Here is a 56,628-nt window from a genome sequence, read left to right as displayed (position 1 = left end):
TACGAACTGACGATGCTGCAGGCCGCGCTGAAGGCCGGTACGGCCGAGCGGCGCAGCGTGTTCGAGGTCTTCACCCGGCGGCTGCCGGACGGGCGCCGCTACGGCGTGGTGGCGGGCACCGGGCGTGTCCTGGACGCGGTCGAGAACTTCCGCTTCGACGAGGGTGTCCTCGGCTTCCTGCGGGAGCGGAAGATCGTGGACGAGGCCACCCTGAAGTGGCTCGCCGACTACCGCTTCGGCGGCGACGTCTGGGGCTACCCCGAGGGCGAGGTCTACTTCCCCGGCTCGCCGCTCATCCGGGTCGAGGGCACCTTCGCCGAGTGCGTGCTGCTGGAGACCGTGATCCTCTCCATCCTCAACCACGACTCGGCGATCGCGGCCGCCGCCTCCCGGATGGCCTCCGCCGCCGGCGGCCGGCCGCTGATCGAGATGGGCGCCCGCCGCACCCACGAGCTGGCCGCGGTCGCCGCCGCGCGGGCCGCGTACATCGGCGGCTTCGCGACCACCTCCGACCTCGCGGCGGGCTTCCGGTACGGCATCCCGACCGTCGGCACCTCCGCGCACGCCTTCACCCTGCTGCACGACCGGGAGCGGGACGCCTTCCAGGCCCAGGTCAACTCCCTCGGCCGGGCCACCACCCTGCTGGTGGACACCTACGACGTCGCCGAGGCCGTCCGTACGGCGGTGGAGGTGGCCGGGCCCGAGCTGGGCGCGGTCCGCATCGACTCCGGGGACCTGCTCCTCGTGGCACACCGGGTGCGGCAGCAGCTGGACGAGCTGGGCGCCCGGGACACGAAGATCATCGTGACCTCCGACCTGGACGAGTACGCCATCGCCTCGCTGGCCGCCGCGCCCGTGGACGCGTACGGCGTCGGCACCCAGCTGGTGACCGGCTCCGGGCACCCGACCTGCTCGATGGTCTACAAGCTGGTCGCCCGGGCCGAGTCCGCCGGCCCGGCGGCACCGCTGGTGCCGGTCGCGAAGAAGTCCACCGGGGGCAAGACCTCCGTCGGCGGCCGCAAGTGGGCGGCCCGCCGCCTGGACGAGGAGGGGGTGGCGGAGGCCGAGGTCATCGGGGCCGGGCCGGTGCCGGCCGAGCTGGCCGACCGGCAGCTGCTGGTGCAGCTGGTCAAGGGCGGCGAGGTCGTCGCACGCGAGCCGCTCGACGTGTCCCGCGACCGGCACCTCGCCGCGCGGGCCAATCTGCCGCTGTCCGCTACACAGCTCTCGCGCGGGGAACCCGTCATTCCGACGGAGTACCTCCACCTGCACTCGGGTAGCTAGAGCCCGACCCTCGTCCGCCCCCTGGCAACGCCCCCTCCCGAACGGGCCGCAAAGTCTCTAGGCTCAGTTACTTAAACCTCAGTCGAAGGACACCCACCATGCGCCGCGCCTTGATCGTCGTAGACGTGCAGAACGACTTCTGCGAGGGAGGCAGCCTCGCGGTGGCCGGGGGTGCCGACGTGGCCGCCGCGATCACCGAGCTGATCGGTCAGGCGGCGGGTACGGGATACCGCCACGTGGTCGCCACCCGCGACCACCACATCGCTCCCGGCGGCCACTTCGCGGACAACCCCGACTTCGTCCGCTCCTGGCCGGCGCACTGTGTCGCCGGCACGGAGGGGGTGGGCTTCCACCCGAACTTCGCGCCCGCCGTCGCCTCCGGGGCGGTGGACGCGGTGTTCGACAAGGGCGCGTACTCGGCGGCCTACAGCGGTTTCGAGGGCGCCGACGAGAACGGGGTCCCCCTGGCCGAGTGGCTGCGCTCCCGCCACATCGACGAGGTCGACGTGGTCGGCGTGGCCACGGACCACTGTGTGCGGGCCACCGCGCTGGACGCCGCTCGGGAAGGGTTCCGCACGCAGGTGCTCCTGGACCTGACCGCGGGGGTGGCTCCGGAGACGACCGAGCGGGCGCTGGAGGAGCTGCGCGAGGCCGGCGTGGAACTCACGGGCAAGCCGGTCGTCAGCGGCTAGGGCGGCCAGCCCTCCCCCTCCTGCGGCGTCAGCCTTGCTGCACCACCGCCGGCCTGCGAAGCAAGGCTCGGATGGGACGCCACAGCTCCTGCACGGTGACACCGTTGTCGGGCGCCGTACGCCATATCAGGCCGTCGGGATGGTGCAGGACCGCGGTGATCTCGTCCGGGCTCGGGGGCGCGGCGTTGCCCCGGAGATACACCGCGCGCAGGCCCAGGTTGCGCAACCGGGTCAGGGCTCGGGCGCGGTTCTGGGCGTGCACCAGTACCCGTACTCCGGCGGAGCCGTCGGCGGGGCTGGGCAGATTCAGTGCCACCACCACCGTGCCGTTCGGCAGTTTGCAGAAGCCTCCTGCGGCCATGCGGTCACATCCCCGTTTCGATCGGTGTCAATAAGCGAGCCACAGGACGCACCTAAACACGATCGGCGGCGACCCGCCAGGGGGTCACCGCCGATACGCTTTTGACCTGCAGAAATAACCGCTACTTCACCGCGGGGCCAACTTCCAGCTCGATCGTCGAGCCATCCTTGGCCTGCTTGTCGATCTTGATCTTGGTGTTGGTGTCAGTGACCTTGACACCGCCGGTCGGGTTCGACGCGTCGTAGTAGGTGCTGGTGTGGTCGTTGAAGACCGACACCCCCTTCTGCGACTTGATCTTGGTCGCCACGCCCGCCTGGTGCAGCGTGATCGCGTCCGTGGCGTCCAGGCCGAACGGAGAGTCGTAGGCCTGCATGCGGTTGCGCAGCAGCGTGCCGTCGGACCACTTCAGCGCCTTCCAGTGCGCGTCGACCGGGAGGATCAGACCGGTACCCGGGTGGTCCTTGACGTTGGTGTTGTTGTCCGCCTGGGAGGTGTCCCACTTCCAGATCAACAGACCGTTCTGGTACGGGTAGTGCTCCACCCAGTCCGGACGGCTGGTGTTGAGGTAGCCGAAGTTGTACGGGCCGACCTTGAGGGTCTTGTCGTACGACACGTACTGGCGGTTCTCGGCGATGTAGTACTGCTTGTAGTCCTTGGTGAAGGACGCGCCGATGCGGGAGAACCCGGTGGCGGTCCAACCGGCGTCCGCGGCCTCGGCGTTGTCGGAGAACAGCGCCGTACCGTCCGCGGTCACCGTGATCTCGTCGGCCGCGAAGCCCTTCTGCGCCACACCGCCGTCGGTCAGGTAGCGGAAGCGCAGGTCGATCTTCTTGCCTGCGTAGGCGTCCAGCGAGTACGACAGCTTCTTGTAGCCGTCGACCGTGCCGGTCAGGGCCGGCTTGCCGGAGGCGTCACGCGGGATGGCCTGGCCGTCCACCGTGCCGTCCAGCGCGGTCCAGTTGGCGCCGCCGTCGGTCGACACCTCGGTGTAGAGGTAGTCGTAGCCGTTCTCGATGTCGTACCAGCCGTCGAGGCCGAGCGCGGCCGAGGACTTGCCGGTCAGGTCGACCGAGCGGGTCAGCGTGTTCTTGAGGCTGTCACCGCTGCCGCTCCACCACTGGGTCGCGCCCTGCGCCGGAGTGACGATCTCGGTCTTGACCGCCTTCTGCGGCAGCGAGACGACCAGCGCCTGGCGGTACTTGGTGTTGTACTCGGCGAGGCCCAGCTTGTGCCAGGACTTGATGCCGGCCTTGGCGGTGTCGTAGTTCAGCCAGCCCAGCTGCAGCTTGTCCCAGGCGTTCATGTCGCCGGGCAGGTCGCCGATGGACTCCTTGCCGGTGCCCAGCCAGGAGCCGGAGGACATCAGCGTCCAGAAGCCGGTGGAGTTGTCGCCGCCGTTGGTGTCGTACTCGTCCGGCAGGCCCAGGTCGTGGCCGTACTCGTGCGCGAAGACGCCGAGGCCGCCGTTCTCCGGCTGGATGGTGTAGTCGCCGACCCAGATGCCGGTGTCGCCGACCTGCGCGCCGCCGAGCTTGTTGTCCGCGGGGCCGGTGGCGCCGGCGTCGGTGCCGAAGGCGTACCAGCGGTGGGCCCAGATCGCGTCCTTGCCCTGGGCGCCGCCGCCCGCGGACTCGTCCTCACCGGCGTGCACGATCTGGAAGTGGTCGACGTAGCCGTCGGGCTCGTTGAAGTTGCCGTCGCCGTCGAAGTCGTAGCGGTCCCACTGGTCGTACTTGGCCAGGTCCGCCTTGATGGCGGCGTCGGACTTGCCGGCCGCCTTCTGCTGGGCGACATAGGCGTTCAGGCCGTCGCTGACGACGTTCCACACGCTCGGGCAGTTGGTGGAGCCGCAGGCGTTGTTGCCGTAGCGGGCCTCGTTGTAGGGGACCTTGACCCAGTCCGCGACCTCGCCGTCCACCGAGTAGCGGCCCGAGGACTGCTTCTCGTAGTACTTCTTCAGCGACTCGGTCTTCTTGCCGGTGCCGAAGTAGAGGTCCTGGTAGTGCTTCTGGTTGTAGTCCTTCTGCCAGGCCGTGCTGTTGTCCTTCTTGCGGTCCGGCGCGGCGATCGTGTTGTGCAGCGGGCCCGCGGTGCCACCGTACTTGGGGTCGGTCTGGTCCCCGAACTCCACCAGGATGGTGAAGATCTTGTCGGTCTTCTCGCGGCTCAGCTCGACGTACTTGCTGTCGCCCTTCTTGCTCTTGAGCTGCACGACCTTCGAGCCGTTGCGCTCCGTGGCCTTGGCCTTGCCCGATATGAGCTGGTTCAGGGCCTCTTGGCGCTGGGCATCCTGCGTCTTGCTGAGCGGACCGTCGAGGTCATGGTCCCGCTGCTTCACCGGAGCCGGGTCGTGCCGGTTCGCGGCCGCCGACGGGGCCGGGGTGCTCGCCTCCGCGACGGCGAAGGTCGCGAACGTGGCGGAGGCCGCGGCGAGCGCCACGCCGATGGCGGCAGCTCTGAACGTCCAGGGTCTGCTGGTCACTTGAGTTCCTCCCCCGCGCCGCGCACACGGACAGGGGGGTCCTGGGTAACGGAAGGGTCCGTGCGCGCATGATCAACGCGTGTAATCAAGTGACGACATTTGACTAGAGGTTTAGAAGAAAAGACAGACCTTGACTTGGACAGGACAAGTGCACTATGCGGATTCGACGTTCGGTTTACGAACAGCTGAACATGTCGGTCAACGGGCGCGCCCGGCCGCCCCGTTCCCGAACCCCATGACTCCGTGCGCCCCCTGTGCACCCGGTACCGTGGGTTAGGTCACGCTTACCAAGCGTCCGGCTCGGGCATGCAGGCGAAGAGAGTCGAAGGGCGCCCCCCGTTTTCTTCTTCCGAGGACACGATTGCCATGCCTCGTCCGACCGCCGCACAGCTCGCCTACGGTTCGTGCACCGTGATCTTCTCGACGCTCGCCATGCTGCTGCTGTCCCAGACGAGTTCGGGCCTCGGGATCGCCGTCATCGCCCTGGCCGCACTCGCGCTGGGACTGCTCGTCGCGATGACGGTGCCCCTGCCCGGGCCGCGCACCGTCGCGTCGGCGGAGACCGCACCGGAGAGCGAGCGGGTCCCCACCACGCTCTGAACGCCGTACACGCGAGCGGCGGGTCCGTGACTGTCACGGACCCGCCGCTCTCGTAGGGGCACCCCGGTCAGCTCAACCGACCTCGACCACCACCGTCTTGGCGGCCTTGTCGTGCAGGCCCTGCTTGTACGGCTTGTCCAGGAAGCTCCAGGCGCCGGAGAAGATCCACCACAGACCGCAGAGACAGCAGGGCACGATGGACGGGCCCCACAGCACGCACGCGCGGATCAGTGAAGTCTTCATGTCGGGGGTGGAGCCGTCGGCCAGGTTGGCCACCCGCAGCTTCAGCAGCCTCTTGCCCAAGGTCTGCCCCCACTTGGCGGTCGTGAAGGTGTCATAGGCGACGTAGAGCACCGTGCTGACCACCGTCGCCCCGAACCACGTGCCGTACACGACCCCGTCGGTGGCGTTCTCGTTCATCGAGAACAGGAAGGGCAGGCTGAGCAGCACGGCGACGATGCCGACGAGGATCACGTCGATGAGCCGCGCGAGGATCCGCTTGCCGCTGTCGGCGAGCGGGGGCATACCGGCCAGGGGGTCGGCGGGGCCGCCACCTCCGCCGTAGGGACTCCCGCCACCGTAGGGGCCGCCGCCGTACGGCGGTGGCTGCTGGCCGCCGTAGGGCGGAGGTTGCGGACCGCCGGGCGGCGGGGGCGGAGGCTCACCACCGGGCGGGGGCGGAGGCTCACCACCGGGCGGGGGCGGAGGCTCACCACCGGGCGGGGGCGGAGGCTGGCCGCCGGGCGGCGGGGGCTGCTGGCCACCCGACGGGGTGTCGTACGGCGAGCCCGGCCCCTGGTCCGACGGGGGCCGCTTCCTGAACGGGTCGTCCTCCGGGGGCTGCTCTCCGGAGCCGGGGGGCGGTTCGCTGCTCATGGCCCGAGTGGACCGCGAACGCCCCGGCTCCGCATCCGGCGGGCCGCCGTACGGGGTACGGCGGCCGTTCCGGTCAGCCCGCGACGAAGGTGCGGGCCGCCTTGTCGTGCCAGCACTGGTGCCAGGGCCGGTCGAACACGCACCACAGCACGCCGACGATCCCGATGCCGAGCAGGCCGGGGACGCTGTAGACCAGCCAGCGGCGCAGGGCCGCGCCGAACGCCGGGGGCTCGTGCGCCTCGATGTCCCTGACCTCCAGACCGCACAGCTTCTTGCCGAGGGTGCGGCCCCACTTGGCGGTGGGCAGCACCTCGTAGAGGACACCGACGAGAAGGAGGACGGCGAGGACGATGCCGAGCGAGGTACCCGTCGTGCCGTCGATCAGCCAGACGGTGACGGTACGGCCGGAGAGCCTGGCCTCGTCGATCTTGTGCTGGACGTGGTCGACCGCCCGGGCGCCGAGCGGGACCGCCGCGGCGGCGGTGACGGCGCCGATGACCAGGCTGTCGATCAGCCGGGCGGCGAACCGCTTGCCGAGGCCGGCCGGGCGGGCCGAGGCCTGCCGGCGGGCCACCGCCTGGAACGGGTCCTCCACCGGCGGCTTCCAGGGCGCCACGGGCTGTTCGTCCGCACCCCCGGCCAGCCGGTGCACCTGCTGCGCCCAGGAGGCCTGACCGCCACCGGGCCCCGAGGTCAGCGGAGTGGCGCCGGCACCGGCCTGCTGCGGCACCGAGGGGGCTACGGCGGCAGCCGCGGACGCCTGAGGGGCCTGGGCTGCCGCGGCCCGGGCGGCGGCAGCCTTCCCGGCCCCGAAACCGGCGCCTGCGGCAGGCTGTCCGGACTGCGCGGAGGGTGTCCCGACGGGCCCCTGCGCCCCAAAGCCACCGGCAGCCGCCGAGGCGGCCTGCTGAGCGCCCGGACCCGCCGGACCAGGACCACCGCCCGCTGCGCCCGGGCCGTAGCCGCCCGCACCCGGACCTCCCGCAGCCGCAGCCGCCGAGCCGGACCCCTGACCGCCGGGACCCGCCGAACCGGGGCCACCGGCCGCGCCCGGACCGTAGCCGCCCGCAGCCGGGTCGGGCGCCTGCGCGCTGTAGCCGCCCGCACCCGGACCGGAGGTCTGTGCGCCGAAGCCCGTGCCCGCGGCAGGGCTCCCTACCCCCGGGCCGTAGCCGCCCGCGGCGGAGTTGGGCGCCTGCGCGCCGGGACCACCCGCACCCGGGCCGGAGGTCTGCGGGCCGAAGGCCGGGCCGGAGTCTCCCGAGCGCGGGTCGGCGACGTGCGCCCCGAAGCCGGGCGTGCCGGAGGCCGCCGGGCCCGAGGGCCGGCCGGCGGGGCCGTCGGCGGCGGGTCGGCCGGAGGGGCCGGGGTGTCCGCCGGGCGTCGGGCGGAACGTCATCGTGCCGTCGTCCGGGACGGCCGCCGGGCCCGGGACCGGGCGGCGGAAGATGAACGTGCCACCGGGGTCGGGGGCGGTGTCCTCCGCCGGCGGGACGGCCGCCGTGCCGGTGGCGTGGCCGGGCGGCTCGGCGGGGAACCTCGGGTCGGTGCCCCAGGCCTGCTGCTGCCCGGAGGGTCCCGGCCGCGGGTCCTCGTCGAAGAAGTGCGGGCCGGTCTCCTCCACGGACGGGGCCGCCGGGCGGGCGCCGGGCGGCGGGGCGAGCGGTTCGCCGTCCGTCGGCGCCGGCCGGCTGGTGCCCGGCACCCAGGAGGCGCCGTTCCAGTACCGGACGTAACCGGGGATGGACGGGTCCGGGTAGTAGCCCTCGCGGGGCCTGTCGTCACCGGGTGCCGGGGTTGGGGCGCTCATGTCCGTCGTCCCGTATCTGCTCGGGGGTGGTTCGGGAGCCTCCACATCTATCAGACCCGGGCAGGCGACACCGCCAGTCCCGCCGGACCCACCCCTTTCCGGGCACCGCCGTACACAGGTCCCGCACGCGCGCCGAAAAATTTCCCGGAACCCGCGTAATGGCCCCGCCCCTGCCCCCTCTCCCCCGGTACGGGCCCGATCCGAGCGGCCCCCGCAGAGAGGAGACACAGGTCATGCATCACACCGTGGTGGAGCGGGAGCTGGAGTTGAAGCTCGTCCTGTCGCCCGAGCGGAGCGTCCCGGTCCCGGCCCGGCTCGGCTTCCGCTCCGACGACCCCTATGCGATCCACATCACCTTCCACATCAACTCCGAGCACCCCGTCAACTGGACGTTCGCCCGGGAACTCCTGGTGGAGGGGGTGTTCCGGCCGTGCGGGCACGGGGATGTGCGGGTGTGGCCGGCCAAGGTCGACGGACGCAGTGTCGTACTGATGGCGCTGAGTTCACCGGACGGGGACGCCCTGCTGGAGGCTCCGTCCGCCCAGGTGTCCGCCTGGCTGGAGCGGACGCTGCGGGTGGTGCCCCCGGGGAGTGAGGGCGGGCAGCTGGGCATCGACGACGCGCTCGACCAACTGCTCGCCCGGTGAGGGCGGTACGGGAGGGTTCAGAACAGCTTGCCCGGGTTGAGGATGCCCAGCGGGTCGAAGACCTGCTTCACGGCCCGCTGCATCTCCACCCCGACCGGGCCGATCTCCCGCGCCAGCCACTCCTTCTTCAGGACGCCCACCCCGTGTTCGCCGGTGATGGTGCCGCCGAGTTCCAGGCCGAGGGCCATGATCTCGTCGAAGGACTCGCGGGCCCGCCGGGACTCGTCGACGTCCTGGTTGTCGAAGCAGACCGTGGGGTGTGTGTTGCCGTCGCCGGCGTGCGCGCAGACCCCGATGGTGAGTCCGAACTTGGCCGCGATCTGCTCGACGCCCTCGAGCATCGCGCCGAGCTTCGAGCGGGGCACGCACACGTCGTCGATCATCGTCGTGCCCTTGACCGCCTCCAGTGCGGTCAGCGAGAGCCGCCGGGCCTGGAGGAGGAGTTCGGACTCGGCGGCGTCCTCGGCCGGGACGACCTGGGTGGCTCCGGCGGCCTCGCACAGCGCGCCGACGGCCGCGAGGTCGGGGGCCGGGTCCGGGGTGTCGAAGGCGGCCAGCAGCAGCGCCTCGGTGGTCTCCGGGAGACCCATGTGGGCGAGATCGTTGACCGCCTTGACGGTCGTACGGTCCATCAGTTCGAGGAGGGAGGGCACGTGACCGCCCTCCATGATCCGGCAGACCGCGTCGCAGGCGGCGGCCGCGGAGGCGAACTCGGCGGCCAGAACCAGCTGCTGGGGCGGCTTGGGCCGCAGGGCCAGGACCGCGCGGACGACGATGCCGAGCGAGCCCTCCGAGCCGACGAAGAGCCGGGTCAGGTCGTAGCCCGCGACCCCCTTGGCGGTGCGGCGGCCGGTGGACATGAGGCGGCCGTCGGCGAGGACGACCTCCAGGCCGAGGACGTACTCGGCGGTCACGCCGTACTTCACACAGCACAGGCCGCCGGAGGCCGTGCCGATGTTGCCGCCGATGGTGCACATCTCCCAGCTGGAGGGGTCGGGCGGGTAGTACAGGCCGTGTTCCCCGACCGCGCGGGACAGGGCGGCGTTGACGACGCCCGGTTCGACGACGGCGATCCGGTCGACGGGGCTGATCTCCAGGATGCGGTCCATCTTGGTGAGGGACAGCACGATGCAGCCGTCGGTGGCGTTGGCGCCGCCGGACAGGCCGGTGCGGGCGCCCTGCGGGACGACCGGGACACGCAGCTCGGTGGCGGTGCGCATGATGTGCTGGACCTGTTCGACCGTGCGCGGCAGCACGACCACGGCCGGGGCGCCGGCCGGGCAGAAGCTCGCCATGTCGTTGGCGTAGGACGCGGTGACGTCGGGGTCGGTCAGGACGGCCTCGGGCGGCAGGCCGACCAGGAGCCGGTCGGTGAGACTGCTGGTCGCTTCGTCGCGGGGCGCTTCGATACGGCTCATGATCACAGCGTGACACTCGGGGCCATCGGTGTGAACCCCGTCCGTGCCCCCCTTGGGCCACCCGGACGCGCCCGTCGCGCTGTCGCACAGTGAGCGGCATGGAGATCCGACAGTACGGCCGCTCCGTCCCCGCTACGTCCCAGATGGGCGAGCCGCCTCCGCCGCGCAGGCAGCGGCGGTGGCTGCGGCGGCTGCTGGTCACCGCGGTGGCGGGCGGGACCGCGGCGGGCGCGGCGCTGATGCTGCTGCCGTCCGAGCCGCACCGCCGGGCCGCGGCGCCGGCGGCGGGCCCGCAGGCCCAGCCCCGGGCGCAGGCACAGGCCCAGGCGCTGACCGCGGTCACCTCCGGGGTGCCGGCCTCGCTGCCCGGCCTGGCCGCGCTCGTCGGGCAGCAGGAGAGCAGGGTGCGGGCACAGCCGCGGGACGCCCGGGCCTGGGAGGTGCTGGGGACCGCGTACCTGGAGCTGGGGCGGCGCAGTGCCGACGCGGCGAACTACCCGAAGGCCGAGCGGGCGCTGCGGACCTCGCTGGAGGTGCGGGGCACGAAAACCGTGGAGAGCACCAGGAACGCCGAGAACGCGGCGGCGCTGGGCGGGCTGGCCGCGCTGGCGAACGCGCGCCGGGACTTTCCGTCGGCGAAGCGGTACGGCGAGCAGGCGCTGAAGCTGGCGCCCAAGCGGTGGACGGCATATCCGCCGCTGATCGACGCCTACACCGGGCTCGGCGACTACAAGGCGGCCCGGAGCACGCTGGACAAGCTGATGGGGCTGCGCACCGGCGCGGCCGCGCGGCCCGCGGTGATGGCGCGGGCCTCGGCGGTGTACCGGGACCGGGGCTGGCGCGAGGACGCCGTGGCCCAGCTGACGGACGCGGCGGCGGCCGCCCGCACCCCCGCCGAGCAGGCCGCCTATCTGACCGGGGTCGGGCAGCTGGCCTGGGAGCGGGGCGACCGGGAGGACGCGCTGCGGCACTTCGAGGCGGCCGTACGTCTCGATCCCGACCAGCGGACGGCGCTCGCAGGGCGGGGGCGGGCGCTGGCCGCGCTGGGCCGCACCGACGAGGCGATCGCCGCCTACCGGACGGCCCTCGCCGAGCAGCCGGATCCCGAGGTCACGCTGGAGCTGGGCGAGTTGTACGAGTCGCTGGGGCAGTTCCCGTCCGCCCGGGAGCAGTACGGCCTGCTGCGGGAGCGGGTGCAGCAGGCGGCGGCGGGCGGGGTCGACGAGGAACTGCTGATCGGGCGGTTCGAGGCGGACCACGGGGACGCGGAGGACGCGGTGGTGCGGCTGGAGGAGGAGCGGGGGCGCCAGCCCGGGGTCGAGGTGGCCGACGCCCTCGGCTGGGCGCTGCACCGGACCGGCGACGACGAGGGGGCGCTGGAGTACGCCGAGACGGCGACGGACAAGACGAAGGGAGGCGGGGTGCGCAGTGCGCTGTACGTCTTCCACCGGGGCATGATCGAGCGCGAGCTGGGGCTGGACGCGCCGGCCCGGCGGCATCTGGAGGAGGCGCTGCGGATCAACCCGTACTTCTCGCCGCTGGGGGCGCCTGCGGCACGGGAGGCGTTGCAGGGGCTCGGTGACGTACCGGACGAGCCCCTGCCGGCCTCCTAGCGACAGGGTGCCGCGCTACAGGTTGCCGCGCTTGGCCTGCTCGCGTTCGATCGCCTCGAACAGGGCCTTGAAGTTGCCCTTGCCGAAGCCCATCGAACCGTGCCGTTCGATGATCTCGAAGAAGACGGTCGGGCGGTCCTGGACCGGCTTGGTGAAGATCTGCAGGAGGTAGCCGTCCTCGTCGCGGTCGGCGAGGATCTTCAGTTCCCGCAGGGTCTCGACCGGGACGCGGGTGTCCCCGACCCACTCGCCGAGGGTGTCGTAGTACGAGTCCGGGGTGTCGAGGAACTGGACTCCGGCCGCGCGCATGGTGCGGACGGTCTGCACGATGTCGTTGGTGTTGAGCGCGATGTGCTGGACACCCGCGCCGCCGTAGAACTCCAGGTACTCGTCGATCTGGGACTTCTTCTTGGCGATCGCGGGCTCGTTGATCGGGAACTTGACCTTGAGGGTGCCGTCCGCGACGACCTTCGACATCAGCGCGCTGTACTCGGTGGCGATGTCGTCGCCCACGAACTCCTTCATGTTCGTGAAGCCCATGACCTTGTTGTAGAACGCCACCCACTCGTTCATCCGGCCGAGTTCGACGTTGCCGACGCAGTGGTCGATGGCCTGGAAGGTGCGCTGGGCGGGCGGCTCGACCATCGGCGCGGCGGCGACGAAGCCGGGGAGGTACGGGCCGTCGTAGCCCGTCCGCTCGACGAGGGTGTGGCGGGTCTCGCCGTAGGTGGCGATCGCGGCGAGGACGACCGTGCCGTGCTCGTCCTTCAGCTCGTACGGCTCGGAGACGGAGCGGGCACCGTGCTCGACGGCGTAGGCGTGGGCCGCGCGCGCGTCCGGGACCTCGATGGCCAGGTCGATGACGCCGTCGCCGTGCTCGGCGACGTGCTGGGCGAGGAAGCGGCCCCAGTCGGTGCTCGGCTTGATGACCGAGGTGAGGACGAAGCGGGCGGAGCCGTTCTCCAGCACGTAGCTCGCGGTCTCGCGGCTGCCGTTCTCCGGTCCGGAGTAGGCGACCAGCCGCATGCCGAAGGCGGTGGAGTAGAAGTGCGCCGCCTGCTTGGCGTTGCCCACGGCGAAGACGACCGCGTCCATTCCCTTGACCGGGAAGGGGTCGGCCTGCCGGGCGGTGTCGGGAGTGAGGTGTGTGGTCTGCGTCATAGGCGAAGGGTGGCTCGGGTCTGCAAGGTGCGCAATAGTTTCCGTATTCACTGGGCAACCTGCTCGGTGGTATGCGCGTATCGACGGACTTTCTGTACAGGATGACCACCCCGGGAGGGGCTGTGGCGATCGATCATCTGGACGGGCGGATCATCGTGCTGCTGGCTCGGGAGCCGCGCATCGGCGTGCTGGAGATGTCCCGGCGACTGGGGGTCGCCCGGGGGACCGTGCAGGCGCGCCTGGACCGGCTTCAGTCGAATGGAGTGATCCGCGGATTCGGTCCGCAGGTGGACCCGGCGGCCCTCGGCTACCCGGTCACCGCGTTCGCCACGCTGCAGATCCGGCAGGGCCAAGGCCCCGATGTCCGGGCACACTTGGCGACCGTGCCGGAGGTACTGGAGCTGCTGACCACCACCGGCAGCGGGGACATGCTGTGCCGCCTGGTGGCCCGCTCGAACGCCGATCTCCAGAGGGTGATCGACCGGGTCGTCGGTTTTGATGGCATCGTCCGGGCCTCCACGACGATCATCATGGAGAACCCCGTCCCGCTGCGGATCATCCCGCTGGTGGAACAGGCGGCCGAGGACAGCAAGGAAAGGAACCAGCCGACCTGAGGTGAGCGCGCGTGAGCTTCTGGGAGTACCTGAGCAGCCGCCACCAGCAGCTGCTCGCGGATGCCTTCCAGCATGCCGGTGCGGTCTTCCAGTGCATGGTCGTGGCGACCGTCATCGGGGTGCTCATCGGGGTCGCCACCTACCGCACCGAGTGGGCGGGCGACCTGGCCACCCTCACCACCGCCACCATCCTCACCATCCCGTCCCTGGCGCTGATCGGTCTGCTCATCCCGCTCGTATCATCGCGATCCCGCTGGGCATCCTGCTGACCCGGCGGGCGTTCCGGAGGGCCACCCCGGTGGCGATGACGGTCGCCGACGCCGCCACGCACCGCCTCGCCACCGAGGCCAGGTCCCGCGTCGAACTGCGCACCCGCGTCGGCCGGACCCTCGTGGAGGTCGGCCTGCGTCTCGCGGCCGCCCCGAAGCCGGCGGTCGCCTGACAGCCGGTGATCGCCTAGCAGCTCGGGACCGAGCCCTTCCCCTTCTCCAGTGCCACCAGGGAGTCGACCGCACTCTTGAGCGTGGTCACCGGGACCAGCCGCAGCCCCTTGGGCAGCTCGGCCTTCGCGTCACTGCACTCGGCCTTCGGCACCAGGAAGACGGTGGCCCCGTCGCGCTTCGCGGCCTGCGTCTTCAGGGCCACCCCGCCCACCGCGCCGACCTTCCCGGCGGCGTCGATGGTTCCCGTACCGGCGATGTTCCGGCCGCCCGTGAGGTCGCCGCCGCTGCCGTCGCCGTCCAGCTTGTCGATGATCCCGAGGGTGAACAGCAGCCCCGCGCTGGGCCCGCCCACATCGGCGAGCTTCAGGTCGACCTTCACCTTCTCGGGGCTCAGGTCCAGGTACTTCAGCGCCGCCTGGGTCGCCGCGTCCTGGGACTGCTCCATCTCCTCCGTGTTGTGCTTCTCGATCTCCTTGACGTTGTTGCCGCTCGGGTAGACCGAGTCACGGGGCATGACGGCACGGTCCGTGCGGAACCAGTTGCCGAACACGTCCCCGAGGGACACCCGGGTGTCCGGGCCTGTCGCCTCGATGGTCGTCATCCGCAGCTGCCCGCTGGTCGTCCGGGCCGGCGCACCGGAGACGGTGATCACCTGGGTGCCCTGGTTCTCGCCGAGCACGTTCGCCGTCATGCCGGGCTGCGCCACCGAGAACGGCAGCGGCGCGAACGCCGCCGTGGCGAGCAGGGCCACGACGGGCAGGGCGCAGACGGCGACGGCCCGGGGACGCGTGAGACGTGAGAGCACAGGATCAATCTACGGGACGGCCGTCCGCCGCCCCCGCCTCCTATGCGGCGTACAGGTCCCGCCGCTCCCGGGTGAACCGCCGCAGCGCGTCCGGAAGGGGCTCGACGCCGATCCCGGGTGCCGTCGGGACCGGGAGGTGGCCGTCCTCCAGGACGAACGGCTCGGTGATGTCCTCGGCGAAATAGCGGGAGGAGGCCGAGGTGTCGCCCGGCAGGGTGAATCCGGGGAGGGCGGCCAGGGCCAGGTTGGGGGCACGGCCGATACCCGTCTCCAGCATCCCGCCGCACCACACCGGGACCCCGTGCGCGTGGGCCACGTCGTGGACGCGGCGGGCCTCCAGGTAGCCGCCGACCCGGGCGGGCTTGACGTTCACCACCCGGCAGGCGTCCATGGCGATCGCGGCGGCGGTGTCGCGGGCGTGGTGCAGGGACTCGTCCAGGCAGACCGGGGTCGCGAGGCGCTGCTGGAGCTGCGCGTGGGCGTGGAGGTTGTTCTCCTCCAGCGGCTCCTCGATCAGCAGCAGCCCGAACTCGTCCAGCCGCCGCAGGTGCTCGGCGTCCGCGAGGGTGTAGGCGGTGTTGGCGTCGACCTGGAGGGGCAGATCGGCGCCGAAGCGTTCGCGGACGGCCCGGACCGGCTCGACGTCCCAGCCGGGCTCGATCTTCAGCTTGATGCGGACGTACCCCTCGGCGAGGTAGCGCTCGACGTCGTCCAACAGTTCGGGCACGGAGTTCTTGATGCCGACGGAGACCCCGGCGGGCACCCGGTCCCGTACGGCGCCGAGGTAGGTCGCGAGCGGCATGCCGTACGCCCGCAGCTCGGCGTCGAGCAGCGCCGTCTCCAGGGCCGCCTTCGCCAGCTCGTGCCCCTTGATCCCGGCCATCGCGGGGGCCGGCGCGGCCGTCGTGAGGTGCGGGAGGGCGGCCACCCGGGGCAGCAGGAAGTCGCGCAGCACGATCTCCGCGCCGGCCACGAACTCCGAGCAGTACAGGGGCTCGGGGTCGGCGGCGAACTCCGACCATCCCTCGGCCGCGTCCGTGACGACGTGCAGGAGGAAGGTGTCCTTCGTCGTCATCGTGCCGAAGGACGTCCGGAAGGGCGTGACCAGCGGGATGGCCACGTGGACGATCTCGACGCGCTCCAGCTTCATGCGGCCTCCTCCGTCCGGGTGAGCGTGTACCAGCCGTCGCGGGACATGCCCGTCGCCCGGAAGCCCTCGGCGAAGGCCTCCCTGAAGACCTCGCGGACGGCGTAGCGCCAGCGCAGGGCCAGGACGGGGTCGGCGGCACGCAGCGCGACGACGTCGTCGGGGACGCGGCAGAAGACGTGCCGGTCGCCGAGGTCGCGGCGGGCGAGGGTGACGCCGTCCGGGGCGGTGTGGGTGGCGGGCGCCAGATCGCGGTCCCCGGTGTCGTACGAGGTCGCGGGTGCCCAGGTGTCTGCGGTGGCGTACGAGGCCGAGGGCACCGCGAGATTCCAGGTCACCGTCAGCCGGTCGCTCTCGTCACCGTCGTTCACGCCGTCCGTCATGGGGCCGTAGAAGTCGACCAGGTACTCCGTGCCGACGGCCCCCAGCTTGACCAGGTTGAAGCGGGCGTTGCGGCCGACCAGCGGGTCGAAGGTCCAGCGCATGGTGCGGACACCTAGCCCTAGAGCCCAGTCGCGCTGGGCCTGCTTCACGGTGTACCCGAGGCCCCGGTCGGCGGCCGCCACCAGCGAGTACGTGCTGCGGTCCGCTCCGAGCACGGCCACCGCGGCCCCGGCCAGCCGCTGCCCGTCGTACACGGCGTGCACGGCGCCACCGGCGTGCACCAGGCTGTGCAGCACCTCGGCCGGGTAGGGCGGGACGGTCCGGGGGGTGTGCCAGACGTCGCTGAAGTGGTCGGCCACGGCCGCGAGCCCGGCGACGTCGTGGACGGTGCGGATGGTGACCCCTGCGGTCATGACTCCTGCTGTCATGGGACGAGTCTCGGAGGCCACGGAGGCCCGCGTGTTGTGCGAGCGGCCAAGGGATGCGTACGTTCGTTTCACCATCAGCCAAGCCGACCCCGCAAGGACCCCCCATGGACGCGTGCACCCTCGGCGACCTCCTCGACGTCGTCGGCGGCTCCGCCCTGCGCCTGCACACCGCCCCCGCCGGGCAGGACGTGCCGGTCACCGAGGCGGTGCTCTACGACGGCCGGGTGCCGCTCCCGCGGCTGCCGGGCGCGCTGCTGCTGGCGGTCGGGGTGCCGGCCGCGCAGACGGGACCACTGGTGCGGGCGGCCGCGGAGGCCGGGCTGACCGGGGTCGTGGTGCGGGGCCCGGACGGGCCGGCCGACGAGGCGGAGACACACGGTGTGGCGCTGCTGTCGGTCGCCGAGGACGCCGCCTGGCACCAGGTGCACCTGCTGCTCGCCTCGGCCATCGGCGCCCGGCCGGCCGCCGCCACCGACACCGGCCTCGGCGACCTGTTCGCGCTGGCCGACGCCATCGCGGCCGGGGTCTGCGGGGCCGCCGCCATCGAAGACCCCCGGCAGCGGATCCTGGCCTACTCGACCGTCCCCGGGCAGCCGGTGGACGAGGACCGGCGGCAGGGCATCCTCGGCCTCCAGGTGCCGGCCAGCGCGGAGAACACCGAGCAGTACCGGCGGCTGTTCGCGGCCGACCGGCCGGTGCGGCTGCCCGCGCTGACCGGCTCCGGCCTGCCCCGCCTCGCGATGCCGGTGCGGGCCGGCGGCGAGACGCTCGGCTCGGTGTGGGTGATCGACGCCGGCTCGCTCGCCCCCGACGCCGAGGACACCCTCGCCCAGGGCGCCTCCACGGCCGCCCTGCTCCTGCTGCGGGCCCGCGCGGCCCGCGAACTGGCCCGGCACCGGGACAGCGACCTGCTGCGCCGCCTGCTGGACGGCACGGCGGACGCGGCGGCCGCCCAGCGGCTCGGGATCGCGGGCCCGGCCCGGGTGGCCGCCTTCGTGCTGGACTCCGCCACGAGCATCCCGGACGCCGAACGCACCGCGCTGCGCCTGCTGGACGTCGTACGCCTGCAGTGCGAGGCACGCTACGGGCGGCACGCGTGCGTGCTGGCGGACGGGGTGGTGTACGCGGTGCTGCCGAGCCCCGGAGAGCGGCACCGGAAGCTGGCGGAGGACATCGCCGGACGGGCCGGGCAGGCGCTGCGGGTGCCGGTGCGGGCGGCGCTGGGCGAGGTGGTGCCGGACGCGGTCGGCCTCGCGGACTCCCGGGCCGACGCGGACCTGGTGCTGCGCGTGCTGGACGCGGACCTGCCGGTCGCCACGGTGGACGAGGTGCGCCCGCGCGTGACGCTGCTGCGGCTGGCGGAGGTGATGGGCGAGCGGCGGGAGTTGAGCGCGGGCGCCTGGCGGCGGGTGCTGGCGTACGACGCGGACAACGGTACGGAGTACGCCCGCACGCTGGTCTGCTGGTTCGACGCGGGCTGCGACATGGCGGGCGCGGCCAGGCTGCTCGCCGTGCACCCCAACACCTGCCGCTACCGCCTCAAGCAGCTCCAGCAGCACGCCGGGATCGACCTGGACGACCCCGACGAACGGCTCATTCTGTGGCTTCAGTTGCGGACGCTGGCCGGGCTCGGCCCAGCCACCGCCTGAGCCGCTCCTCGCACTGCTCCAGGTGCGCGACGGGCACGTACTCCCCCGCCGTGTGGGCCAACGACGGGTCCCCGGGGCCGTAGTTGAGCGCGGGGATGCCGAGCGCGGCGAACCGGGCCACGTCCGTCCAGCCGAGCTTGGGCCGGGGCTCTGCGCCGAGCGCGGCGACGAGCCCGCCGATCCGGTCCAGACGGGGCGGGGCGCCCGCGACGACCTCGGTGACGCGGACCTCGTACTCCGGGAAGAGCCCGCGCACGTACGCCTCCGCCTCCTCGGCCGAACGGCTGGGTGCGAAGCGGCAGTTTACGGTGACCACACACTCGTCCGGTACGACGTTCCCGGCGACCCCGGCGCGCACCGCGACGGCGTTCAGGCCCTCCCGGTACTCCAGCCCGTCCACGACGACCCGCTCCGGGACGTGCTCGTCCAGCCGCTGGAGCACCCGGGCGGCCCGGTGCGCGGCGTTGACGCCCTGCCAGGCACGGGCGGTGTGGGCACGGGCTCCCTTGACGACGATGTCCGCGCTCAGGATGCCCTGGCAGCCGGCCTCGACACCGGCGTCCGAGGGCTCCATGAGGATCGCCAGACCGGCCTCCTCGAGCAGCCCGGGCCGGGCGGCGGCGATCCGCGCCAGCCCGTTGCGCTCCCCCTCGACCTCCTCGCACTCGTAGAAGACGTAGGTGAGATCGCGGACCGGCGCGGCGACGGTGGCGGCCAGCCGCAGCGCCACCGCGACCCCGCCCTTCATGTCGCAGGCGCCGAGCCCGTGGACACGGCCGTCCGCGAGCCGGGAGGGAAGGTTCCCGGCGGCCGGGACGGTGTCCAGGTGCCCGGCGAGCAGGGCGCGCTCGGGCCGGCCGAGGGCGGTGCGGGCGACGACGGAGTTGCCGACACGGTCCACGCTCAGGTGGGGCAGCCGGCGCAGAGCCCCTTCCACGACATCCGCGATCCTCTTCTCCTCGCCGCTCTCGGAGGGCAGGTCGACCAGGGCGCGGGTGAGGGTGGTGACGTCGGCGGTGAGGTCGAGGGCGGTCACGCGGGCTCCTCCTGCGGTGCGTCGAGCTTGGAGTGCCGGATGCCGTAGAGGCCGTAGATCACGAGCCCGGCCGCCATCCACACCCCGAACGCGATCCAGGTGTCGGTGCCGAGGCTGCCCAGCATGTAGACGCAGAAGCCGACGCCGAGCAGGGGCGTGACGGGCGAGAACGGGACCCGGAAGGAGCGCGGGGTGCCGGGGTTGCGTCGACGCAGGATGACGACGGCCAGGTTGACCAGCATGAACGCGAAGAGGGTGCCGATGCTGGTGGCGTCGGCGAGGCTGCCGAGCGGGACGAGGGCGGCGAGTACGGCGATGAAGGAGGAGACGACGACCGTGTTGGCACGCGGCACCCCGGTGCGGGGATGGACGCGGGCGAACAGCGGCGGTACGAGCCCGTCCCGGGCCATGGCGAACAGGATGCGGATCTGCCCGTACTGCACGGTGAGCACGACGCTCGTGGTGGCGACGACGGCCCCGACGGAGAGCAGGATCGGCCACAGGCTCCCGCCCCCGACGGACCGCACCAGCACCTCGCTCAGGGTCGCCTCGGTCCCCGCGAACTGCTTCCACGGCATCGCGCCGAGCGCGGCGACGGCGACGAGGACGTACAGGGCGGTGACCAGCACGAGGGAGAGGATGATGGCGCGCGGCAGATCCCGTTGCGGATTCCTGGCCTCCTCGCCGGCGGTGGAGGCGGCGTCGAAGCCGATGTAGGAGAAGAAGAGGGAGGCGGCTCCGGCGCTCATGCCGGCGGCGCCGAGCGGGAACAGGGGGTGGAAGTTCCCGGCGCGGAAGGCGGTGAAGGCGACCGCGCAGAAGAGAACGAGGGCGGCGATCTTGACGCCGACCATCAGGGTGTTGGCGACGGCGCTCTCCCTGGCCCCGCGCAACAGGACCACCATCGCGAGGACGACGATGAGAGCGGCCGGGATGTTGAGCGTCCCACCCGCGCCCGGCGGCGCACTGAGCGCATCGGGCAGGGTCACCCCGAACACGAGGTCGAGCAGCTCGTTGACGTATTGCCCCCATCCCACGGCGACGGCGGCCACCGACACCCCGTACTCCAGGATCAGACACCACCCGCAGACCCAGGCGACCACTTCGCCGAGGGTCGCGTAGGCGTAGCTGTACGACGACCCCGAGCCCGGGATCATGCCGGCCAGCTCGGCATAGGAGAGCGCCGAGAACAGGGCGGTGACACCGGCGAGCAGGAAGGACACGACGATCGCGGGCCCGGCCTCCGGGACGGCCTCGCCGAGCACCACGAAGATCCCGGTACCGAGGGTGGCCCCCACACTGAGCAGCGTGAGCTGGGCGACACCCATGGTCCGCTTCAGCGGGCTGGACGCGGCCTCACCGACGAGCGTGCCCACGGCCTGCCGCCGCACGAGCCTGCTCGCGCGTCCCGTCTGTCCTCCGGCCCGTGGCCGGCTGCCGACTCTCTCCACCGTCCGCTCCCTCCGCATGGGGCTTGTCTGGCCCTTGATGATGCGGAGGGGTGGTCAGCAGGGGGTGGGGGGAACGGCCAAAGGCCGGGGGCGATGATTGGCGAGAAGGCCAAAGCGGTGGTCCAACGGTGCCTCGACAGCAGACACCGGGCCCCAAAGGGGCGCGGGGCTGTATCGATATGCGGCTCCGCCGCGTGGGCGTGACCAGCCACAACGCACCCGCAGCCAAAAAGCGCGCCCCCGCGGTCAGCGCAACGCTTCGGCGACTTCCCGGGCCGCATCCATCACCCGCGCCCCCACCCTCTCCGGCACGGAATCCGCGAGCATCACCACCCCCACGCTGCCCTCGACCCCGGTCACCCCGATGAGCGGCGCCGCGGCTCCACTGGCCCCCGCCTCCAGCTCCCCGTGCGTCAGCGTGTACCCGGGATCGGCGGACGGCGACTGGCGCGCGGAGAGGATCGCCTTGCCCGCGGCGCCCCGGTCGAGCGGATGCCGGAAGCCGGCCCGGTAGGCCACGTGATAGTCCGTCCACGTCGGCTCGACCACGACGACGGCGAGCGCCTCCGTCCCGTCGACCAGGGTCAGATGCGCCGTCGCCCCGATGTCCTCGGCGAGCGAGCGCAGGGCGGGCAGCGCGGCTTCCCGTACCAGCGGATGCACCTGCCGGCCGAGGCGCAGCACCCCGAGTCCGACCCTGGCTCGCCCGCCCAGATCACGGCGTACGAGCGCATGCTGCTCCAGCGTGGCGAGCAACCGGTACACCACGGTCCGGTTGACGCCCAGTTTGTTGGACAGCTCGGTGACGGTCAGCCCGTGGTCCGTGTCGGCCAGCAGCTTGAGGACGCGCAGTCCCCGGTCGAGCGTCTGAGAAGTCTCCGCGGTCACGACGCCCACTCCTTTGGTGGTGAGGTCGGCAACCTCTGAGCGGCGCATGCGTCACCGGGTCCCGCCGGAGACGCGCCTCAGAGGCGGCCGATCGGCAGGACGGCCCGTCGGCTCCGGGCGATGTCGCTTCACGGCTGCGCTCCGCGGCGGCGCTGCCACGGGGCGTGTGCGTAGCGGGACAGTAGCGAAGGCGGTTCGCTGAGCGGAAGTCTCCGTCCAGAATCCGGGCAAGGGCTCAGACGGACTGCCTGCATTCGTCCGGATAAGCACACTGAATCCACCGGGGGCCGATCCGGCGGAGCGTCACCGCATCCGCGTGGCCCACTCCTGCACCTTGGCGATCCGCTGCCGCAGCTGCCCCGCCGTGGCCTCGGCACTCGGCGGCCCCCCGCACACCCGCCGCAGCTCGGTGTGGATCACCCCGTGCGGCTTGCCGCTCTGGTGGACGTACGCGCTGACCATCGTGTTGAGCTGCTTGCGCAGCTCCATCATCTCCTTGTGGCTGACCACCGGCCGCCGCTCGGCGGGCAGTTCGAGCAGGTCGGCCTCGGTGTCCGGCTTCTTGCGGCTGTGCGCGATCTGACGGGCCTGCCGCTTCTGCAGCAGCAGCTGCACCTGGTCGGGTTCGAGGAGCCCCGGGATGCCGAGGTAGTCCTGCTCCTCCTCGCTCCCCGGGTGAGCCTGCATGCCGAACTCGGCGCCGTCGTAGAGGACCCGGTCGAAGACGGCGTCGGACTCCAGTGCCTCGAAGGGCAGCATGTCCTGTTCGCCGGTGTCCTCGTCCTGCTCCTTGTTCGCCTCGTCCATCTCCTTCTCGGACTCGGCGTACGGGTCCTCCTCGCCCTCCTTCTTCGGCTTGTCGAGGGCGTGGTCCCGCTCCACCTCCATCTCGTTGGCGAAGGTGAGCAGGTCGGGGATGGTCGGGAGGAACACGGAGGCGGTCTCGCCGCGCCGCCGGGACCGTACGAAACGCCCGACGGCCTGTGCGAAGAAGAGCGGAGTCGAGATGGTGGTGGCGTACACGCCGACGGCGAGTCGCGGCACGTCGACGCCCTCGGACACCATCCGCACGGCGACCATCCAGCGGTCGTTGCCGTCGCTGAACTCGTCGATCCTCTTCGAGGCGCCGGTGTCGTCGGACAGCACCAGAGTCGCCTTGGTGCCGGTGATCTCGCGGATCAGCTTGGCGTAGGCACGGGCGGAGTCCTGGTCGGAGGCGATGACCAGCGCACCCGCATCCGGGATGGCCTTCCTGACCTCGGTCAGCCGCTGGTCGGCGGCGCGCAGCACGCTGGGCATCCAGTCGCCGCGCGGGTCGAGGGCGGTGCGCCAGGCCTGGCTGACGGCGTCCTTGGTCATGGGCTCGCCGAGCCGCGCGGCGATCTCGTCCCCCGCCTTCGTCCGCCACCGCATGTTGCCGCTGTAGGAGAGGAAGATGACGGGCCGGACGACATGGTCGGCCAGCGCGTTGCCGTACCCGTACGTGTAGTCGGCGGCGGACCGCCGGATCCCGTCCGTCCCCTCCTCGTACGTCACGAACGGGATGGGGTTGGTGTCGGACCGGAACGGTGTACCGGTCAGCGCGAGCCGCCGGGTCGCGGGCTCGAACGCCTCCAGGCAGGCCTCACCCCAGGACTTGGAGTCACCGGCGTGGTGGATCTCGTCGAGGATGACCAGCGTCTTGCGCTGCTCCACCCGGTTCCGGTGCAGCATGGGGCGCACGCCGACACCCGCGTACGTGACCGCGACCCCGTCGTACTCCCTGCTGAGCGGACCGGCGCTGTACTCGGGATCGAGCTTGATCCCTATTCTCGCCGCGGCCTCCGCCCACTGCTTCTTCAGGTGCTCGGTCGGCGCGACCACGGTGACCTGCTGCACGACGTGGTGGTGCAGCAGCCAGGAGGCGAGGGTCAGCGCGAAGGTCGTCTTGCCGGCGCCGGGCGTGGCGACGGCGAGGAAGTCACGCGGCTGCTCCTGGACATACCTCTCCATCGCCCCCTGCTGCCAGGCACGCAGCTTGCTGGCGGTACCCCAGGGCGCACGGCCGGGAAACGCCGGCGAAAGGTGGTGGGAGTGGGTGGAGGAAGCGGCGGTGGTAGTCACGGTCTCCGTTTGTATGGGGCTCGAATCCAAGGGGCCGCGTGAAGCACGTCGGTCAGGGCGACCGTGGGTGACGGGCGGGCGGCTCGGCTACGTATGACAACCGGGCCACCCTACCGGCGCCCTGCCCCCGTCAACGCCCGGACGAGGCCGGGTCCCCCATGGGTGGGACCCACGTCACAACCGCCGCAGCCGCCCCGCGACCACACCGACCTCCCGCACCCTCCCGGAGGCCACGTCGATGACCAGGCGGTATGTCGTGTCCGGCGTCATGGCGCCGGGTCACCGCTCCCGCACGCGCCTGGTCACCCACGCCCCGAGCAGGGCCACCGCCGCCGTCGGCAGGAACACGGCGGCGAAGGCCGCGGGGTGGGTGCCGTCGGCCGTGGCGGCCGTGGCGGCCGCCGTGCTGCCGCCGCCCAGGGCGGCGAAGGCGGCACCGGTCGCGGCGAGCAGGACCACGTTGGAGAGCGCGTCGGAGATCTGCAGTGCGGCGGAGTTGGTGCCCGCCTCCTCCGGGGCGGACAGCTGGAGCAGGAGCACGCTGGTGGAGGAGATCACCAGCCCCATGCCGAAGCAGCCGAAGCCCCAGGCGACGGCGACGATCCAGACGGGCACGGCCTGCACGAGCACACTGGGCGCGGTGGCGATGGCAGCGGCCACCAGCACCATCCCCACGGTCATCAGCCGCTCCCGGTACGGCTCCACGCGCGGCCGGGACTGCACCCACGACCCCAGCGCCCAGGTTCCCCCGCCCGCGGCGAGCGAGAACCCGGCCAGCGTCGGCGACAGCCCCCGCTGGGTGACCAGCATCAGCGGGACGAAGGACTCGGCGGCGATGAAGGACCCAGCGGACACCCCGCGCAGCAGCACGACGGAGGGCAGACCGCGGGCGGCACGGTAGGTGCCGCGCGGCAGCAGCCCGAGGACGGCGGGCACGAGCAGGGCGGCACCGGCGAGACCGGGGAGCAGCGAGAGCCACCGCAGGTCCTGGGCGGCGTACTGGAGGAGTCCCGCGCCGAGCGAGATGGCGAGGGCGAGCCGGATGCGGCGCCGGTCGAAGGAGGCACAGGCCTCGGCACCTGCCACGGGCCCCGCCGTTCGGCGCCGTATCTGCGGCAGCGCGAGTGCGAGCGGGAAGACCACCAGGACGGGGATGCCGAGGAAGACCCACCGCCAACCGAGGTGCTCCGTCACGGCGCCCGCGGCGAGGGGGCCGACGACGGACGGTACGACCCACCCGGCGGCGAAGGCCGCCAGGATCGCGGGCCGCAGCCGCTCCGGGTAGGCGCGTCCGACGACGACGTACAGCGCGACGATGACCAGCCCGCCGCCGAACCCCTGCACCGCCCGCCCCAGGATGAACACCCACATCACCTGAGCGGTCCCGGCGACGACGAGCCCCGCGGCGAACGCGGCGATCCCTGTGCCGAGCGCCCCGAGCGGCCCCCGCCGGTCGGACCACTGCCCGGCGAGCACCATCCCGAACAGGCTGGTCGTGAAGTACCCGGAGAAGGCGAACGCGTACAGCGCCACCCCGTCCAGCTCCCGCGCCGCGACGGGCATCGCCGTCCCGACGGCGGTCGCCTCGAAGGCGATGAGCAGCACGACGGACACGATCCCGACGCTGAGCGCCCGGTACGACCTGCTCAGCACGCCGCTCTCTCTGCCGGCGGCATCATCCACAACAGCGGCGTCAGGGGATTCGAGGGCGGTCATGCTCGCCAGCGTAAGGCCCACAACCGGGTTTGACCCCTGTCGATGGTCCCGCCCGCCCTGCGACCTTGGTCGTACACCCCCGCTTCATGAACGCGGTGTGGCAGTCCCGTTGCAGCACCCGGGTTCCCCTTGAACCGGTTCTCCCCCGCCACCTAACGTCATTCCCACGAACACGGCCGTGTGCCCGAGTGGTTCAGGGGCTCGCCTGCGCTGCATTCATCAGCGAGCTCCGCTCGCGGCGAGTCACGTGGGTTCGATTCCCACCACGGCTGTGGAGAGGAAGTTCGATCACGGCCGTGTGCCCGAGTGGTTTAGGGGCTCGCCTGCAAAGCGAGTTACGTGGGTTCGAATCCCGCCACGGCCTCCAGCGCCTGACCAGGCGAAACGACAGGGCGGCACCCGGACGGGATGCCGCCTGTTCCATCTGTACGTCTTACCGGCCGGGGTGCTTCAGAGCACCCCGCCCGCCTCGTCCTGGAACTGCTCCGTCCAGTAGTGCCAGGGGGTGTCCGGGGACTGGGCCGTGGGGTCTATCGAGGTCAGGGTCCGGATCATCGCTGCGGCGAGTTGGTCGTAGGCGTCCGTCGTCAGTTCGTGGCCCAGGTGTTCGTCGATGGTGCGCTCGTGATGCAGGAGCCAGAGGGTGAAGGCCAGGGTGGAGACGTCGGTGTTCAGGGGGTACAGCGTCGCCTCGGGCTCGCTGAACGTGAGGATCGCGCCCGTCCTGCCGTCGATCACCAGGCTGTTGTCCTCGACCAGGTAACCGAGGCGGATCAGGTGGTCGGAGTGGGCAGGGAGGTCGTCCAGCGGATAGTCGTCGGCGCGCTCTCCGGTGAAGTACTCGGTGAGGGTGGGCAGCGGGACGTCGGTGTCGGCGTGGAAGAGGACCGCTTCCTCCGGCAGGCCTGTCTCGCGCAGGAAGCGGCGGGTCGGCTCGTGGGTGAGCGTGGCGGGGAAGTCGACCTCCTCGAAGCGGGCCACCCGGGCGGTGCCGAACTCCTGGTCCAGCACGCGGGCGGGGACGTCCAGGGTGAGGCCGGACGCCGTGCCGGGGCCGGCGATGAGGGCGAGCGGGCGGATCAGTGCCGCCGCCTTCCAGTAGGCCGGGACCTCACCGTCCGCGCCCTCCTCGAAGAGGGTGAGGAGGCGGCGGGAGGCCTCGGTCACCGTCTTGGGGCCGTGCTGGCCCGACAGGGAGGAGAAACGGCCTCGCAGGCCCGCGAGTTCCTCCGTGACCGCGGCGAAGCGCAGGAGAGTGTCCAGGGAGGGGGCGAAGGGGCGCGGGTCGGAGGGGTCGAAGAGGTAGGCCGTCGTGATCTCGCCCGTGTCGCCGTCGAGCAGGATCGACTCGCGCTCCATGCCGGCGGGGTTGAGGAGTTCGCCTATCACCAGGCGGTTGCGCAGCTCCTCCGCCAGGCGGAAGGGGCCGTCCGTGGCGTCACCGAGGGTGCGCAGGCCGTACGTGCGCAGGGGGGAGAACGTCAACAGGTCGGTGTCCGCGGGCAGTCCGGAGCCGGCGAGCAGGCCACGCGTCGGCGCGTGCGTGACGTACCGCTCCAGCTCCGCCTCGCTCAGCGTGATGGCCGGCACCCCGGCATCGGTCGTGCTCATCGCTCCCCCGCGATCTTCCTCGGTGCGTCGGTCCCTGGGCAGGGCAGGCCCGACCGTGTCCGGGCTCCCGTCGGAAGCGGCCGTCCCCCACTGCCCAGAACACTACGCCGCACCACTGACAACGCCCGTGGAAGAGGACGCCTGCCGGGCCACACCCGTTCCGTGCGGGCGCAGTTCCTCAGGTGAGGAAGATGCCGCCCAGGACAACGGCCAGGGCCGCCACGGCGAACAGGAGGATCCACAGGAACAACTTGCCCACGCTGGGCGGGGGCTCGTAGCGCGGCTCCTCGGGCGGCGTGGTCACTGGGGTGTCACCACTGCGGCCTGCGGGCGGATCGGGAGGCGGTTGACCGGGCGGCCCGTCGCCGCGCGGACCGCCGAGGCGATCGCAGCCGGGGACGTCACCACCGGGACCGCGCTGACCGACTTGGCGCCGAAGGGCGCGACCACGTCCCGCTCCTCGACCAGCTTCACGATCCGGATGTCCGGCACGTCCAGCGCGGTCGGCAGGGCGTATCCGGTCAGGTCGGGGTGGCGGATCAGGCCGCGGGGCGTGCGCAGGTTCTCGGTGAGCGCGATGCCCACGCCCTGGGTGAGGCCCGCCTCGATGCGCGAGACCAGTTGCGCGGGGTTCAGCACCCGGCCCACGTCCTGGGCGACCGCCAGCTCCACCACCCGGACCGAGCCGAGTTCGATGTCCACGTCCACCACCGCGCGGATCGCGCAGAAGGCGAGGCCGACGAAGGCGTCACCCTGGCCCTCGGCGTTCAGGGGCTCGGTGGGGTGCGGGCGGCACTGGGCCGTGGCCCACAGTTCCTTGCCGTCCATCGCCTCGGTGACGGTCGTCGACAGCACGCCGTCGTACGAGGTGATCTTGCCGTCGGTGATCTGGAGCAGCTCCGTCGACATGCCGAACTTGTGGGCCAGGGGCTGCAGCAGTTGCGTGCGGACCATCTTCGCCGCACGTTCCACCGCGCCGCCCGACACCCAGGTGTGGCGACCGCGGCAGCCCCCGCCGGCCGGGGGCTGGTCGGTGTCGACGGGTGCCACATGCACCTCGTCGATGCCGAGAGTCTCCTGGACGATCTGGCGGGCGAGGGTGGTGAAGCCCTGCCCCGTCTCCACGGCCGCGCACAGCACGGTGGCGACCCCGTCGTGGACCTTCACGGTCGCCGTGGAGACCTCGTCGGTGCCCTCCGCGCCGAGCATGTGCACCATGCCCAGGCCGTAGCCGACGCCCCGGCGCACCGCACCCGGTTCGCCCGCGCCCTCGGGGCCGCCGGGCAGCAGCCACTCGTCCTCGGGGGTGTCCTTGGGGAGGGCCGGGAGGGGGAAGTCGCGGACCGCCTGGAGGAGCTCGGCCACCGGTGCCGGACAGGTGACCGTCTGGCCGATCGGGAGGACGTCGCCGGTGGCGAGCGCGTTGCGCAGGCGCAGCTCGGCCGGGTCCACGCCGAGTTTCTTCGCGAGCTTGTCCATCTGCGCCTCGTAGGCGGCGCACACCTGCATGGCGCCCTCGCCGCGCACATGGCCGGAGGGCGGGTTGTTGGTGCGTACGGCCCAGCCCTCGATGAAGGCGTTCGGGACGACGTAGGGGCCGCACGCGAAGGAGACGGCGGCGGCGAGCGCCTCGGCGGAGGTGTCGGCGTAGGCGCCCGCGTCGAGGAGGATCTGTGCCTCGACCTTCACCAGCTTGCCCTCGGCGTCGGCGTGGTGGCGGTAACGCAGCAGGGTCGGGTGGCGGTGCACGTGGCCGAGGAAGGACTCCTCGCGGGTGACCGTGAGCTTCACCGGGCAGCCGGTCCTGAGCGCGAGCAGGCCGAGCGGGAGCTGGAAGCCCTGGTCCTCGCGGTCGGCGGTGGCGCCGGGCACCCCGGTGACGACGATCTTCACCTGATCGGGGGACAGGCCGTAACAGGCCGCTGCCGTGTTCCGGTCGGTGTGCGGGTCGGTGGAGGCCAGGTACAGCTCCACGCCGCCGTCGGGGCGCGGCACGGCGAGACCGGCCTCGGCGCCGATGGGGGCCGGGTCCTGGCGGCCGATGCGGTACAGGCCCTCGACGACGACCTCGCCGGCCGCGTCCGGGTCGCCGTGGCGCAGCGGAATGTGCCGGATCAGGTTGCCGTCGGGGTGCAGGGGCTCGGCCTCGAAGGCCTGCTCCGGGTCGATGACCGGGTCGAGTACTTCGTACTCGACGATGACGGCGGCGGCGGCCATCCGCGCGGTGTCGGGGTGGTCGGCGGCGACCGCGGCGATGGGCTCGCCGTGGTGGCGCACCACCTCGGAGGCGAACACCGGGCGGTCGGGCGTGCCCCGGCCGTGGCGGGGGGTGCCGGGCACGTCCTCGTGGGTGACGACGGCCCGTACGCCGGGCATCTCGCGCGCGTGGGTGGTGTCGATGGACACGATGCGCGCGTGCGCGTGCGGGGAGCGCAGTACGGCCGCCCACAGCAGGCCCTCGGCCCACAGGTCGGCCGCGTACGGGAAGGTGCCCTCGGTCTTGGCACGCGCGTCGACGTGCGGCAGGGAGGCGCCGAGGCCGCGCGGCAACGGCTCGGCGCCGGGGTCCGCTTCCGCCGCGGTGGTCGCGGTGGCGGCTTCGTTGCTCACGCCTGGCCTCCGTCCTGGCCGTACTGCTGGTCGTGCTGTCCCGGTGTACCGAAGGTGCCGGGGCTGTCGAAGACACCGTGCCCCTCGAACGCCGACGGGTTGACGCCGCCGGAGCCCGGGCCCGCCTGGTGCGGAATACGTGCCTCGTCCCCGTCCGTCTCAGCGCCGGCGGTGTACGCCTCGCGTTCGGCGACGACCTCCTTGACGGCCTCCAGGACACCCCGGTAGCCGGAGCAGCGGCACAGGTTGCCGCACAGGGCCTGCCGGGTCTCCAGCTCGGTCGGCGCGGGGTTGCCCTCCAGCAGGTCGTGCACGGTCATCGCCATGCCCGGCACGCAGAAGCCGCACTGCACGGCACCGCACCGGGCGAGCGCCCGCTGCACGTCGGAGGGCTGTCCGTCGGCGGCCAGGCCCTCGACCGTACGGACCTCGCTGCCGGCCGCGGTGACCGCCGGGACCAGGCAGGAGGCCACCAGGCGCCCGTCGACCTGGACGTTGCAGGCACCGCACTCGCCCTGCGAGCAGCCGTCCTTGGCCCCGGCGAGGCCGAGCCGCTCCCGCAGGACGTACAGCAGGGACTCGCCGATCCAGGCGTCGGTGACGGGCCGGTCGGCGCCGTTGACGCGCAGGACGTAGGAGGCGAGGGGGTGGTCGTCGTGCGGCGGCACGGCCTCGGCGGGGTCCTCGGGGGCGTCCTGCTCCGGGGCCGCCGGGTCCTCGGGGGCACGTGCCGGTGCCGCGGGCCCGGTCTCCTCCGGCGTGCCGGCCGAGTCCGCTTCGGCAGCGTCCGGCAGGGAGTCCGGCGCTACGGCGGTGTCGGGTGCGTCGGCCGGGAGCGCGGGTTCCGCAGGGGCCGTGGGTGCGGCCGCGTCCGGCGTTTCCACGGCCTCCTGTGCGGCCGGAGGGGCTGCGGGGCGGCCGTGCTCTGCCGGGCCGCCAGCGGAGCCCTCAGGGGCCTGTGCGGGCGCGTCGGGGGCGTACGGCGCCGCGGGTGCGTACCCCGGTGCCGGGGCCGTGTCGGCCGCGTGGGGGCCGGCGTCGTGCTCCGGCTGTCCCCACGGCCGGCCCGCGGGCTCGGTCGCCCAGGGTGCGGGCGCTCCGCCGGGGAGGGTGGCCGGCGGGGTGCCGCCCCACTGCTCGACCAACGAGGACGTGGTGAATTCGCCCGATTCGTCCGGGAGATCGCCGCCGGCGACCGGGATGGACCACTGGCCGGTGACGTCGTGCCCGGGTGCGGGCGGGGCCGCGGGTTCCTCGAAGGTCCACTGCTGCGTGGCGGCGGGGTGGTACGTGAACCGGTCGTCCGCCGCCTGCTCCTGGGGCACGGCGTTCGGGTCGGGCCACTGGTGACCGTCGGCGGGCATCGTCCAGGTGCCGGTGGCGCCCGGGTCGCTCACCCCCGGGGTGACCGCTATCCGCGGCGGCACGTAGCCGTGGCCGGGCGCGGCCAGGGGACTGTCACCGGACAGCAGGGCGTCGATGCCGCCCTCGGGGAGCTTGACGAAGGCGGTGGCGCCGTCGTCGTAGTCACCCTGGGGCAGCGGGTCCCAGCGGCCGCCACCCTGGGGCGGCGTGCCCTCTCCGTGCTGGTCGTCGGTCACGACAGTGCCCTCCCCAGTGCTCGTCGGGCCAGCGCGGCAACGGAGCGCCGCAGGTGCAGTACCGCGGGCGGAAGCGGGGCCACGGAACCGTCCGGCTCCGGGGCCGGGTCGGGGATGCAGGCCGCGGCGACGTACTCCCCGAAGGCGTTCAGGGCCTCCGGGACGAGCGCGCGGTCGTTGTCCCAGTCGATGAGCCCGGCGACCCACTGCTCGGCCTCCAGGGGCCTGAGCGGCATCGGCGCTATGGCGCCGACCGCACACCGCACCCCGCGCCGGGCCGGGTCGAGCACCAGGGCCACGGAGGCCACCGCGCGGCCCGGGCCGGTGCGTCCGGTCGCCTTCAGGAAGACCTGCGGGGCGTGCAGCAGCGGCACGCGCACGTACCCGATGAGTTCGCCGGCCCGCAGCATCTCCACACCGGCCAGCAGGTGCGACACCGGGATCTCCCGGCGGGCTCCGCCCGGGCCCGCGATGATCAGCGTCGCCTCCAGGGCGGCCAGCACCGGCAGCGCGTCCCCGGTGGGGGAGGCCGAGGCGATGTTGCCGCCGAGGGTGCCCGCGTTGCGGATGTGCGGCGGGCCCGCGGCGCGCGCGGCGGCGGCGAGCGCCGGGATCAGGGCCGCGAAGTCGGGGCGGCCCATGCGTGCGTGCGTGAGGCCCGCGCCGAGCAGCGCGTGGCCGTCCTGGTACTGCCAGCCGCGGATCTCGCTGATCCGCCCGAGGCCCACCAGGGCGGCGGGCCTGAGCTGGCCGGAGTTGACGGCGGCCATCAGGTCGGTGCCGCCCGCCACGGGTACGGCCGTGGGCGTGGCGGCGAGGGCCGCCACGGCCTCGTCCAGTGTCGTGGGCAGCGTGACGGCCTGCGCCGCCTGCGGTGCGTGCGTGGTCAAACCGGCTGCCCCTTCCCGCTGCCCCACCTGGTCCCACCTGTGTGGCCGTACGGTACGTGGTCACAGGGCGGACGTGGCAACTCTGGCACATCTTCGCAAGGCTCGAACGCGGGGGTCCGCTAGGAGGCATTCGCCCACCTCATCGGGGAGATGGACCGGTTTCGCACGGCATCACCGGTGCGAGCGAATTGCTACTCTTCGGTGATGCTGACGTGTTTTTTCCGTTATCTGTTCGGGGGTGGCCCTTCGATCGGGCGTCCGAGCACGCCGGGGCGCTGCTGCCAGGGCCGGGGCCCGGCGGGCGGCCGGTAGGCGACGCCCAGGGCGTCAAGTCGCCGGTAGTGGGCGGCCATACGGCGCTCGAAGCCGGCGAAGTCGCGCTCCTGCGGGGCGGGCAGCCGGCTCCAGGCGACCTCGGCGAAGGCGGCGAGCCGCGGGAAGGTCTGGTAATCGACGCGCGCGATGTCCTCCATCACCTCGGTCCACACGTTGGCCTGGGTGCCCAGCACGTGCCGGGCCTCCTCGGGGGTGAGCCGGGCCGGGACGGGCTCGAACCGGTAGACGTCCTCCAGGGTGCGCACGAAGCCGATCGGCACGGGTTCGTCCTCGCCCGGGGCCTGCCGGTGGTCCAGGTACACGTACTGCTCCGGGCACATGACGACGTCGTGCCCGGCCTGTGCGGCCGCGACGCCGCCCCCGTAGCCGCGCCAGGAGGACACCGCCGCCCCCGGCGCGAGTCCGCCCTCCAGGATCTCGTCCCAGCCGATGAGGCGGCGCCCGCGCGCGGAGAGCCACTTGTCGAAGTGCCCGATGAACCAGGACTGCAACTCGTCCTCGTCGGTGAGCCCCTGTTCCGTGATGCGGGTCTTGGCGGTCACCGACTCGCTCCACTGGTCCTTGCGACATTCGTCGCCGCCGACGTGGACGAACGCCGAGAACTCGGCGGCGTCCGCCGGGAACAGCTCCAGGACTTCCTCGAACACCCCCTCGTAGAAGCGCAGGGTGCTGTCAGTGGGGGCGAGTACGTTCGCGGAGATCCCCCAGGTGTCCCAGACGGTGAGGGCGGTGGTGTCGATGACGTCGGTGTTGCCGAGTTCCGGATACGCGGCGATGGCGGCCTGCGAGTGGCCCGGTACGTCGATTTCGGGGACGACGGTGATGTGCCGCTCGGCGGCGTAGGCGACGATCTCCCGGATGTCGTCCTGGGTGTAGTAACCCCCGTGCGGCTTCTCGTCCCACAGCGGCGAGGCGCGGTGACCGAATTTCGTCCGCGCCCGCCAGGAGGCGACCTCGGTCAGCTTCGGGTACCGCTTGATCTCGATCCGCCAGCCCTGGTCGTCCGTCAGGTGGAAGTGGAAGACGTTGAGTTTGTGCGCGGCCATCAGGTCCAGGTAGCGCAGCACGCCTTCCTTGGGCATGAAGTGCCGGGCGACGTCGAGCATGAGGCCGCGCCAGCGAAAGCGGGGGGAATCCTCGACGGTGATCTGCGGGAGGTCCCAGTCCTGCCCCGGCCGCACCGGTGCCCGGCGGAAGGCGTCGGGGCCGAGCAGCTGCCGGAAGGTTTGGGCTCCCCAGAAGACACCGGCCGCGCTGCCGCCCTGAATGAGGTACGGGCCGTCGTCGTTGACCAGGCGGTAGCCCTCCGGCGGCAGGTCGGTCTCGATGCTCAGCACGAGTCGGTTGGCGCCGTCGCCCCCCTCGGGGAAGGGCAGGCCGGTCGCGGCGCCGACCGTGGCGCGAAGCCAGCGCGCGGCGCCTTCCGTGCCGGGCCGCGCCTCCAGGGCCGTGTCGCTGTCGAGGCACGTGTGGCCGAGGGTGTTCCAGGAACAGCGCGCCGGAGCCGGAATCAGATCCACGATGTCAGTCACGTCAGTCCTTTACCGCTCCACCCAGTCCCGAGACCAGACGTCGCTGTACGAGTACGAAGAAGACCAGCACCGGAATCGTCATCACCGTGGACGCGGCCATGACGCCGCCCCAGTCCGGCTCGTCCGGCTTGTAGAAGACCAGCAGGGCCATCGGCAGGGTCGACTGGGAGGTGTCGCTGATGATGAAGGACTTGGCGAACAGGAAGTCGTTCCAGGCCGAGATGAAGGAAAACACGCTCGTGGCCACCAGGCCGGGGAACACGAGCGGGAAAAGGATCTGCCAGAGGAATCGCCCGCGGCTCGCCCCGTCCAGGTACGCGGCCTCCTCCAGCGCTTCCGGCACGGCTTTCACGAACCCCCTCAGCATCCAGATCGCGAAGGGCAGAGAGAACGCGATGTGAGGCAGGATCAGCGAGCCGAGGGTGTTCAGCTGGCCGAAGTCCCGCATGAGGAAGAACAGGGGGATCGTGAGGGCTTCCACGGGCACCATCTGGGCCACCAGAAACATGATCAGCAGGGTGGTCCGGAAGCGGAAGCGGAAGCGCGCGACGGCGGTCGCGGCGAGAAACGCGATCACCGCGGAGACGATCACCACACTGCCCGCCACCACAAGGCTGTTGACGAAGTAACGGCCGAATTCCTGCTGCCCGAAGACCCGCCGGAAGGAGTCCAGGGACGGTGCGAGCGTCCACGGCCTGGGCCGGTCGGACTCGATCTCGCCGGCCGGTTTGAAGGCGCTCAGCACCATCCAGTACAGCGGGAAGGCGACGGCGGCCGCGATCAGCAGGGCCGAGGCCTCTGCCGCCGACCGCCACGGCCGCTGCACACGCACGCGAAGAAGATTCACAGCTCCTCCCCCTGGCGGCGCAGCAGCCGCAGGTACACCAGCGTCACGGCGAGAAGGATCAGCAGCGTCACGACGCCGATCGCCGAACCGAGGCCGTACTGGGAGGACGCGAACGCCTCCTGGTAGGCGTACACGTTCAGCACCAGGTTCTGGCCCGCGATGCCGCCGCCGTTCGTCATGACGTAGATCTGCGTGAAAACCTTGAAGTCCCAGATGACCGACTGGATGGTGACGACGGTGAGGATCGGCCGGAGCATCGGCGCGAGCACCGAGCGCCAGATCCGCCACTGCGAGGCGCCGTCCAGGGCCGCGGCCTCCAGCACCTCGGAGGGTACGGCGCGGATCCCGGCGTAGACCGTCACCATCACGAACGGGAAGGAGCACCAGACCACTTCGAGCAGGACGAGGAGGAAGGCGCTGTAGCGCCCGTACGTCCAGGAGTGGTCGCCGAGGCCGAGGATCCGGTTCACCGGACCGAAGTCGGGGTCGAAGAGGAGCAGCCAGACCGTGGAGCCGGTGACGGCCGGGGTGGCCCAGGCGCCGAGCGCGGCCAGCATCAGCGCCAGCCGGGGTACGGCACGCACCCGTGTGAGCAGCACGGCGAGCGCGCAGCCGACGGCGAGGGTGGCGGCGACACAGGCCGCGGCGAAGACCACGGTGGCCAGCAGCACCTGCCAGAACTGCCCGTCGGAGAACAGGTCCGTGTAGTTGCCGAACCCCCGGAAGACGGTCGGTTCGCCCCCGCTGACCTGGGCCTGGGTGTACCGGAAGAAGGAGATCAGGCCGAGCTGGTAGACGGGGTAGACGAGCAGGGCGCCGAGGACGACGAGGGCGGGGGCGAGGTAGAGCCAGGGGGCTCGGTGGCGGCGCATGCTGCTCACCCGGCGGAGCCGAACGCGTCGTCCATCTTCTTCGCCGCGTCCTGCGAGGCCGCCGCCACATCCTTCTTGCCGCTGATGACCTCCTGGAACATCGTCGGCAGGACGAGCGAGGAGTCGATCTGCGACCAGGCCGGCGAGGCGGGGACGAACTTGGTGCCGGACGCCAGCGTGGTCACGAACGGCTTGACGAAGGGCTGCCGGGCCGCCGCCTGGTCGCGGACGTCCGTGAAGGTCGGCAGGAAGCCCATCGCGTCGAACAGGGCGGACTGCGTCTTCTTGGCGGCCAGCCGCTCCATGAGGTCCACGGCGAGCGTGCGGTGGGCGGTGCTCTTCAGGACGCCGATGTTGTTGCCGCCCGCGAACGCCGGGGCGATCGAGCCCGGGGCCACGCCCGGCAGCGGTACGACCGCGTACTTGCCCTTCACCTTCCCGGCCTCCACGGCCGCGTGGCTGAAGTCGCCGCCGATCGCCATGCCGGCCTTGCCCGCGGCGAACGCGGTCACGGTGTCGTTGCCGCCCATGCCCGCGCACTTGGCGGCGGGACAGTTGGCGTCGGAGAACAGGGACGTGTAGGCCTTGATGCCCTTGCGGGCCGCGGCGCTGTCGATCGCGGAGGCGTACGAGCCGCCCTTGCCGGTGGCCAGTTCGCCTTCGTCGGCCCAGATGAAGGGCATGGCGCCGTAGGTGTAGGCGCCGCCGACGGCCAGGCCGTACAGGTCGGGTTTCGCGGCCCGGATCGTACGGGCGGTGGTGGCCAGCTCGGCCATGGACGTCGGCGGTTTCAGGCCGAGTTCCCTGAAGACGTCGGTGCGGTAGTACAGGGCGCGGACGCCGACGTAGAAGGGTGCGCCGTAGATCTTTCCGTCCACCGTGACCGACTGCCGGGCCGTCGGGTCGGTGTTCTTCGCCTCGGTCCAGGAGGAGAACTCCCTGGTGACGTCGAGGAGTCCGCCGTCGTGGACGTAGCCGGCGGTGTCGGTGTTGCCGTACTCGATGACGTCGGGCGCCGAGGACGGGTCGTTGAAGGCGGCCTTGACGCGCTGGGCGCGGGTCTCGACCGGGATGTACTCGACGTCGACCCCGGTGCCCTTGTGGGCCTTGCGGAAGCCGGCGACGACGGAGTCGACGACCTTCTTCTTGGGCTCGTTGCCGACCTCCTGGAAGAGCCAGACCCTGAGGGTGCCGGTCTTCTCGTCCTTGTCGGAGGCGGAGTTGGAGGAGGACTGGGGGGCGCAGGCGGTGACGACGACGAGGGTGAGCAGCGCGGCGAGTGGGGCGGACAGCTTCATGGAGCGTTCCTCCGGAAGTAGTGCGTTGCAACATATGCAATGGCTGTTTCGCTCTGCACAACACCACGGAGGCTAGGGACAACATGAACATGCCGACAAGAGGTCTCAACCACTCTGTGACCAGAAAGCACAAAGGCCCCCGGGACGCGCCTCGACGCGTCCCGGGGGCCGTGCTGTCCTCAGCCGGGCGGGGGCAGCCCTACTTCTTGTCGCCGCCCTTGCCGCCCTTGTCGCCGCCGCTGCCCATGGACTCGTAGATCTCCTTGCACATGGGACACACGGGGTACTTCTTCGGGTCGCGGCCCGGCACCCACACCTTGCCGCACAGCGCCACGACGGGGGTGCCGTCGAGGGCGCTCGCCATGATCTTGTCCTTCTGGACGTAGTGGGCGAAGCGCTCGTGGTCGCCGTCGCCGTGGGACACCTGTGGCGTCGGCTCTACGAGGGTCCCCGTACCAGTCCCGCGCTCGGGCTCAAGAGTGCTCATATCAGCAAGAGTACTGAAGCTCACGGACATCAGTTGAGCGACGGGTCGTCGGGGTACGTGGCCACCATCGCCAGCTCGTTGCGCTGGCGGCGCAGCACCTCGCGCCAGAGTCTCTCCGGGGCCGGCGAGGACACGTCGCCCGGCTCGGACTCCACGACGTACCATGCGCCCTCCACCAGCTCGTCCTCCAGCTGGCCGGGGCCCCAGCCGGCGTAACCGGCGAAGATCCTTAGCGAGCCGAGGGCCGAGGCGAGCAGCTCCGGCGGGGCCTCCAGGTCCACCAGGCCGATCGCGCCGTGCACCCGCCGCCAGCCGAGCGGGGCGCGGTCGCCGTTCGCGCCGCCCGGGATGACCGCGACGCCGAGCGCCGAGTCCAGCGAGACGGGTCCGCCCTGGAAGACCACGCCGGGCTCGCCGGCGAGATCGGCCCAGCCTTCCAGGATGTCGCCCACGTCCACCGGCGTGGGGCGGTTGAGGACGACACCGAGGGAGCCCTCCTCGTCGTGGTCGAGAAGGAGCACCACCGCACGGTCGAAGTTCGGGTCCGCCAGGGCGGGCGTGGCCACGAGCAGCCGCCCTGTGAGCGAGGACACCTCGGTCATGCCAGACATGATCCCGCATCTTCCCCTGGAGTGGGGAGCCCATCGAGGTGTGGGAGTGAACGCAGCTCAGGGCGCAGAGGGGCGGCCCCGGCGCACGCAGGTCCACCGGTGACCCCACGTGCCCGACGCGGAACGGTTCGTGTTGTGACACAGCTATGACGTGGCTGGGTGGTCCTTGGGCTTACGGGAGGGGGGTGATCGGCGATTACCCTGTCTTTCCGGCCCCCGCGCTAAGTGATCGGCCGACCCCTGCCCGACTCATCGGAACGCGAGATTCATGACCGTCAACGACGATGTCCTGCTTGTCCACGGCGGAACCCCGCTGGAGGGCGAGATCCGTGTCCGCGGTGCGAAGAACCTCGTACCGAAGGCCATGGTCGCCGCCCTGCTGGGCAGCGCGCCGAGCCGACTGCGCAACGTTCCGGACATCCGTGACGTGCGCGTCGTGCGTGGCCTGCTCCAGCTGCACGGGGTGACGGTCCGCCCCGGTGAGGAGCCCGGCGAGCTGGTGCTCGACCCGACCCACGTGGAAAGCGCGAACGTCGCTGACATCGATGCCCACGCGGGTTCCAGCCGGATCCCGATCCTCTTCTGCGGCCCGCTGCTGCACCGCCTCGGCCACGCCTTCATCCCGGGCCTCGGCGGCTGCGACATCGGCGGCCGGCCCATCGACTTCCACTTCGACGTGCTGCGGCAGTTCGGCGCGACCATCGAGAAGCGCGCGGACGGTCAGTACCTGGAGGCGCCGCAGCGGCTGCGCGGCACGAAGATCCGGCTGCCGTACCCGTCCGTCGGCGCGACCGAGCAGGTGCTGCTGACGGCCGTACTGGCCGAGGGCGTCACGGAGTTGTCCAACGCGGCCGTCGAGCCGGAGATCGAGGACCTGATCTGCGTTCTGCAGAAGATGGGCGCGATCATCGCGATGGACACCGACCGCACGATCCGCATCACCGGTGTGGACCAGCTCGGCGGCTACACCCACGCGGCCCTCCCGGACCGTCTGGAGGCCGCGTCCTGGGCCTCCGCGGCGCTGGCGACCAGCGGCAACATCTACATCCGCGGCGCCCAGCAGCGCTCGATGATGACGTTCCTGAACACCTACCGGAAGGTGGGCGGTGCCTTCGAGATCGATGACGAGGGCATCCGCTTCTGGCACCCCGGCGGCCAGCTGAAGTCCATCGCCCTCGAGACGGACGTGCACCCGGGCTTCCAGACCGACTGGCAGCAGCCGCTGGTGGTGGCCCTGACGCAGGCCACGGGCCTGTCCATCATCCACGAGACGGTGTACGAGTCCCGGCTGGGCTTCACCTCCGCGCTCAACCAGATGGGCGCGCACATCCAGCTCTACCGCGAGTGCCTGGGCGGCTCCGACTGCCGCTTCGGCCAGCGCAACTTCCTGCACTCCGCGGTCGTCTCAGGACCGACCAAGCTGCAGGGCGCCGACCTGGTCATCCCCGACCTGCGTGGCGGCTTCTCCTACCTGATCGCGGCCCTCGCGGCCGAGGGCACGTCCCGCGTCCACGGCATCGAACTCATCAACCGTGGCTACGAGAACTTCATGGAGAAGCTGGTGGAGCTGGGCGCGAAGGTGGAGTTGCCCGGCAAGGCGCTGGGCTAGCACGGCCTGCCCGGCCGGCGTTCGACGCCGTCTTCGGCCGCGACCACAATGGGGCGGCACCCGAGATCACGGGTGCCGCCCCATCGGCGCTCTCGGCGGAGCGCTCGGCGCTTACTTGCCCTTGGCAGCTTCCTTGAGCTTCGAGCCCGCGGAGACCTTCACGCTGTAGCCGGCCGGGATGTTGATGGGCTCACCGGTCTGCGGGTTGCGCGCGGTACGAGCGGCACGGTGGGTGCGCTCGAAGGTCAGGAAGCCGGGGATGGTGACCTTCTCGTCGCCCTTGGAGACGATGTCGCCGACGACCTCGGCGAACGCGGCCAGAACGGCGTCGGCGTCCTTGCGGGTCACCTCGGCGCGGTCGGCCAGCGCGGCCACCAGCTCACTGCGGTTCATGTTGTTACTCCCGTGTTCTTCTTGCCGTTGAGGCGTGAGGTGAGATCGATGCCGATACGCTCGCGCCCAGGGACGCATCCTGCCCCTACCTGCGGCGGGAAAGCCAATCCGGCACCCGTAGGAGTCGAGAACACCCTAGGGAGTCACCCGAAAAGCGCCTGCTCGCCGGACACCATAGGGGCACCCGCCGGTGGGGGGTCCTGCGACGCGCCGGTGCGGGGGCTGTCGTGTCGATCCTCACAGCCCCTGCACAGGTCGGTCTCACAGCACCTGCACCCTACGGTACGGGCCGCTACGCCGCCGCGCCGACCGCCCTGGCCGCCTCGCGCACGGCTCCGGCGACCGCGCCCGCGACCTTGTCGTTGAAGACGCTCGGGATGATGTAGTTCGGGTTCAGCTCGTCCTCGGTCACCACGTCGGCGAGGGCCTTCGCGGCGGCGAGCATCATGTCGGTGTTGACCGTACGGGACTGCGCGTCCAGCAGACCGCGGAAGACACCCGGGAAGACCAGCACGTTGTTGATCTGGTTCGGGAAGTCGGAGCGGCCGGTGGCCACAACAGCGGCCGACTGGCGGGCGATTGCGGGATCGACCTCGGGGTCCGGGTTCGCGAGCGCGAACACGATGGCGCCGTCGGCCATGGCGGCCACGTCGTCTCCGTCGAGGACGTTCGGGGCGGAGACGCCGATGAAGACGTCGGCGCCGTGCACGGCCTCCTTCAGGGTGCCGGTCAGGCCCTCGAGGTTGGTGTTGTCGGCGATCCAGCGCAGCGGCGAATCGGCCGGGGCGTTCACCAGGTCCTCGCGGCCGGCGTGCACCACACCCTGGATGTCGGCGACGACGGCGTGCTTCACGCCCGCCGCGAGCAGCAGCTTGAGGATGGCCGTACCGGCCGCGCCGGCACCGGACATGACGACGCGGATGTTCTCAATTGCCTTGCCGGTGACGCGAAGTGCGTTCGTCAGGGCGGCGAGGACGACGATCGCGGTGCCGTGCTGGTCGTCGTGGAAGACGGGGATGTCGAGGGCCTCGCGCAGGCGCGCCTCGATCTCGAAGCAGCGGGGCGCGGAGATGTCCTCGAGGTTGATGCCGGCGAAGCCGGGGGCGATCGCCTTGACGATCTCGACGATGGCGTCGGTGTCCTGGGTGTCCAGGCACAGCGGCCAGGCGTCGATGCCGGCGAAGCGCTTGAAGAGGGCCGCCTTGCCCTCCATGACGGGCAGCGCGGCCTTGGGGCCGATGTTGCCGAGGCCCAGCACGGCGGAACCGTCCGTCACGACCGCAACGGAGTTGCGCTTGATGGTGAGGCGGCGGGCGTCCTCGGGGTTCTCGGCGATCGCCATGCACACCCGGGCCACACCCGGCGTGTAGATCATGGACAGGTCGTCACGGTTGCGGATCGGGTGCTTGGACTGCATCTCGATCTTGCCGCCGAGGTGCATCAGGAACGTACGGTCGGAGACCTTGCCGAGGGTGACGCCCTCGATGCCGCGGAGTTTGCCGACGACCTCCTCGGCGTGGGCCGTGGAGGTGGCCGCGATCGTGACGTCGATGCGGAGCTTCTCGTGGCCGGACGCGGTGACGTCGAGGCCCGTGACCGAGCCTCCGGAGGACTCCACGACGGTGGTGATCTGCGAGACGGCGGTTCCGCTCGCGGGCACCTCCAGCCGGATGGTCATCGAGTAGGAGACGCTGGGCGCCGTTGCCATGGCCGACTTCCTCTGCTTTCACCGTGTCGCGAGTTGTGCCGTCCGATCGTCGCACCTACCCCCGAGTACGTGGTAGCCGCCCTGGATTGCGGACGTTTTGTTCACGGGAGCCGCTAGATTTTCGGAAAACCACTTCCACCATACGAGAAGCGATCAGGCAAAGAAAGAGGCCCACGCCACATGGTGACGTGGGCCTCCCACACGTTCATGACACCGACCCGCCATGCTCGCCTCGCGGCAAGTGGTCGCTCGTAGCGACGAAGGTTGGGCCCGGGGGCTTGGATCGGGCCGGTGCCACACCCAGGCTAACAAACGGATGCCGACTGCCATTCCTTCTGCCGGGAGTTCACAGGAATCAGTCCCGCAGCAGGTCCGGCACGCCCGTCGCGTCCGGTTCGTCCCGCTCGCCCGAGACCACCGTCAGCTGCTGGGTGGCCCTGGTCAGCGCCACGTACAGCACGCGCAGGCCCGCCGGTGACTCGTCGGCGATCTCGGCCGGGGACACGACGACCGTCGCGTCGTACTCCAGGCCCTTGGCCTCCAGGCTGCCGAGCGCCACCACCCGGTCGCCGAGCCCGGCCAGCCAGCGCCGGGCCTCCTCGCGCCGGTTCATCGCGACGACCACGCCCACCGTGCCGTCCACCAGGCCGAGAAGCCGCTCGGCCTCGGCCCGCACGGTCTTCGCCACGGAGTCGTGCACCTGGGTGAAGCGGGGCTCGACCCCCGTGGACCGTACGGCGGACGGCGACTCGGAGCCGGGCATGGCGAGGGCGAGGACCTTGGCGGCCAGGTCGGCGATCTCGGCCGGGTTGCGGTAGTTCACGGTGAGCCGGAACCGGCGTCGGGGGCGGGTGCCGAGGGCCTCGTCGCGGGCCTCGGCCGCCTCGTCCGGGTCGGACCAGGAGGACTGGGCCGGGTCGCCCACGACCGTCCAGGTGGCGTGCCGGCCGCGGCGGCCGACCATGCGCCACTGCATCGGCGTGAGGTCCTGCGCCTCGTCCACAATGACGTGCGCGTACTCGGTGCGCTCCTGCGCGAGGCGCTCGGCCCGCTCCCGCTGGGTCTCCTCGCGCACCGGCATCAGCTCCTCCAGGCCGGTGAGCTGGTCCAGCGGATCGAGGTCGCGCTTCTTCCTCGGCCGGGCAGGGGCGCCGAGGACCGCCTGCAGCTCGTCCAGCATGGCGACGTCGTGCACGGAGTACCCGTCGCGCTTCAGCGAGCGGGCGACCCTGCGGACCTCGCCGGGGTTGAGGATCCGGCGGGCCCAGCGGCCGAGCCGCCGTTCGTCCGCCATGGCGGCGAGGACCCCCTTGGGGGTCAGCTCGGGCCACCAGGCGTCGAGGAAGGCGAGGAAGACGTCCTCACTCGTGATGTCCTCGTCGAAGGAGGAGCGCAGCTCGGCCGCCAGCTCCGGGTCGCTGTGCCGGCCGGCCGCGCCGGACTTCGCCCACAGGGCGTCCAGGAGCAGCCTGCGGGCGCGCGGGCGGAGCAGGTTGACCGGAGCGGTGCCGCCCAGGGCGGTGCGACGGATGTGTTCCAGCTCGGCGGCCTCCAGTTCGAGGCGGCGACCGAAGGCGACGACGCGGAGGCGGGACGGGGGACCGTCGAAGGCCTGCGGCTCGCTGTCCTCGTCCAGGGCGAGCTGCCCCACCCGAGCAGTCTTCCCCAGCTCCAGCGCGCCCCGGGCGGCCTTCCGCAGCACCTTCAGCATCCGGTACGAGCCCTTGGCACGGGCCGCGGCCGGGGAGTCGTACAGGGTGGCCTCGACGCCGTCGACCAGCGAGCCGATCGCGCGGATGGCGACCTGGCCCTCCTCGCCGAGCGAGGGCAGCACGCCCTCGGTGTAGGCCACCAGCAGCGGGGTCGGCGAGACGATCAGGATGCCGCCCGCATAGCGTCTGCGGTCCTGGTAGAGCAGGTAGGCGGCGCGGTGCAGGGCGACCGCGGTCTTGCCGGTGCCCGGGCCTCCCTCGACGTACGTCACGGAGGCGGCGGGGGCGCGGATGACCAGGTCCTGCTCGGCCTGGATGGAGGAGACGATGTCCCGCATGGTGTGGCTGCGGGCCTGGCCGAGGGCGGCCATCAGGGCGCCGTCGCCGATGACGGGCAGCTCGCTGCCACCGAGGAACGCGGACAGCTCCGGCCGCATCAGGTCGTCCTCGACCCCGAGGACCCGGCGGCCCTTGGAGCGGATGACCCGGCGCCGCACCACCCGGCCGGGATCCTTCGGGGTGGAGCGGTAGAAGGGCGCTGCGGCCGGTGCCCGCCAGTCGATGACCAGCGGGGCGTAGTCCGCGTCGAGCACGCCGATCCGGCCGATGTGCAGGGTCTCGGCGATGTCGGCGGTGTTGTCGGACCGGACGGCGCCCTCGGCGGGCTCCACCGCCGTGTACGCGCCGTCGGGACCCTTCTTGCCGTCCTTGCCGAGCAGCAGGTCGATCCGCCCGAAGAGGAAGTCCTCGAACTCGTTGTTCAGCCGGTTCAGGTGGATGCCCGCCCGGAAGACCTGTGCGTCCCGCTCGGCCAGCGCGCCCGGCGTACCGACCTGGCCGCGCTGGGCCGCGTCGTTCATCAGGAACTCGGCCTCGTGGATCTTCTCCTCGAGCCGCCGGTACACCCGGTCCAGGTGTTCCTGTTCGACGCTGATCTCTCGGTCGCGCACGGAGTCCTGTGCGCCGTGTACCGAGCCGACCGCGGACTGCTGAACCTGAGCGGCCACCGGGCCCCCTTCTGACGTGCTGGGCAGCCGTCAACCGTACGCGAAGGGGGCCCGCAGAGGCTACGCGTCCACTTGGACGAGCTTCTTTCCGTCGAACGTCACGACCTCGAAGTGGTCGATCTCGTTCGGCTTGAGGGCCGTGCCGCCACCGATGTAGAGCGGGTTCTTGGCCTCCGGGGACTTCGCGTCCGGAAGGCCGTAGCCCCACTTCGGGACGGACCAGGAGCCCAGCGTCTGGCGCTCGCCGTTCTTGGCGACGGCGACCAGGGAGCACTTGAGCGGACCCTTGACGCCCTTGAGTTCGAGCACCGTCGAGGTGCCCCAGTTCTTCTCTCCCATGGCGACGGTCGCGCTGGCGCCCGTCGCGCTGTCCGTGCCCGAGACCTTGTCGGGCAGCTGGTTGAAGGTCGTCTGGGCGGTTGCCGCCAGTGGTGTGCCGGACTGCCCCGAGTCGCCTCCGCCGCTCGCCGCCATGACGGCCACCGGGCCGGCGATGATCAGCGCGGCCGCGGCCGCGACCATGTAGAAGCTCTTGCGCCGCTTGAGCGCACGGCGCTCGGCGACCTCGTCGACCAGCTTCTCCGCCAGCCGTGGGCTCGGCCTCGCGGACAGCGACTCACCGATCGCGGGTGTGCTGCCGGAATCCGGCAGGTCCGCGAGGGCGGCCAGCATGGGCTCCATCCCGGCCAGCTCGTCCAGCTGCTGGGCGCACCACTCGCAGCCTGCGAGATGCGCCTCGAAAGCGGTTGCCTCGGCGTCGTCGAGAATCCCGAGGGCGTAGGCGCCGACGGTTTCGTGCTCGTTCGGGGCCTGTGATCCCTGCATGGACCCAGACATACCCGTACCACCCGTTCCGAACCCCCCGTACCCGCTCATCACGCCGTCACCCCCCGCTCCTCCAGTGCCAGCTTCATCGACCGCAGGGCGTAGAACACCCGAGAACGGACGGTTCCGCTGGGTATGCCCAGAGTTTCCGCCGCCTCGTTGACGGTACGTCCCTTGAAGTACGTCTCGACGAGCACCTCCCGGTGAGCCGGGGTCAGGTCGTCGAGCGCGTCCGACAGCGTCATCAGCCACAGCGCCTTGTCGATCTCGTCCTCCGCGGGGATGACCTCCAGCGGCGACGGATCGACCTCCTGCGGCCGGGCCTGCCGGCTGCGATGGCCGTCGATGACGATGCGACGCGCGACCGTCACCAGCCAGGGGCGTACCGAACCGGTCGCCCGATTGAGCTGACCGGCGTTCTTCCAGGCTCGGATGAGTGTTTCCTGCACGACGTCCTCGGCGCGCTGCCGGTCTCCGGCGACCAGCCTGAGGACATACGCAAGGAGAGGTCCGGCGTGCTCGCGGTACAGGGCACGCATCAGCTCCTCATCTGGTTCCGAGGGCTGTGAGGACATGCGATGTCGGGCCCTCGATCCACGTTCATTGGCCACGGCCGCATCCTTGCGCACGCCCACCTCCGGTGTCCGGGGGTTCCCCCAGTCGGTCGCTCGCCCACCCGTACGGACGGGGGCTGCGCGGTGTTCAACGTGGGGTGACATATTTCTTGGGAGTGACGTGACGACCTGGACATGCGTACACATTCCCACCGCGTGATCTTTACATTTCCGACACATCGCCGGAGGCGGCCGAGCTGCCCGTGCGGGGCGGCCGGCAAACTCGGTGTTACCGAAATCACTCCGGGCGGCGCGGGGGCGCAAAGCGACAGAAGACCCGTACCGGACAGTCAGGTCTGCGCGAGCGCCGCCCGCCGCCGGTGCCGGGCCACCCGCTCGCGGTTCCCGCAGACCTCGCTGGAACACCAGCGCCTCCTGCGCCCCCGGGACGTGTCCAGGTACACGAGGGGGCAGTTGTCCCCCTCGCACTCCCGCACGGCCGCCCGCGCCACGGGATCGGTGAGCAGCTCCACGGCGTCCCGTGCGACGACCGCGAGCAGCCCCGCACACCCGGGCGCCTGCACCAACCCCCGCACCAGCGTGCCGTCCTCGCCGCGCACCGCGCAGGGGACCGGCGGCGCGGCACGGGCGGCCTCGTTGAGCCGGCCGAGCGCGTGCTCGTACGGCCGCGCGTCCGCCGGCTCCCAGCTGCGCACCAACTGCCCGATGTCTCCGCGCAGTTCCCTGAACCCCACCAGCCAGGAGGCGTCGGCGTGGCCCAGCGGGGTGCCGGGCGGCACCAGCCCGGCACCGCCGATCCAGGTGCGCAACGGCTCGACGGCGTCCAGCCGTTCGGCCGGGTGCGCGGTCGACAGGAGATCGAGACAGATCCGCCCGGCGTCGAACCGCAACTCGTTCGGGATCGTGGCCGTACCCAGTGCCATGTGCCTGCCACCGCCTAGGACAGGGGAACCGTTCCGTCGCTCGTCTTCACAGTGCCTGCCCGCCCACCTCTGAGGAACCCCTCGTACCGCCCGCGACTCGCGCGGTTCGCCGCGCCGTCCCGCGCCGTCCCACGGGGTCCCCGTCCGGCCCGTCCCCGGCGCGGACACCGGTGGCCGGAGCCCGGGCCGGTCCTCTCCGGTCCAGATACGCCGCCATGGCTCGCCGCCCCCGCCCCCGGCCGTGACGCTGTGTCCTGCGAAAGCACCGGGAGCCGCCCGAGGGGGGAACCACGAGGGACGGCGGTTCAGAAAGGACACGTTCATGAGCATGCGCACCAGGGTCGTCGCGATGGCGACGGCCGCGCTGCTGGGCGCCGGCGGCGCCGGCATCGCCCTGGCACCCGCCGCGAATGCCGCGTCGTACCACGGCATCGACGGAGGCGGCGGCGTCACCGACGACTGGCAGGACGAGGAGAACCTCGGCGTCGACGACTACGCCGAGAGCAACGCCACCGCCCTGTGGGAGACCGTCCTGTACGCGGACGGCGCCAAGTGGCAGGACGACGACGGTGACTGGCACACCTTCCAGAAGAACCAGATCGACGGCTCGTTCGGCCCCGAGACCGAGTCGGCCACCCAGTGGTGGCAGGAGCACTACGGCATTCCGGAGAACGACGGCGTGGTCACCGACCAGAGCTGGACGTTCGCCCAGCGCTGGCTCGTCGGCCCGTCCTCGGGCAGCGTCATCACGTACCAGGGCGACGCCCGGAACGTCACCTTCAAGCGGATCAGCGGCAAGTACCGGGTACGGATCAAGGGCACCGGCCCCTGGAAGCTCGCGTACTACGAGCAGCGCGGCTGAGCACGCCACGGGCCCGGGGGCGGGCGGTCGTACGGTCGCCCGCCCGCCGGGACAGCCCCCACAGCAGCCCCGCCACCAGCAGCACGATGACGGCGAACGCGACCAGTGCCGCCGTCCGCCAGCGCCGGTGCTCGCCCCCGCGGGGCTCCGGCGCGCCCCCTGCCTCGGCCCCGGCCCCGGCCTCCGGCGGCCCGGCGGGCTCCGGCGCGGGGCGCGGCCATGCCTGTTCGGCCAGCTCCCACAGCGCCAGCAACCGCGCCTGGTCCGCGCCCGCCAGCCGGCACAGCACCTGCGCCGCTCCCCGTGGCGGCAGTTTGGCCCCGCTGAGATACCGCTGCCAGGACGACTTGCTGTAGGCGGTGCGCCGGGCCAGTTCGGCGAGGCTGAGCCCGGTACGGCCCTTCAGGAAGCGCAGCTGCTCGACCAGGTGCCGCGCCTCTCTCGGCAACGAATCCGGCAGGGGCTGCCAGCGTGTCATCCTCGTCCCCCCGATTGCCCACCGCCCCGTCTCCGGGCGCGGCCTCTCCCCGCCATGGTCCGGCGTCAGCCTGCTGCCCGGCCGAACACCTCCGGCAGAGCGCGCACCGGCAACCCGGAGCACGCGTGGTGGCACGGTGTGAGCCGAGCGCCCTCCGCCGCAGGACGCCGCCTGCGCCGCCGGGCCCGTTGCCGTGACCCGGTACCCAGAACGTCGTACGGCCGTTCAGGCGTCGGCGTAGCTGGACGCCCGCGTATGCGGGTGCGCGCTTCGGCCATGTCCGGGGCACGGGCCGCTCGGGTTGGCTGGAAGGCATGACGCATACGAGGGAAACAACGACGCATACGAGGGAAACAGGGACCGGCCAGGTGATCCTGGGCGCCGCCACCGTCGCCATGGGCCTGATCGCCGGGGTCTTCTACGTCTTCGCCTGCGCGGTGATGCCGGCGCTGGCACGCAGCGACGACCGGACGTACGTCGCGGTCATGCGCGACATCAACGACGTGATCCAGAACCCGGTGTTCTTCCTGAGCTTCCTGGGGGCGCTGGTGCTGACGGGGGTGTCGGCCTGGCACCTGCGCGGCTCGGCGAGCGGCCGCTGGGTGTGGGCGGCCCTGGCGGCCTACGCGCTCGCGTTCCTCGTCACCCTGGCCTTCAACATCCCGCTGAACAACGCCCTGGCGGGGAAGGGCACTCCCGCTTCTCTGCGGGAGCACTTCGAGGGCCCGTGGGTGACGTGGAACGTCGTACGGACGGCGCTGTCGACGGCGGCGCTGGCATGCCTGACGCGCGCCCTGATGCTGACGCGCGCCTCCGTCGCACCCGCGTAGCGGTGGCCGACCTGCTTACGCGTCCGCGTACTTCGCGTCCGCCGCCGGGTCCAGTGCCAGCCGGTAGCCCCGCTTGACCACGGTCTGGATCAGCTTCGGCGCCCCGAGAGCCGTACGGAGCCGGGCCATGGCCGTCTCCACCGCATGCTCGTCGCGGCCCGCGCCGGGCAACGCCCGCAGCAGCTCCGACCGGGCCACCACCCAGCCCGGCCGCCGCGCCAGCGCGCGCAGCAGCGACATGCCGGCCGGCGGCACCGGCTTCAGCTCCCCGTCCACCAGCACCGCGTGCCCGCGGATCTCCACCCAGTGCCCGGCGATCGGCAACGCACGTGCGCGCCCCGGCAGTTCCTGGCACAGCAGCTGCACGAGCGGCCCGAGCCGGAACCGTTCCGGCTGCACGGTGTCCACGCCCAGCGCCTGCAGGGGCAGCGCGGTGACGGGGCCCACGCAGACGGACAGCACGTCGTGGCCGAGCGCGGCCAGCACCTCGTCCAGCAGTCCCCGCTGCTCGGCCCGTGACAGCAGCGAGGCGGCAGCCGGCGCGCTGGTGAAGGTGAGCGCGTCCACCCCGCGCGAGACGACGGCGTCCAGCAGCCGGTCCACGGGCCCCTGGTCCTCGGGCGGCATCCACCGGTACACGGGCACCGGCACGACATCCGCTCCCCCGGCCCGCAGTGCCTCCACGAACCCCGGCAGCGGCTCTCCGTGCAGCTGTGCGGCGATCCGGCGCCCGTCGACGCCCTCCGCCAGCAGCCGGTCGAGCACCTCGGCCATGGACTCGCTGCACGGCGACCAGTCCTCCGTGAGCCCGGCGGCCCGGATGGCCCCCTTCACCTTGGGCCCGCGGGCCAGCAGCTCCACCCCCCGCAGCCGGTTCAGCAACGGCTCGCCGAGTCCCCACCCGTCGGCGGCCTCGACCCAGCCCCGGAACCCGATGGCCGTGGTGGCCACCACGACGTCCGGCGGCTGGTCGATGATCACTTGGGTGGCGGCGAGCAGTTCACCGTCGTCGGCGAGCGGCACGATGCGCAGGGCGGGCGCGTGCAGCACGGCGGCACCGCGCCGCTGGAGCAGCGCGCCCAGCTCGTCGGCGCGGCGCGCGGCGGTCACACCTACGGTGAACCCCGCGAGAGGCCCTTGTTCCTGCCGTCCGGCCTGCTGCTTTTCGTCGTACATGGCGCTCTCCTACCTGGCCCGCATACCGAACGAGCCTGTCAACGGCTCGTGACAGGCTCGGTTCGGCTTGATGTCCGCGGTGTTACCGATACCGCGCCCGTGCCGGGGCCGGGCGCGATCCGCGTCACACTTCGGCGTAGCTGAGCTGCGGCTGCGCCTCCGAGGCGGCCGCGGTGGCCGGAACCCGCCCGGCCGGGCGGCGAAGGTATACGGCCCAGGTAACCGTGAAGCAGGCGCCGTAGAAGGCGAGGAAGGCGACGAAGGCGCCGGTGCCGGAGCCGTAGGAGAGGAAGGACTGGCGGAAGGCGAGGTTGATGCCGACACCGCCCAGCGCACCGACGGCTCCGATGAGCCCCATGGAGGCACCGGACAGGCGCCGCCCGTACGCGGCCGCCTCCTCGCCCTCCAGCCCCTTGGCGACGGCCTTGGCCTGGAAGATCCCCGGGATCATCTTGTACGTCGACCCGTTCCCGAGCCCGCTCAGCACGAACAGCACGACGAAGACCGACACGAACAGGGGCAGCGACTTCTGCATGCTGGCGAAGACGAGCACCGCGGTGGCGGCGGCCATGCCGACGTAGTTCCAGAGGGTGATGCGGGCCCCGCCGTAGCGGTCGGCGAGCCAGCCGCCGACGGGCCGGATGAGGGAGCCGAGCAGCGGGCCGATGAAGGTGAGGTAGGCGGCCTGCAGCGGGGTGCGCCCGAACTGGTTCGTCAGCACCTGCCCGAAGGCGAAGCTGTACCCGATGAAGGAACCGAACGTCCCGATGTAGAGGAAGGACATGATCCAGGTGTGAGCGTCCCTGGCGGCGTCCTTCGCCGCGCCCGTGTCGTTCTTCACGGAGGCGAGGTTGTCCATGAACAGAGCGGCGAGGACGGCGGCGACGACGATCAGCGGGATGTAGATCCCGAGCAGCACGCGCGGCCCGCCGCTCGCCCCGATGATCGCGAGGGCGACCAGCTGGATGACCGGGACGCCGATGTTCCCGCCGCCGGCGTTGAGCCCGAGGGCCCACCCCTTCTTCTTCAGCGGGAAGTAGGCGTTGATGTTGGTCATGCTGGAGGCGAAGTTGCCGCCGCCGATGCCCGCGAGGAGCCCCATGACGAGGAAGGTGGAGAAGGACGTACCCGGCTTCATGACGACGAAGGCCGCGGTGGTCGGCACGAGCAGCAGACCGGCCGAGATGACCGTCCAGTTCCGCCCGCCGAAGACGGCGACGGCGAACGTGTAGGGCACGCGGACGACGGCACCGACGAGCGTGACCATCGAGGTCAGCAGGAACTTGTCGGCGGGGGTGAGCCCGTACTCGGGTCCCATGAAGAGCACGAGCACAGACCACATGGCCCAGATCGAGAACCCGATGTGCTCGGAGAGCACGGAGAACCACAGGTTCCGGCGGGCGACCTTCTCCCCGGTCTCCTGCCAGAATCCCTCGTCCTCCGGATCCCAGCGCTCGATCCAGCGGCCGCTGCGACGGGTTGGTGCTGGGGCTGTCATGACGCCTCCACGGGGCTCCGGGGCTCTGGTTCGCGGGTGATGAGTCCCGAAGGTAGGGAGGGCGCGTTTCCTGCCTGTGGCTGTGGGTGACCGGAAGGGAACGTTGCTCTCACTCGGGGAGTGAGCGCGCGGTGAGGGGCGGCCCGCACGCCGCCTGTCATGACAAAGGCCCCGCTGCCGAAGCAGCGGGGCCTTTGCCCACATGGGTTGAGGGGCCGGAGCCTCTCGATCGTGGAGATGGCGGGAATCGAACCCGCGTCCAACGGTGCGGAATCAGGGCTTCTCCGTGTGCAGTTCGCTGTGAGTTTCTCAGCCCCGGCGATCACGCGAACAAGTCGCCGACGGGCTCAGTCACTGTTTGGTTTCCCTCTTCACCCCGTGACCGGGATCAAGGTTTAGTCCCCTAGCTGATGCCAGGATCCGGGTCGGGAACAGCCCCGGGCTGACACTTCGCAAGTCGCTACTTAGGCAGCGAGGGCGAAGGAATCGCGCTTGGTGTTGGCGATTATTTTTTGCGACATATGGTTTACGAGATCATTGCCGCTTCCTCGACACGCTTCCCCTGCTTCGACAGCCGCTGTCGAAACCGATCATCCCCATGTTGTTTTTTCAATCCTCCGAGGAGGCCCTCAGCGAGGGATGCGCACCCGCTGTGAGGTGCAGTGCCATCGTACGTGAACAACGAGCGACGGTGCCACCGTATTCCGGGGCTACGCGCCTCGCTGCTTGCGCTTCGCCGCCGCGATGGCCCGGTCCGACTCCCGCCGGTCCTGCTTCTCCCGCAGGGTCTGGCGCTTGTCGTACTCCTTCTTGCCGCGCGCGAGCGCGATCTCGGCCTTGGCGCGGCCGTCCTTGAAGTACAGAGCGAGGGGCACGATCGTGTGTCCCGTCTCCTGGGACTTGGACTCCAGCTTGTCGATCTCCTCGCGGTGCAGGAGCAGCTTGCGCTTGCGGCGCACGGAGTGGTTGGTCCAGGTGCCCTGGTGATACTCGGGGATATGGGCGTTGTGCAGCCATGCCTCGCCCCGGTCGATCTGGACGAAGCCGTCGGTCAGCGAGGTCCGTCCCTCGCGCAGCGACTTGACCTCGGTGCCGGTGAGCACGAGCCCGGCCTCGTAGGTGTCGACGATCGCGTAGTCGTGCCGGGCCTTCTTGTTCTGGGCGACGATCTTGCGCTTGCCGCCCTTCTCGCCGTCCCTGGTCTTGCCGGCCCCTGCGCCCTGCTTGGGCTGGGACTCCTTCGGTACGTACATTCCCTTGCTCATAGTGCCGTCCATTTTCGCACCATGGAGGGGGTGCGGGGGAAGCGCATTAACGGGACCTACGACGGGTCGCCCAGGCCGGCGAGAACCGTCTCGGCCCGGTTCAGGGCCTCCGGGCCCGCCTCCAGGTCCGGGGTGATGCCCCGGCGGTCCACCGCATGGCCGGAGGGGGTGCGGTAGTGGCCCACGGTCAGCTCGGCCACTGAGCCGTCGGGCAGCTCCGTCGGCATCTGGATGGAGCCCTTGCCGAAGGTGCGGGAGCCGATCACGACCGCGCGGCCCCGGTCCTGCAGGGCCCCGGTGAGCATCTCGGCCGCGCTCATCGTGCCCCCGTCGACGAGGGTGACCAGGGGCCGGGTGGTGTCGCCGGCGGTGTCGGCGTGCAGGGCGCGCTCGGCGCCGTCGACGTCGTAGGTGGCGACCAGGCCGCCGTCGAGGAAGGCGGAGGCGGTGTCGACCGCCTCGGTGACCAGACCGCCGGAGTTCCCGCGCAGGTCGAGCACGATTCCGGCGCCCGCAGGGGCCTGCCGCAGGGCCGCGCGGACGGCGTCGCCGGAACCCTTGGTGAAGGCGGCGATCCGGATGACGGTGACCCCGCCGACCAGCTTGCGCACGGTCACCGAGTCCGTGGACAGGCGGACCCGCTGAAGGGTCTCGCTCCACGCGCGCGTGCCGCGCCCGAGGCCGAGGGTGACCGTCGTACCGGCGGGCGCGTCCTCGGCGTCGCCGCGGAGTAAGGAGACCACCTCGGTGACCGGCCGCCCGTCGACCTTGCTGCCGTCGACGCTGCGCAACCGGTCGCCCTTGCGGATCCCGGCGTCCGCCGCGGGCGAGCCGGGCTGCACCTTCGTCACCTCGATACGGCCGTCCCGCTCACGCCGCGCCCACAGGCCGACGCCGGTGTACTGGCCGTCGAGGGCCTCCTGGAACTCCTGGTACTCGCCCTCGGAGTAGACGGCGCCCCAGCGGTCCCCGCTGCGGCTGACGGCCCGCTCGGCGGCCTCCGTCGGCGACTTCCCGTCGGCCATCGCCTCGGCGGCGGCCTGCTGCACGTCCTCCTGTCCGGGGGACATGTGCGCGGACCCGGCGGCGGTCCTGCGGCCCGCACTGCCGGCCTGGCCGCTGTCCGGGAAGGAGCCGGTGGCTGCGCCCGCGACCAGGACGCCGGCGAACACCAAGGTCAGGGCGGCCCCGCGGCCGATGCGGCGGGGCTGGCAGAACAGGTCACGGCCTGACATGGCGGTGAGTCTAGGACAATGCGAAGGGCCGTACGGTCGGATGCCCGTACGGCCCTCTTGGCATGCGTCACACCTTCAGGTACTTGCGCAACGCGAAGAAGCCCGCCAGGGCAGGCATCAGGACACTGGTGGCGAGGATCAGCGGAAGCTTGGTCAACACCGCGTCCCAGCCTACGAAGTTGATCAGCGTGAGCTTGTTGGACAGGGCCATGCCGTGGTCGATGGTGAAGTAGCGCCCGACGACCAGGAAGACGCAGGCGAGACCGCCGCCGATGAGGCCGGCGACCGCGGCCTCCATGATGAACGGGGCCTGGATGTAGAAGCCGGAGGCACCGACCAGACGCATGATCCCGGTCTCGCGCCTACGGCTGAACGCGGAGACACGCACCGTGTTGACGATCAGCAGCAGCGCGACGAGCAGCATCAGCGCCATCACGCCGAGCGCCGCCCGGTTCATCAGGTTCAGCAGCTGGAAGAGGTTGTCCAGAATCCCCTTCTGGTCCTGCACCGACTGCACGCCGTCACGCCCGTTGAACGCGGTCGCGATCACCTGGTACTTCTGCGGGTCCTTGAGCTTGATGCGGTACGACTCCTGCATCTGGTCCGGCGTCAGCGAGCCGGCCAGCGGGGAGTTGCCGAACTGCTCCTTGTAGTGCTTGTACGCCTGGTCCTGAGACTCGTACGCGACCTTCTCGACGATCGTCATCTTGTCCAGGTCGGCGAGGATCTGCTTCTTCTGGTCCGCGGTGACCGCGCCCTTGGCGCAGTTGACGTCCGACTGCGCGTCACTCTTGTTGCACAGGAAGATCGAGACGTTGACCTTGTCGTACCAATAGCCCTTCATGGTGCTCACCTGGTCGCTCATCAGCAGCGAACCGCCGAACAGTGCCAGGGAGAGGGCGACGGAGACGATGACGGCGAAGGTCATCGTCAGGTTGCGGCGGAGACCGACACCGATCTCCGACAGGACGAACTGGGCGCGCATGGCGTCTGGTTAAGCCTTTCCGTTGCTCGTCAGTGCTGGTAGCCGTAGACGCCGCGTGCCTGGTCGCGGACGAGGCGGCCCTTCTCCAGCTCGATGACGCGCTTGCGCATCTGGTCCACGATGTTCTGGTCGTGCGTCGCCATGATCACGGTGGTGCCCGTCCGGTTGATGCGGTCGAGCAGCTTCATGATGCCGACGGAGGTCTGCGGGTCGAGGTTTCCGGTGGGCTCGTCCGCGATCAGCAGCTTGGGCCGGTTGACGAAGGCCCGCGCGATGGCCACGCGCTGCTGCTCACCACCGGACAGCTCGCCGGGCATCCGGTCCTCCTTGCCGCCGAGCCCGACGAGGTCGAGCACCTGGGGCACGGACTTGCGGATCTCGCCGCGCGACTTGCCGATGACCTCCTGTGCGAAGGCCACGTTCTCGGCGACCGTCTTGTTCGGCAGGAGCCGGAAGTCCTGGAAGACCGTCCCCAGCTGGCGGCGCATCTGCGGCACCTTCCAGTTGGAGAGACGGGCGAGGTCCTTGCCCAGGACGTGCACCTGGCCGTGGCTGCACCGCTCCTCGCGGAGGACGAGCCGCAGGAAGGTGGACTTTCCGGAGCCGGAGGACCCCACGAGGAAGACGAACTCGCCCTTCTCCACCTCCAGGGAGACATCCCGGAGGGCTGGGCGGGTCTGCTTGGGGTAGACCTTGGAGACGTTGTCGAATCGGATCACGGATGCACCACGGGTCGCCGGGGGTAGATGAGCGTGACCATACGCGAACCGGGCGGCCGAGCGCAGGGTCCGGTCGGGGTTGGGTGAGGCTTGTGCGTTTTTGTACGGGCCTGAATTCGGGCTTCTCCGAGCGCCCGCGCCCTTTCCGGGGGAACCTGGCACAGTGGAGGGGGAACGTTCTCGTTCCCGTGTGCGTTGTATGTGTGATGGCCGGTGCAAGGAGGGCGAGCGCATGACGTACGACCGGTTGGTGTGCGCGAACTGCGCGTCGCCCGTGAGCGAGGGCCGGTGCAGGGTGTGCCGTGCCAGCCGCGAGCGACTGCAGCAGGAGGGCTTCTTCACGGGGCTGAACCCCGTGGCGCTGATCACACTGCTCGCGGTACTGATCGCCGCGGTGGCGCTGCTGGCGCACCAGACCGCATAGGAAGACCGCAGAAACGCCGGAAGGGCCATCTGGTGGTCGCCCGCCGCCGACGCGTCTCGTGCGGCGCTGAGGGTCAGGGGTAGGGCCATGGCAAGTGCCGT

The 56,628-nt window shown here is 71.4% G+C and carries 50 protein-coding genes, 2 tRNA genes, 1 other RNA gene and 1 pseudogene (1 of these 54 only partly in view); 15 read left to right on the top strand and 39 right to left on the bottom strand.

Annotated elements, in window-relative coordinates:
- Together ABZ471_RS19455 and ABZ471_RS19450 are read left to right on the top strand one after the other, a co-directional pair.
- Window positions 1-1,284, top strand: partial view of a nicotinate phosphoribosyltransferase gene (locus ABZ471_RS19455; RefSeq protein WP_359067996.1) — the 3' portion only. It extends 63 nt beyond the left edge of the window; only the last 1,284 of its 1,347 coding nucleotides appear in the window; its start codon lies beyond the left edge, outside the window; it ends in the stop codon at window positions 1,282-1,284.
- 98 nt (window positions 1,285-1,382) lie between these two features.
- Complete coding sequence (locus ABZ471_RS19450; RefSeq protein ID WP_359067995.1) at window positions 1,383-1,976, top strand: nicotinamidase; 594 nt, start codon at window positions 1,383-1,385, stop codon at window positions 1,974-1,976.
- Window positions 1,977-2,004: 28 nt separating this feature from the next.
- Here the strand turns inward: ABZ471_RS19450 and ABZ471_RS19445 are convergent, their stop codons facing one another.
- Both ABZ471_RS19445 and ABZ471_RS19440 read right to left on the bottom strand, forming a co-directional pair.
- Window positions 2,005-2,337 carry a hypothetical protein gene (locus ABZ471_RS19445; protein ID WP_359067994.1) on the bottom strand — a complete coding sequence of 111 codons (333 nt, stop codon included), beginning with the start codon at window positions 2,335-2,337 and terminating at the stop codon, window positions 2,005-2,007.
- 121 nt (window positions 2,338-2,458) lie between these two features.
- Complete coding sequence (locus tag ABZ471_RS19440) at window positions 2,459-4,819, bottom strand: immune inhibitor A domain-containing protein (protein WP_359067993.1); 2,361 nt, start codon at window positions 4,817-4,819, stop codon at window positions 2,459-2,461.
- Window positions 4,820-5,185: 366 nt separating this feature from the next.
- On the opposite strand from ABZ471_RS19440, the gene ABZ471_RS19435 reads away from it, so the two are divergent.
- Window positions 5,186-5,419: a hypothetical protein gene (locus ABZ471_RS19435; protein ID WP_359067992.1), complete on the top strand. Its 234-nt coding sequence runs from the start codon at window positions 5,186-5,188 to the stop codon at window positions 5,417-5,419.
- Between the two features lie 72 nt (window positions 5,420-5,491).
- On the opposite strand, the gene ABZ471_RS19430 is transcribed toward ABZ471_RS19435, so the two are convergent.
- Both ABZ471_RS19430 and ABZ471_RS19425 read right to left on the bottom strand, forming a co-directional pair.
- Window positions 5,492-6,295, bottom strand: a complete 804-nt coding sequence (locus tag ABZ471_RS19430) for an RDD family protein (RefSeq protein WP_359067991.1) — start codon at window positions 6,293-6,295, stop codon at window positions 5,492-5,494.
- Window positions 6,296-6,368: 73 nt separating this feature from the next.
- Window positions 6,369-8,105: an RDD family protein gene (locus tag ABZ471_RS19425; RefSeq protein ID WP_359067990.1), complete on the bottom strand. Its 1,737-nt coding sequence runs from the start codon at window positions 8,103-8,105 to the stop codon at window positions 6,369-6,371.
- Between the two features lie 233 nt (window positions 8,106-8,338).
- On the opposite strand from ABZ471_RS19425, the gene ABZ471_RS19420 reads away from it, so the two are divergent.
- Entirely contained in the window at window positions 8,339-8,752 is a 414-nt protein-coding gene (locus ABZ471_RS19420; protein ID WP_359067989.1) for an SsgA family sporulation/cell division regulator, read from the top strand.
- Window positions 8,753-8,769: 17 nt separating this feature from the next.
- Here the strand turns inward: ABZ471_RS19420 and ABZ471_RS19415 are convergent, their stop codons facing one another.
- Window positions 8,770-10,176: an FAD-linked oxidase C-terminal domain-containing protein gene (locus tag ABZ471_RS19415; protein ID WP_359067988.1), complete on the bottom strand. Its 1,407-nt coding sequence runs from the start codon at window positions 10,174-10,176 to the stop codon at window positions 8,770-8,772.
- A gap of 92 nt (window positions 10,177-10,268) precedes the next feature.
- Between ABZ471_RS19415 and ABZ471_RS19410 the strand changes: the two genes are divergently transcribed.
- Window positions 10,269-11,783, top strand: coding sequence for a tetratricopeptide repeat protein (locus ABZ471_RS19410; protein WP_359067987.1), 1,515 nt, complete (start codon window positions 10,269-10,271; stop codon window positions 11,781-11,783).
- A gap of 15 nt (window positions 11,784-11,798) precedes the next feature.
- On the opposite strand, the gene hppD is transcribed toward ABZ471_RS19410, so the two are convergent.
- Window positions 11,799-12,944, bottom strand: coding sequence for a 4-hydroxyphenylpyruvate dioxygenase (hppD, locus tag ABZ471_RS19405; RefSeq protein ID WP_359067986.1), 1,146 nt, complete (start codon window positions 12,942-12,944; stop codon window positions 11,799-11,801).
- A 122-nt stretch (window positions 12,945-13,066) separates the two neighbouring features.
- Between hppD and ABZ471_RS19400 the strand changes: the two genes are divergently transcribed.
- From ABZ471_RS19400 to ABZ471_RS19390, 3 genes and pseudogenes are all read left to right on the top strand, one after another.
- Window positions 13,067-13,558 (top strand): Lrp/AsnC family transcriptional regulator, encoded by a 492-nt coding sequence (locus ABZ471_RS19400; protein ID WP_359067985.1) that lies wholly within the window; start codon window positions 13,067-13,069, stop codon window positions 13,556-13,558.
- Between the two features lie 11 nt (window positions 13,559-13,569).
- Window positions 13,570-13,823: pseudogene (locus ABZ471_RS19395) on the top strand (ABC transporter permease); the annotation flags it as partial.
- 39 nt (window positions 13,824-13,862) lie between these two features.
- Window positions 13,863-14,000 (top strand): hypothetical protein, encoded by a 138-nt coding sequence (locus ABZ471_RS19390; protein ID WP_359068048.1) that lies wholly within the window; start codon window positions 13,863-13,865, stop codon window positions 13,998-14,000.
- 14 nt (window positions 14,001-14,014) lie between these two features.
- Here the strand turns inward: ABZ471_RS19390 and ABZ471_RS19385 are convergent, their stop codons facing one another.
- Genes ABZ471_RS19385 through ABZ471_RS19375 form a run of 3 tightly spaced genes read right to left on the bottom strand, consistent with a single transcriptional unit; the run spans window position 14,015 to window position 16,765 of the window.
- Window positions 14,015-14,806: a S16 family serine protease gene (locus ABZ471_RS19385; protein ID WP_359067984.1), complete on the bottom strand. Its 792-nt coding sequence runs from the start codon at window positions 14,804-14,806 to the stop codon at window positions 14,015-14,017.
- 40 nt (window positions 14,807-14,846) lie between these two features.
- Complete coding sequence (gene menC / locus ABZ471_RS19380) at window positions 14,847-15,956, bottom strand: o-succinylbenzoate synthase (protein ID WP_359067983.1); 1,110 nt, start codon at window positions 15,954-15,956, stop codon at window positions 14,847-14,849.
- The gene (locus tag ABZ471_RS19375) at window positions 15,953-16,765 is read right to left on the bottom strand and encodes a chorismate synthase (RefSeq protein ID WP_359067982.1); all 813 of its coding nucleotides are present in this window, start codon (window positions 16,763-16,765) and stop codon (window positions 15,953-15,955) included. The genes menC and ABZ471_RS19375 overlap by 4 nt, the downstream gene beginning before the upstream one ends.
- 104 nt (window positions 16,766-16,869) lie before the next feature.
- Here ABZ471_RS19375 and ABZ471_RS19370 point away from each other — a divergent pair, with 104 nt between their 5' ends.
- Entirely contained in the window at window positions 16,870-18,414 is a 1,545-nt protein-coding gene (locus tag ABZ471_RS19370; RefSeq protein ID WP_359067981.1) for a helix-turn-helix domain-containing protein, read from the top strand.
- Here ABZ471_RS19370 and dapE read toward each other — a convergent pair.
- From dapE to ABZ471_RS19345, 5 genes are all read right to left on the bottom strand, one after another.
- Window positions 18,359-19,450, bottom strand: a complete 1,092-nt coding sequence (gene dapE, locus ABZ471_RS19365; RefSeq protein WP_359067980.1) for a succinyl-diaminopimelate desuccinylase — start codon at window positions 19,448-19,450, stop codon at window positions 18,359-18,361. The genes ABZ471_RS19370 and dapE overlap by 56 nt on opposite strands.
- Window positions 19,447-20,901 (bottom strand): amino acid permease, encoded by a 1,455-nt coding sequence (locus ABZ471_RS19360; RefSeq protein ID WP_359067979.1) that lies wholly within the window; start codon window positions 20,899-20,901, stop codon window positions 19,447-19,449. Before ABZ471_RS19360 ends, dapE begins: the two co-directional genes overlap by 4 nt.
- A 246-nt stretch (window positions 20,902-21,147) precedes the next feature.
- Window positions 21,148-21,789: a helix-turn-helix domain-containing protein gene (locus tag ABZ471_RS19355; RefSeq protein WP_359067978.1), complete on the bottom strand. Its 642-nt coding sequence runs from the start codon at window positions 21,787-21,789 to the stop codon at window positions 21,148-21,150.
- Window positions 21,790-22,092: 303 nt separating this feature from the next.
- Window positions 22,093-23,892: a DEAD/DEAH box helicase gene (locus tag ABZ471_RS19350; RefSeq protein ID WP_359067977.1), complete on the bottom strand. Its 1,800-nt coding sequence runs from the start codon at window positions 23,890-23,892 to the stop codon at window positions 22,093-22,095.
- A gap of 279 nt (window positions 23,893-24,171) precedes the next feature.
- Complete coding sequence (locus ABZ471_RS19345) at window positions 24,172-25,608, bottom strand: MFS transporter (protein ID WP_359067976.1); 1,437 nt, start codon at window positions 25,606-25,608, stop codon at window positions 24,172-24,174.
- A gap of 174 nt (window positions 25,609-25,782) precedes the next feature.
- Between ABZ471_RS19345 and ABZ471_RS19340 the strand changes: the two genes are divergently transcribed.
- Window positions 25,783-25,880: transfer RNA gene (locus tag ABZ471_RS19340), tRNA-OTHER, on the top strand.
- A gap of 20 nt (window positions 25,881-25,900) precedes the next feature.
- Window positions 25,901-25,975, top strand: a tRNA-Cys gene (locus tag ABZ471_RS19335).
- An 83-nt stretch (window positions 25,976-26,058) separates the two neighbouring features.
- Here ABZ471_RS19335 and ABZ471_RS19330 read toward each other — a convergent pair.
- The 11 genes from ABZ471_RS19330 to ABZ471_RS19280 form a co-directional block, all read right to left on the bottom strand.
- Complete coding sequence (locus ABZ471_RS19330; RefSeq protein ID WP_359067975.1) at window positions 26,059-27,219, bottom strand: SUKH-4 family immunity protein; 1,161 nt, start codon at window positions 27,217-27,219, stop codon at window positions 26,059-26,061.
- Window positions 27,220-27,397: 178 nt separating this feature from the next.
- Window positions 27,398-27,523, bottom strand: coding sequence for a hypothetical protein (locus ABZ471_RS19325; RefSeq protein WP_359067974.1), 126 nt, complete (start codon window positions 27,521-27,523; stop codon window positions 27,398-27,400).
- Complete coding sequence (locus tag ABZ471_RS19320) at window positions 27,520-29,829, bottom strand: molybdopterin cofactor-binding domain-containing protein (RefSeq protein WP_359067973.1); 2,310 nt, start codon at window positions 29,827-29,829, stop codon at window positions 27,520-27,522. The genes ABZ471_RS19325 and ABZ471_RS19320 overlap by 4 nt, the downstream gene beginning before the upstream one ends.
- Window positions 29,826-31,430 (bottom strand): 2Fe-2S iron-sulfur cluster-binding protein, encoded by a 1,605-nt coding sequence (locus ABZ471_RS19315; protein WP_359067972.1) that lies wholly within the window; start codon window positions 31,428-31,430, stop codon window positions 29,826-29,828. The genes ABZ471_RS19320 and ABZ471_RS19315 overlap by 4 nt, the downstream gene beginning before the upstream one ends.
- Window positions 31,427-32,320, bottom strand: a complete 894-nt coding sequence (locus ABZ471_RS19310; RefSeq protein WP_359067971.1) for an FAD binding domain-containing protein — start codon at window positions 32,318-32,320, stop codon at window positions 31,427-31,429. Before ABZ471_RS19310 ends, ABZ471_RS19315 begins: the two co-directional genes overlap by 4 nt.
- A 224-nt stretch (window positions 32,321-32,544) precedes the next feature.
- Complete coding sequence (locus ABZ471_RS19305; protein WP_359068047.1) at window positions 32,545-34,170, bottom strand: beta-N-acetylhexosaminidase; 1,626 nt, start codon at window positions 34,168-34,170, stop codon at window positions 32,545-32,547.
- A 19-nt stretch (window positions 34,171-34,189) separates the two neighbouring features.
- Window positions 34,190-35,035: a carbohydrate ABC transporter permease gene (locus ABZ471_RS19300; RefSeq protein ID WP_359067970.1), complete on the bottom strand. Its 846-nt coding sequence runs from the start codon at window positions 35,033-35,035 to the stop codon at window positions 34,190-34,192.
- Window positions 35,032-35,907 carry a sugar ABC transporter permease gene (locus ABZ471_RS19295; RefSeq protein WP_359067969.1) on the bottom strand — a complete coding sequence of 292 codons (876 nt, stop codon included), beginning with the start codon at window positions 35,905-35,907 and terminating at the stop codon, window positions 35,032-35,034. The genes ABZ471_RS19300 and ABZ471_RS19295 overlap by 4 nt, the downstream gene beginning before the upstream one ends.
- A 5-nt stretch (window positions 35,908-35,912) precedes the next feature.
- Complete coding sequence (locus ABZ471_RS19290) at window positions 35,913-37,205, bottom strand: extracellular solute-binding protein (protein WP_359067968.1); 1,293 nt, start codon at window positions 37,203-37,205, stop codon at window positions 35,913-35,915.
- A 199-nt stretch (window positions 37,206-37,404) separates the two neighbouring features.
- Entirely contained in the window at window positions 37,405-37,692 is a 288-nt protein-coding gene (locus ABZ471_RS19285) for a DUF3039 domain-containing protein (RefSeq protein WP_359067967.1), read from the bottom strand.
- Window positions 37,693-37,721: 29 nt separating this feature from the next.
- Entirely contained in the window at window positions 37,722-38,294 is a 573-nt protein-coding gene (locus tag ABZ471_RS19280; protein WP_186581645.1) for a YqgE/AlgH family protein, read from the bottom strand.
- Window positions 38,295-38,571: 277 nt separating this feature from the next.
- On the opposite strand from ABZ471_RS19280, the gene murA reads away from it, so the two are divergent.
- Window positions 38,572-39,912 (top strand): UDP-N-acetylglucosamine 1-carboxyvinyltransferase, encoded by a 1,341-nt coding sequence (murA, locus tag ABZ471_RS19275; protein WP_359067966.1) that lies wholly within the window; start codon window positions 38,572-38,574, stop codon window positions 39,910-39,912.
- A gap of 111 nt (window positions 39,913-40,023) precedes the next feature.
- Here murA and ABZ471_RS19270 read toward each other — a convergent pair whose 3' ends face one another.
- From ABZ471_RS19270 to ABZ471_RS19245, 6 genes are all read right to left on the bottom strand, one after another.
- Window positions 40,024-40,305: an HU family DNA-binding protein gene (locus ABZ471_RS19270; protein WP_067001509.1), complete on the bottom strand. Its 282-nt coding sequence runs from the start codon at window positions 40,303-40,305 to the stop codon at window positions 40,024-40,026.
- A gap of 292 nt (window positions 40,306-40,597) precedes the next feature.
- The gene (locus ABZ471_RS19265; RefSeq protein WP_359067965.1) at window positions 40,598-42,013 is read right to left on the bottom strand and encodes an NAD-dependent malic enzyme; all 1,416 of its coding nucleotides are present in this window, start codon (window positions 42,011-42,013) and stop codon (window positions 40,598-40,600) included.
- A gap of 355 nt (window positions 42,014-42,368) precedes the next feature.
- Entirely contained in the window at window positions 42,369-44,732 is a 2,364-nt protein-coding gene (locus ABZ471_RS19260; protein ID WP_359067964.1) for a UvrD-helicase domain-containing protein, read from the bottom strand.
- Window positions 44,733-44,792: 60 nt separating this feature from the next.
- A complete protein-coding gene (locus ABZ471_RS19255; protein WP_359067963.1) occupies window positions 44,793-45,557 on the bottom strand; it encodes a zf-HC2 domain-containing protein in 765 nt (254 codons plus the stop codon).
- A 50-nt stretch (window positions 45,558-45,607) separates the two neighbouring features.
- Window positions 45,608-46,192, bottom strand: coding sequence for a sigma-70 family RNA polymerase sigma factor (locus tag ABZ471_RS19250; RefSeq protein WP_030167252.1), 585 nt, complete (start codon window positions 46,190-46,192; stop codon window positions 45,608-45,610).
- Between the two features lie 269 nt (window positions 46,193-46,461).
- Window positions 46,462-47,055, bottom strand: coding sequence for a CGNR zinc finger domain-containing protein (locus ABZ471_RS19245; RefSeq protein WP_359067962.1), 594 nt, complete (start codon window positions 47,053-47,055; stop codon window positions 46,462-46,464).
- Between the two features lie 322 nt (window positions 47,056-47,377).
- Here ABZ471_RS19245 and ABZ471_RS19240 point away from each other — a divergent pair, with 322 nt between their 5' ends.
- Window positions 47,378-47,917 carry a peptidoglycan-binding protein gene (locus ABZ471_RS19240; protein WP_359067961.1) on the top strand — a complete coding sequence of 180 codons (540 nt, stop codon included), beginning with the start codon at window positions 47,378-47,380 and terminating at the stop codon, window positions 47,915-47,917.
- Here the strand turns inward: ABZ471_RS19240 and ABZ471_RS19235 are convergent.
- On the bottom strand, window positions 47,868-48,395 hold the full coding sequence (locus ABZ471_RS19235) for a helix-turn-helix transcriptional regulator (RefSeq protein WP_359067960.1): 528 nt from the start codon (window positions 48,393-48,395) through the stop codon (window positions 47,868-47,870). The two genes, ABZ471_RS19240 and ABZ471_RS19235, sit on opposite strands and share 50 nt — an antisense overlap.
- A gap of 368 nt (window positions 48,396-48,763) precedes the next feature.
- Between ABZ471_RS19235 and ABZ471_RS19230 the strand changes: the two genes are divergently transcribed.
- Entirely contained in the window at window positions 48,764-49,225 is a 462-nt protein-coding gene (locus tag ABZ471_RS19230; RefSeq protein ID WP_359067959.1) for an anthrone oxygenase family protein, read from the top strand.
- Window positions 49,226-49,240: 15 nt separating this feature from the next.
- Here ABZ471_RS19230 and ABZ471_RS19225 read toward each other — a convergent pair whose 3' ends face one another.
- The 7 genes from ABZ471_RS19225 to ftsE form a co-directional block, all read right to left on the bottom strand.
- Window positions 49,241-50,401: a uroporphyrinogen-III synthase gene (locus tag ABZ471_RS19225; protein WP_359067958.1), complete on the bottom strand. Its 1,161-nt coding sequence runs from the start codon at window positions 50,399-50,401 to the stop codon at window positions 49,241-49,243.
- Between the two features lie 124 nt (window positions 50,402-50,525).
- Window positions 50,526-51,899: a nitrate/nitrite transporter gene (locus ABZ471_RS19220; protein ID WP_359067957.1), complete on the bottom strand. Its 1,374-nt coding sequence runs from the start codon at window positions 51,897-51,899 to the stop codon at window positions 50,526-50,528.
- Between the two features lie 229 nt (window positions 51,900-52,128).
- Window positions 52,129-52,497, bottom strand: a transfer-messenger RNA (tmRNA) gene (gene ssrA / locus ABZ471_RS19215).
- A 112-nt stretch (window positions 52,498-52,609) separates the two neighbouring features.
- Window positions 52,610-53,152, bottom strand: a complete 543-nt coding sequence (gene smpB / locus ABZ471_RS19210; RefSeq protein ID WP_359068046.1) for an SsrA-binding protein SmpB — start codon at window positions 53,150-53,152, stop codon at window positions 52,610-52,612.
- 68 nt (window positions 53,153-53,220) lie between these two features.
- Window positions 53,221-54,399: a S41 family peptidase gene (locus ABZ471_RS19205; RefSeq protein ID WP_359067956.1), complete on the bottom strand. Its 1,179-nt coding sequence runs from the start codon at window positions 54,397-54,399 to the stop codon at window positions 53,221-53,223.
- A gap of 67 nt (window positions 54,400-54,466) precedes the next feature.
- A complete protein-coding gene (ftsX, locus tag ABZ471_RS19200; RefSeq protein WP_359067955.1) occupies window positions 54,467-55,384 on the bottom strand; it encodes a permease-like cell division protein FtsX in 918 nt (305 codons plus the stop codon).
- Window positions 55,385-55,413: 29 nt separating this feature from the next.
- Window positions 55,414-56,103: a cell division ATP-binding protein FtsE gene (ftsE, locus tag ABZ471_RS19195; RefSeq protein WP_031159396.1), complete on the bottom strand. Its 690-nt coding sequence runs from the start codon at window positions 56,101-56,103 to the stop codon at window positions 55,414-55,416.
- Between the two features lie 232 nt (window positions 56,104-56,335).
- Between ftsE and ABZ471_RS19190 the strand changes: the two genes are divergently transcribed.
- The gene (locus ABZ471_RS19190) at window positions 56,336-56,527 is read left to right on the top strand and encodes a hypothetical protein (protein ID WP_359067954.1); all 192 of its coding nucleotides are present in this window, start codon (window positions 56,336-56,338) and stop codon (window positions 56,525-56,527) included.
- The last annotated feature ends 101 nt before the right edge of the window (window positions 56,528-56,628 follow it).

The sequence above is a fragment of the Streptomyces sp. NPDC005728 genome, assembly GCF_040630895.1.
Taxonomy (GTDB): domain Bacteria; phylum Actinomycetota; class Actinomycetes; order Streptomycetales; family Streptomycetaceae; genus Streptomyces.
This window is presented reverse-complemented; position numbering and strand designations above follow the sequence as displayed.

Coding starts and splice junctions, on each gene's coding strand:
- ABZ471_RS19450 (WP_359067995.1), top strand. CDS start 1,383: ATGCGCCGCGCCTTGATCGTCGTAGACGTGCAGAACGACTTCTGCGAG.
- ABZ471_RS19445 (WP_359067994.1), bottom strand. CDS start 2,337: ATGGCCGCAGGAGGCTTCTGCAAACTGCCGAACGGCACGGTGGTGGTG.
- ABZ471_RS19435 (WP_359067992.1), top strand. CDS start 5,186: ATGCCTCGTCCGACCGCCGCACAGCTCGCCTACGGTTCGTGCACCGTG.
- ABZ471_RS19430 (WP_359067991.1), bottom strand. CDS start 6,295: ATGAGCAGCGAACCGCCCCCCGGCTCCGGAGAGCAGCCCCCGGAGGAC.
- ABZ471_RS19425 (WP_359067990.1), bottom strand. CDS start 8,105: ATGAGCGCCCCAACCCCGGCACCCGGTGACGACAGGCCCCGCGAGGGC.
- ABZ471_RS19420 (WP_359067989.1), top strand. CDS start 8,339: ATGCATCACACCGTGGTGGAGCGGGAGCTGGAGTTGAAGCTCGTCCTG.
- ABZ471_RS19410 (WP_359067987.1), top strand. CDS start 10,269: ATGGAGATCCGACAGTACGGCCGCTCCGTCCCCGCTACGTCCCAGATG.
- hppD (WP_359067986.1), bottom strand. CDS start 12,944: ATGACGCAGACCACACACCTCACTCCCGACACCGCCCGGCAGGCCGAC.
- ABZ471_RS19390 (WP_359068048.1), top strand. CDS start 13,863: ATGACGGTCGCCGACGCCGCCACGCACCGCCTCGCCACCGAGGCCAGG.
- menC (WP_359067983.1), bottom strand. CDS start 15,956: ATGAAGCTGGAGCGCGTCGAGATCGTCCACGTGGCCATCCCGCTGGTC.
- ABZ471_RS19375 (WP_359067982.1), bottom strand. CDS start 16,765: ATGACAGCAGGAGTCATGACCGCAGGGGTCACCATCCGCACCGTCCAC.
- ABZ471_RS19370 (WP_359067981.1), top strand. CDS start 16,870: ATGGACGCGTGCACCCTCGGCGACCTCCTCGACGTCGTCGGCGGCTCC.
- ABZ471_RS19345 (WP_359067976.1), bottom strand. CDS start 25,608: ATGACCGCCCTCGAATCCCCTGACGCCGCTGTTGTGGATGATGCCGCC.
- ABZ471_RS19330 (WP_359067975.1), bottom strand. CDS start 27,219: ATGAGCACGACCGATGCCGGGGTGCCGGCCATCACGCTGAGCGAGGCG.
- ABZ471_RS19295 (WP_359067969.1), bottom strand. CDS start 35,907: ATGCGCCGCCACCGAGCCCCCTGGCTCTACCTCGCCCCCGCCCTCGTC.
- ABZ471_RS19290 (WP_359067968.1), bottom strand. CDS start 37,205: ATGAAGCTGTCCGCCCCACTCGCCGCGCTGCTCACCCTCGTCGTCGTC.
- ABZ471_RS19285 (WP_359067967.1), bottom strand. CDS start 37,692: ATGAGCACTCTTGAGCCCGAGCGCGGGACTGGTACGGGGACCCTCGTA.
- ABZ471_RS19280 (WP_186581645.1), bottom strand. CDS start 38,294: ATGACCGAGGTGTCCTCGCTCACAGGGCGGCTGCTCGTGGCCACGCCC.
- murA (WP_359067966.1), top strand. CDS start 38,572: ATGACCGTCAACGACGATGTCCTGCTTGTCCACGGCGGAACCCCGCTG.
- ABZ471_RS19270 (WP_067001509.1), bottom strand. CDS start 40,305: ATGAACCGCAGTGAGCTGGTGGCCGCGCTGGCCGACCGCGCCGAGGTG.
- ABZ471_RS19265 (WP_359067965.1), bottom strand. CDS start 42,013: ATGGCAACGGCGCCCAGCGTCTCCTACTCGATGACCATCCGGCTGGAG.
- ABZ471_RS19255 (WP_359067963.1), bottom strand. CDS start 45,557: ATGCAGGGATCACAGGCCCCGAACGAGCACGAAACCGTCGGCGCCTAC.
- ABZ471_RS19245 (WP_359067962.1), bottom strand. CDS start 47,055: ATGGCACTGGGTACGGCCACGATCCCGAACGAGTTGCGGTTCGACGCC.
- ABZ471_RS19240 (WP_359067961.1), top strand. CDS start 47,378: ATGAGCATGCGCACCAGGGTCGTCGCGATGGCGACGGCCGCGCTGCTG.
- ABZ471_RS19235 (WP_359067960.1), bottom strand. CDS start 48,395: ATGACACGCTGGCAGCCCCTGCCGGATTCGTTGCCGAGAGAGGCGCGG.
- ABZ471_RS19225 (WP_359067958.1), bottom strand. CDS start 50,401: ATGTACGACGAAAAGCAGCAGGCCGGACGGCAGGAACAAGGGCCTCTC.
- ABZ471_RS19220 (WP_359067957.1), bottom strand. CDS start 51,899: ATGACAGCCCCAGCACCAACCCGTCGCAGCGGCCGCTGGATCGAGCGC.
- smpB (WP_359068046.1), bottom strand. CDS start 53,152: ATGTACGTACCGAAGGAGTCCCAGCCCAAGCAGGGCGCAGGGGCCGGC.
- ABZ471_RS19205 (WP_359067956.1), bottom strand. CDS start 54,399: ATGTCAGGCCGTGACCTGTTCTGCCAGCCCCGCCGCATCGGCCGCGGG.
- ftsX (WP_359067955.1), bottom strand. CDS start 55,384: ATGCGCGCCCAGTTCGTCCTGTCGGAGATCGGTGTCGGTCTCCGCCGC.
- ABZ471_RS19190 (WP_359067954.1), top strand. CDS start 56,336: ATGACGTACGACCGGTTGGTGTGCGCGAACTGCGCGTCGCCCGTGAGC.